Source organism: Acinetobacter sp. RIT698 (assembly GCF_009668065.1).
Classification (GTDB): Bacteria; Pseudomonadota; Gammaproteobacteria; order Pseudomonadales; family Moraxellaceae; genus Acinetobacter; species Acinetobacter guillouiae.
On sequence record NZ_WJYH01000012.1, the window covers coordinates 1 to 57,671 of the forward strand.

52 protein-coding genes and 2 tRNA genes (1 of these 54 running past the window's edge) are annotated in these 57,671 nt (G+C 38.1%); 36 read left to right on the forward strand and 18 right to left on the reverse strand.

Features of this window, described 5'->3' with window-relative positions; translation table 11 throughout:
* The 11 genes from GJV03_RS21445 to galE all read left to right on the forward strand — a co-directional run.
* Positions 1-698 (forward strand): hypothetical protein (locus tag GJV03_RS21445; protein WP_252720684.1); only part of this gene is annotated, 698 nt, incomplete at its 5' end.
* Positions 699-791: 93 nt separating this feature from the next.
* Entirely contained in the window at positions 792-1,925 is a 1,134-nt protein-coding gene (locus GJV03_RS07270; protein ID WP_154129764.1) for a glycosyltransferase, read from the forward strand.
* 9 nt (positions 1,926-1,934) lie between these two features.
* Positions 1,935-2,969: a polysaccharide biosynthesis protein gene (locus GJV03_RS07275; protein WP_154129765.1), complete on the forward strand. Its 1,035-nt coding sequence runs from the start codon at positions 1,935-1,937 to the stop codon at positions 2,967-2,969.
* 1 nt (position 2,970) lies between these two features.
* Positions 2,971-4,083 carry an NAD-dependent epimerase/dehydratase family protein gene (locus tag GJV03_RS07280; protein WP_154129766.1) on the forward strand — a complete coding sequence of 371 codons (1,113 nt, stop codon included), beginning with the start codon at positions 2,971-2,973 and terminating at the stop codon, positions 4,081-4,083.
* Positions 4,084-4,094: 11 nt separating this feature from the next.
* Positions 4,095-5,225, forward strand: a complete 1,131-nt coding sequence (gene wecB / locus GJV03_RS07285) for a UDP-N-acetylglucosamine 2-epimerase (non-hydrolyzing) (protein ID WP_354666842.1) — start codon at positions 4,095-4,097, stop codon at positions 5,223-5,225.
* Positions 5,226-5,237: 12 nt separating this feature from the next.
* A complete protein-coding gene (locus GJV03_RS07290; RefSeq protein WP_154129767.1) occupies positions 5,238-6,428 on the forward strand; it encodes a glycosyltransferase family 4 protein in 1,191 nt (396 codons plus the stop codon).
* A gap of 20 nt (positions 6,429-6,448) precedes the next feature.
* Complete coding sequence (locus tag GJV03_RS07295; RefSeq protein WP_154129768.1) at positions 6,449-7,069, forward strand: sugar transferase; 621 nt, start codon at positions 6,449-6,451, stop codon at positions 7,067-7,069.
* A gap of 17 nt (positions 7,070-7,086) precedes the next feature.
* Positions 7,087-7,962 carry a UTP--glucose-1-phosphate uridylyltransferase GalU gene (gene galU, locus GJV03_RS07300; protein WP_154129769.1) on the forward strand — a complete coding sequence of 292 codons (876 nt, stop codon included), beginning with the start codon at positions 7,087-7,089 and terminating at the stop codon, positions 7,960-7,962.
* A 14-nt stretch (positions 7,963-7,976) separates the two neighbouring features.
* Entirely contained in the window at positions 7,977-9,236 is a 1,260-nt protein-coding gene (locus tag GJV03_RS07305; RefSeq protein WP_154129770.1) for a nucleotide sugar dehydrogenase, read from the forward strand.
* The gene (pgi, locus tag GJV03_RS07310) at positions 9,233-10,894 is read left to right on the forward strand and encodes a glucose-6-phosphate isomerase (protein WP_154129771.1); all 1,662 of its coding nucleotides are present in this window, start codon (positions 9,233-9,235) and stop codon (positions 10,892-10,894) included. Before GJV03_RS07305 ends, pgi begins: the two co-directional genes overlap by 4 nt.
* A gap of 17 nt (positions 10,895-10,911) precedes the next feature.
* Positions 10,912-11,931: a UDP-glucose 4-epimerase GalE gene (gene galE / locus GJV03_RS07315; protein WP_154129772.1), complete on the forward strand. Its 1,020-nt coding sequence runs from the start codon at positions 10,912-10,914 to the stop codon at positions 11,929-11,931.
* Between the two features lie 54 nt (positions 11,932-11,985).
* On the opposite strand, the gene GJV03_RS07320 is transcribed toward galE, so the two are convergent.
* Complete coding sequence (locus tag GJV03_RS07320) at positions 11,986-13,356, reverse strand: phosphomannomutase CpsG (protein WP_154129773.1); 1,371 nt, start codon at positions 13,354-13,356, stop codon at positions 11,986-11,988.
* Between the two features lie 416 nt (positions 13,357-13,772).
* Between GJV03_RS07320 and GJV03_RS07325 the strand changes: the two genes are divergently transcribed.
* Genes GJV03_RS07325 through GJV03_RS07335 form a run of 3 tightly spaced genes read left to right on the forward strand, consistent with a single transcriptional unit; the run spans position 13,773 to position 18,723 of the window.
* A complete protein-coding gene (locus GJV03_RS07325) occupies positions 13,773-15,338 on the forward strand; it encodes a TolC family protein (RefSeq protein ID WP_154129774.1) in 1,566 nt (521 codons plus the stop codon).
* Positions 15,335-17,470 (forward strand): type I secretion system permease/ATPase, encoded by a 2,136-nt coding sequence (locus GJV03_RS07330; RefSeq protein ID WP_154129775.1) that lies wholly within the window; start codon positions 15,335-15,337, stop codon positions 17,468-17,470. Before GJV03_RS07325 ends, GJV03_RS07330 begins: the two co-directional genes overlap by 4 nt.
* Positions 17,467-18,723, forward strand: coding sequence for an HlyD family type I secretion periplasmic adaptor subunit (locus tag GJV03_RS07335; protein WP_154129776.1), 1,257 nt, complete (start codon positions 17,467-17,469; stop codon positions 18,721-18,723). The genes GJV03_RS07330 and GJV03_RS07335 overlap by 4 nt, the downstream gene beginning before the upstream one ends.
* A 183-nt stretch (positions 18,724-18,906) precedes the next feature.
* On the opposite strand, the gene GJV03_RS07340 is transcribed toward GJV03_RS07335, so the two are convergent.
* A tRNA-Gly gene (locus GJV03_RS07340) sits at positions 18,907-18,982 on the reverse strand.
* A gap of 46 nt (positions 18,983-19,028) precedes the next feature.
* Positions 19,029-19,101, reverse strand: a tRNA-Gly gene (locus GJV03_RS07345).
* Between the two features lie 217 nt (positions 19,102-19,318).
* Between GJV03_RS07345 and GJV03_RS07350 the strand changes: the two genes are divergently transcribed.
* The 4 genes from GJV03_RS07350 to GJV03_RS07365 all read left to right on the forward strand — a co-directional run bounded on the left by GJV03_RS07350 (position 19,319) and on the right by GJV03_RS07365 (position 21,386).
* Complete coding sequence (locus GJV03_RS07350) at positions 19,319-19,627, forward strand: BolA family protein (RefSeq protein ID WP_004723487.1); 309 nt, start codon at positions 19,319-19,321, stop codon at positions 19,625-19,627.
* Positions 19,628-19,644: 17 nt separating this feature from the next.
* Positions 19,645-20,037, forward strand: a complete 393-nt coding sequence (locus GJV03_RS07355; protein WP_004723485.1) for a SirB2 family protein — start codon at positions 19,645-19,647, stop codon at positions 20,035-20,037.
* Positions 20,038-20,122: 85 nt separating this feature from the next.
* Positions 20,123-20,959, forward strand: a complete 837-nt coding sequence (locus tag GJV03_RS07360) for a ParA family protein (RefSeq protein WP_004723483.1) — start codon at positions 20,123-20,125, stop codon at positions 20,957-20,959.
* Positions 20,960-20,972: 13 nt separating this feature from the next.
* Positions 20,973-21,386 (forward strand): hypothetical protein, encoded by a 414-nt coding sequence (locus GJV03_RS07365; RefSeq protein WP_004723482.1) that lies wholly within the window; start codon positions 20,973-20,975, stop codon positions 21,384-21,386.
* 66 nt (positions 21,387-21,452) lie between these two features.
* Here GJV03_RS07365 and GJV03_RS07370 read toward each other — a convergent pair whose 3' ends face one another.
* The gene (locus GJV03_RS07370; protein WP_151956337.1) at positions 21,453-22,103 is read right to left on the reverse strand and encodes a DedA family protein; all 651 of its coding nucleotides are present in this window, start codon (positions 22,101-22,103) and stop codon (positions 21,453-21,455) included.
* 196 nt (positions 22,104-22,299) lie between these two features.
* Here GJV03_RS07370 and GJV03_RS07375 point away from each other — a divergent pair, with 196 nt between their 5' ends.
* From GJV03_RS07375 to GJV03_RS07390, 4 genes are all read left to right on the forward strand, one after another.
* Positions 22,300-22,716 carry a DoxX family protein gene (locus tag GJV03_RS07375; protein WP_056518302.1) on the forward strand — a complete coding sequence of 139 codons (417 nt, stop codon included), beginning with the start codon at positions 22,300-22,302 and terminating at the stop codon, positions 22,714-22,716.
* 124 nt (positions 22,717-22,840) lie between these two features.
* Positions 22,841-23,467: a hypothetical protein gene (locus GJV03_RS07380; RefSeq protein WP_154129777.1), complete on the forward strand. Its 627-nt coding sequence runs from the start codon at positions 22,841-22,843 to the stop codon at positions 23,465-23,467.
* 120 nt (positions 23,468-23,587) lie between these two features.
* Complete coding sequence (gene guaA, locus GJV03_RS07385) at positions 23,588-25,156, forward strand: glutamine-hydrolyzing GMP synthase (RefSeq protein ID WP_004823655.1); 1,569 nt, start codon at positions 23,588-23,590, stop codon at positions 25,154-25,156.
* Positions 25,157-25,320: 164 nt separating this feature from the next.
* Entirely contained in the window at positions 25,321-26,241 is a 921-nt protein-coding gene (locus GJV03_RS07390; protein ID WP_154129797.1) for a restriction endonuclease, read from the forward strand.
* A gap of 146 nt (positions 26,242-26,387) precedes the next feature.
* On the opposite strand, the gene GJV03_RS07395 is transcribed toward GJV03_RS07390, so the two are convergent.
* Complete coding sequence (locus GJV03_RS07395; protein ID WP_004723476.1) at positions 26,388-27,155, reverse strand: putative porin; 768 nt, start codon at positions 27,153-27,155, stop codon at positions 26,388-26,390.
* Between the two features lie 485 nt (positions 27,156-27,640).
* Between GJV03_RS07395 and prfB the strand changes: the two genes are divergently transcribed.
* The 5 genes from prfB (at position 27,641) to GJV03_RS07420 (ending at position 32,677) form a co-directional block, all read left to right on the forward strand.
* A protein-coding gene (gene prfB, locus GJV03_RS07400; RefSeq protein ID WP_096735380.1) for a peptide chain release factor 2 occupies positions 27,641-28,736 on the forward strand; the annotation gives its coding sequence in 2 pieces (ribosomal slippage) (positions 27,641-27,712 and positions 27,714-28,736; 1,095 coding nt in all).
* A 140-nt stretch (positions 28,737-28,876) separates the two neighbouring features.
* The gene (locus GJV03_RS07405) at positions 28,877-29,176 is read left to right on the forward strand and encodes a helix-turn-helix transcriptional regulator (protein ID WP_016539735.1); all 300 of its coding nucleotides are present in this window, start codon (positions 28,877-28,879) and stop codon (positions 29,174-29,176) included.
* 38 nt (positions 29,177-29,214) lie between these two features.
* Complete coding sequence (locus tag GJV03_RS07410; RefSeq protein WP_154129778.1) at positions 29,215-30,273, forward strand: alkene reductase; 1,059 nt, start codon at positions 29,215-29,217, stop codon at positions 30,271-30,273.
* Positions 30,274-30,622: 349 nt separating this feature from the next.
* On the forward strand, positions 30,623-31,903 hold the full coding sequence (locus tag GJV03_RS07415) for a 3-deoxy-D-manno-octulosonic acid transferase (protein ID WP_154129779.1): 1,281 nt from the start codon (positions 30,623-30,625) through the stop codon (positions 31,901-31,903).
* A gap of 60 nt (positions 31,904-31,963) precedes the next feature.
* Positions 31,964-32,677, forward strand: coding sequence for a 16S rRNA (uracil(1498)-N(3))-methyltransferase (locus GJV03_RS07420; protein ID WP_056518309.1), 714 nt, complete (start codon positions 31,964-31,966; stop codon positions 32,675-32,677).
* On the opposite strand, the gene GJV03_RS07425 is transcribed toward GJV03_RS07420, so the two are convergent.
* Both GJV03_RS07425 and GJV03_RS07430 read right to left on the reverse strand, forming a co-directional pair.
* Positions 32,660-33,637, reverse strand: a complete 978-nt coding sequence (locus tag GJV03_RS07425; RefSeq protein WP_034614990.1) for a mechanosensitive ion channel family protein — start codon at positions 33,635-33,637, stop codon at positions 32,660-32,662. The genes GJV03_RS07420 and GJV03_RS07425 overlap by 18 nt on opposite strands.
* A 152-nt stretch (positions 33,638-33,789) precedes the next feature.
* The gene (locus GJV03_RS07430) at positions 33,790-34,371 is read right to left on the reverse strand and encodes a DUF805 domain-containing protein (RefSeq protein WP_154129780.1); all 582 of its coding nucleotides are present in this window, start codon (positions 34,369-34,371) and stop codon (positions 33,790-33,792) included.
* A 293-nt stretch (positions 34,372-34,664) separates the two neighbouring features.
* On the opposite strand from GJV03_RS07430, the gene acs reads away from it, so the two are divergent.
* Together acs and GJV03_RS07440 are read left to right on the forward strand one after the other, a co-directional pair.
* Positions 34,665-36,608 (forward strand): acetate--CoA ligase, encoded by a 1,944-nt coding sequence (gene acs / locus GJV03_RS07435; RefSeq protein ID WP_154129781.1) that lies wholly within the window; start codon positions 34,665-34,667, stop codon positions 36,606-36,608.
* 168 nt (positions 36,609-36,776) lie between these two features.
* The gene (locus GJV03_RS07440) at positions 36,777-37,961 is read left to right on the forward strand and encodes an acyl-CoA dehydrogenase family protein (RefSeq protein WP_154129782.1); all 1,185 of its coding nucleotides are present in this window, start codon (positions 36,777-36,779) and stop codon (positions 37,959-37,961) included.
* 214 nt (positions 37,962-38,175) lie between these two features.
* Here GJV03_RS07440 and ampC read toward each other — a convergent pair whose 3' ends face one another.
* From ampC to msuE, 3 genes are all read right to left on the reverse strand, one after another.
* Entirely contained in the window at positions 38,176-39,351 is a 1,176-nt protein-coding gene (gene ampC / locus GJV03_RS07445; protein WP_154129783.1) for a class C beta-lactamase, read from the reverse strand.
* A gap of 288 nt (positions 39,352-39,639) precedes the next feature.
* Complete coding sequence (gene sfnG / locus GJV03_RS07450; RefSeq protein WP_034614949.1) at positions 39,640-40,758, reverse strand: dimethylsulfone monooxygenase SfnG; 1,119 nt, start codon at positions 40,756-40,758, stop codon at positions 39,640-39,642.
* A 46-nt stretch (positions 40,759-40,804) separates the two neighbouring features.
* Positions 40,805-41,542: an FMN reductase gene (gene msuE / locus GJV03_RS07455; RefSeq protein WP_004723461.1), complete on the reverse strand. Its 738-nt coding sequence runs from the start codon at positions 41,540-41,542 to the stop codon at positions 40,805-40,807.
* 378 nt (positions 41,543-41,920) lie between these two features.
* Between msuE and GJV03_RS07460 the strand changes: the two genes are divergently transcribed.
* The 5 genes from GJV03_RS07460 to GJV03_RS07480 all read left to right on the forward strand — a co-directional run bounded on the left by GJV03_RS07460 (position 41,921) and on the right by GJV03_RS07480 (position 48,989).
* Entirely contained in the window at positions 41,921-42,574 is a 654-nt protein-coding gene (locus GJV03_RS07460; RefSeq protein ID WP_004823671.1) for a response regulator transcription factor, read from the forward strand.
* Positions 42,575-42,808: 234 nt separating this feature from the next.
* Positions 42,809-44,029, forward strand: a complete 1,221-nt coding sequence (locus tag GJV03_RS07465) for an MFS transporter (RefSeq protein ID WP_151956329.1) — start codon at positions 42,809-42,811, stop codon at positions 44,027-44,029.
* A 267-nt stretch (positions 44,030-44,296) separates the two neighbouring features.
* Positions 44,297-46,702 (forward strand): YgiQ family radical SAM protein, encoded by a 2,406-nt coding sequence (locus GJV03_RS07470; RefSeq protein WP_004723458.1) that lies wholly within the window; start codon positions 44,297-44,299, stop codon positions 46,700-46,702.
* Positions 46,703-46,819: 117 nt separating this feature from the next.
* Entirely contained in the window at positions 46,820-48,049 is a 1,230-nt protein-coding gene (locus tag GJV03_RS07475) for a hypothetical protein (protein ID WP_154129784.1), read from the forward strand.
* 415 nt (positions 48,050-48,464) lie between these two features.
* Positions 48,465-48,989, forward strand: a complete 525-nt coding sequence (locus tag GJV03_RS07480; RefSeq protein ID WP_004723457.1) for a DUF2726 domain-containing protein — start codon at positions 48,465-48,467, stop codon at positions 48,987-48,989.
* A gap of 58 nt (positions 48,990-49,047) precedes the next feature.
* On the opposite strand, the gene GJV03_RS07485 is transcribed toward GJV03_RS07480, so the two are convergent.
* From GJV03_RS07485 to argS, 7 genes are all read right to left on the reverse strand, one after another.
* Positions 49,048-49,404 carry a RidA family protein gene (locus GJV03_RS07485; protein WP_056518324.1) on the reverse strand — a complete coding sequence of 119 codons (357 nt, stop codon included), beginning with the start codon at positions 49,402-49,404 and terminating at the stop codon, positions 49,048-49,050.
* Positions 49,405-49,463: 59 nt separating this feature from the next.
* A complete protein-coding gene (locus GJV03_RS21715) occupies positions 49,464-49,688 on the reverse strand; it encodes a hypothetical protein (RefSeq protein WP_151802230.1) in 225 nt (74 codons plus the stop codon).
* Positions 49,689-49,757: 69 nt separating this feature from the next.
* Positions 49,758-51,170: a cell envelope integrity protein CreD gene (creD, locus tag GJV03_RS07495; protein WP_056518326.1), complete on the reverse strand. Its 1,413-nt coding sequence runs from the start codon at positions 51,168-51,170 to the stop codon at positions 49,758-49,760.
* Between the two features lie 113 nt (positions 51,171-51,283).
* Positions 51,284-52,747 (reverse strand): two-component system sensor histidine kinase CreC, encoded by a 1,464-nt coding sequence (gene creC / locus GJV03_RS07500; RefSeq protein ID WP_056518328.1) that lies wholly within the window; start codon positions 52,745-52,747, stop codon positions 51,284-51,286.
* Between the two features lie 3 nt (positions 52,748-52,750).
* Positions 52,751-53,470, reverse strand: coding sequence for a two-component system response regulator CreB (gene creB, locus GJV03_RS07505; protein ID WP_154129785.1), 720 nt, complete (start codon positions 53,468-53,470; stop codon positions 52,751-52,753).
* Positions 53,471-53,915: 445 nt separating this feature from the next.
* Complete coding sequence (locus tag GJV03_RS07510; RefSeq protein WP_004723450.1) at positions 53,916-54,509, reverse strand: SPOR domain-containing protein; 594 nt, start codon at positions 54,507-54,509, stop codon at positions 53,916-53,918.
* Positions 54,510-54,654: 145 nt separating this feature from the next.
* Entirely contained in the window at positions 54,655-56,445 is a 1,791-nt protein-coding gene (gene argS, locus GJV03_RS07515; RefSeq protein WP_004823680.1) for an arginine--tRNA ligase, read from the reverse strand.
* 194 nt (positions 56,446-56,639) lie between these two features.
* On the opposite strand from argS, the gene GJV03_RS07520 reads away from it, so the two are divergent.
* Both GJV03_RS07520 and GJV03_RS07525 read left to right on the forward strand, forming a co-directional pair.
* Positions 56,640-57,059, forward strand: a complete 420-nt coding sequence (locus tag GJV03_RS07520; protein WP_004723448.1) for a hypothetical protein — start codon at positions 56,640-56,642, stop codon at positions 57,057-57,059.
* Between the two features lie 58 nt (positions 57,060-57,117).
* Positions 57,118-57,387: a DUF2798 domain-containing protein gene (locus GJV03_RS07525; RefSeq protein ID WP_004723447.1), complete on the forward strand. Its 270-nt coding sequence runs from the start codon at positions 57,118-57,120 to the stop codon at positions 57,385-57,387.
* 5 nt (positions 57,388-57,392) lie between these two features.
* On the opposite strand, the gene GJV03_RS07530 is transcribed toward GJV03_RS07525, so the two are convergent.
* Positions 57,393-57,671, reverse strand: the end of a protein-coding gene (locus GJV03_RS07530) for a hypothetical protein (RefSeq protein WP_154129786.1). It continues 318 nt past the right edge of the window; the window shows 279 of its 597 coding nt (coding positions 319-597); its start codon lies off the right edge, out of view; its stop codon occupies positions 57,393-57,395.

The following is a 57,671-nucleotide window of genomic DNA, read 5'->3' on the forward strand; positions in this document are numbered from 1 at the left end:
AAGGTTTTTTTTGGAACTTATTTACATTTTCATCGATGGTTGGTCTGTTTTTTAGTGGGTATGTGTATTTTATTCTAAATGTGAAGTTTGATAAAATAATAAAATATTCTATTTTTTTGTTGTTTTTTCTTACTTTTTTAACTGGTTGGAAAGGGGTGTTGATTAATTACCTTTTGATATTCTTTAGTTATTATATTTTTTATATAAAAATAAAAGTTTCACTTTTGTTGAAAATATTTGTAATTTTTTTACTTATATTTTTTGGAATTAATGCTTTACGCTCAGGCTTGTATACAGTTAGTTTTGTTGAATTATTTAATTATTTGTTTTATGGATTTGAGAACTTCTCAAGAATTGCACCAAGTTACACTTCTGAGTGTCTCCACTCTATACCACTTTTTAATTGTCAATTTACTTATGATAATTTGAAGTTGATTAATCCTACATTTAATGTTTATACAGCATTAATGCCTATTTATGCAGATGGAAAGTCGGTCTTGGTCGGTTTTGTTTTCTTTTTATGTGCATTTTTATTGGGATTAATAAAGGATTATAAAAATAGCTTCTTTTTTGCATTTTTATTTTATTTGTTGCATTATTTTTTTATGATTGCACATAATGGTTATGTTTTTAATTCAGGTAGTTTTGTAATAGTTTTATTTTTGTTGTTTATCCTGGATTTAACAAGGATTAGATAACATGGTTTTAAGGCTGTTGTAATAATATATATAGAGAATGTGTGTAAAAAATTTGATATAGTAAAATTGAGTAACATTTTAAGGTATTAATTAATGGTTATTTTGTTGGATGCATCTATAACATCTATTGGTGGAGGGGTACAAGTTGCTTTATCCGTAATAGAGAATATTGCTAATGATAATGACTTTGATGTTATTTGTGTAACAAATCCTGAAATAGATCGACAATTATCTGAAAATACGAAATCTAAGTTTAAGCATTATTATGTTGAAGATATAGTTCCTATATATTCGAAGTTTAAACAAGGTGGCCGGTTGTCATTAATTGAGAAGAAACATAACCCTGATTTTGTATTTGTGGTTTTTGGACCAGCATATTGGAAACCTAAGGCAAAGACATTACAAGGTTTTGCATTGGGAAAAATGTTATATCAGAAAGAATTAAAAGTAGGTTTTTTTGAAAAGCTTTTGAATTCAATAAAAGCACAAATTTTTAAATGGTCAAATAGCTATTTGCTTGTTGAAACTGAATTAGTTAAAAAGAAGTTAGCAAAATATTTAAATTATGTTGATGGTAAAATTTTTGTCATTGGAAATTCGTATAGCCCAAATTTCAAAAAAAATATTATTGAATATGAAACTAAACTTTTCCCTGCAAATGATGTTTTTCAGATACTTATCCCAGGAAGTTATTATCCTCATAAGAATTTAGAACGAATTATTTTTTCCTTAAAAAAATTAAAAGTACATTTTAGTGAAGGGCATATTCAACATTTAAAGTTAGTATTTACTATTCCAGAGCAATCTGAAGGTTGGAATAAATTATTTGGTCTTGCTCAAGAGAATGGGGTTGAAGGGCTTATTGAAACAGTGGGATTTGTAGAAAATGCAAGGTTTGCAGAACTATACTTGAAAAGTAACGCTATAATGTGTGCTAGTCTTGTGGAGTCTTCTACAGCAGTATTCCCGGAAGCATTTCTAGCAAATAGGCCATTATTAGTAAGTGATCGTCCCTTTGCGAGAGAATTATGTGAAAATGCGGCAGTATATTTTGACCCTCTTGATGAAATAAGTATTGCAGATGCAATTATTCAACTTTTATCCAATGAATCTTTACAAAGATCATTAGTAGAAAATGGCAAAAATGTTCTTTTGAAAAATTATCCTTCTGCGGATGAGAAATGGGCTTTACAGAAAGATTTAATCTTAAAATTGAATGGAAAATAGTGACTAAATATGTTTGAAAATAAAGTTTTATTACTTACAGGTGGTACAGGATCATTCGGCAATGCTGTGCTAAAGCGTTTTTTAGACAGTGATTTTAAAGAGATCCGTATCTTTAGTCGCGATGAAAAAAAACAAGATGATATGCGTAAAAAGTACCAATCATCTAAGCTTAAGTTTTACATTGGCGATGTCCGTGATTTTAATTCAGTTCTCAACGTAACACGTGGTGTGGATTATATTTTTCATGCGGCTGCACTCAAGCAAGTTCCTTCATGTGAGTTCTATCCTTTAGAAGCCGTTAAAACGAATGTTTTAGGTACAGAAAATTTACTCGAAGCCGCAATTCAAAATAAAGTTTCTCGTGTGGTGTGCTTAAGTACAGATAAAGCTGTTTATCCAATCAATGCTATGGGGATTTCCAAAGCAATGATGGAGAAAGTAATGGTTGCAAAATCACGTAATCTTGAGGGAACAGGGACCGTCATTTGTGGTACTCGTTATGGCAATGTGATGGCGTCTCGAGGTTCAGTTATTCCATTATTTGTCGACCAGATACGAGCAGAGAAACCAATTACGATTACAGATCCACATATGACTCGCTTCATGATGACACTTGAAGATGCGGTTGATCTTGTGCTGTATGCTTTTAATCATGGTCAAAATGGTGATATTTTCGTACAAAAAGCACCAGCAGCAACGATTGATACACTAGCACGTGCAATCACACAAATGCTTGATAAGGAAGACCACCAAATCAATGTGATTGGTACTCGTCATGGTGAAAAAGCTTTCGAAGCACTTCTGAGTCGAGAAGAAAAAGCATGTGCTGAAGACCTTGGAGATTACTTTAGAGTCCCAGCAGATCAGCGTGATCTAAACTATGAAAAATATATTGAGGACGGCAATACCAAAGTCGTCGAGTATGAAGATTATAACTCACACAATACAACACGTTTAGATGTTGAAGGTATGAAAAAATTATTGCTTAAACTTGAATTTATCCGTGATTTAACAAACGGTATTTACAAATCACCTGAGGTTTAAAATGAAAGTTTTGATTACTGGTGCAAATGGTTTTGTTGCGAAAAATTTGATTCAGTATTTATCTGAAAAAGAAAATATTGAAATATTGAAATATTATCGCGATTCAACTGAGCAAGAGTTAGAGCAATTAGTTTTAGATGCTGAATGGATTGTACATTTAGCTGGTGTAAATCGACCTAAAAACGATGGTGAATTTATAGAAGGGAATGTTTCACTTACTGAAAAAATTTGTGACATTCTACGAGAAAATAAGAAAAAAACACCAATTATATTATCTTCTTCTATTCAGGCAGAAAGAGATAATGTCTATGGTCAAAGCAAACTTGGTGGCGAACAAGCATTGACCAAATTAAATCAAGAAAATGAGAATCCAATTTACATTTCTAGAATGGTCAATATTTTTGGTAAATGGTCTAAACCGAACTATAACTCAGCAGTTGCAACTTTTTGTTATAACATTGCAAATGATTTACCTATACAAATCAATGATCCAAATGCATTGATTCGATTGGTATATATTGATGATGTCGTTGAAACGATTTGGAATATTTTAAATCAAAAATATCCAGCAAATGAGCCATTTGAAATTAAACCTGAATATCAAATTACAGTAGGACGACTTGCTGAAACAATTTATGGATTTAAAGGTTCAAGAGAGTCTTTGATTACGGATCGAGTAGGTGTAGGTTTAACTCGTGCTTTGTATTCAACATACTTAAGTTTTTTTAGTCCTAAGCAGTTTGATTATACAGTAACGAAATATGGTGATGATCGTGGTGTATTTGTTGAAATGTTGAAAACTCCTGACGCAGGGCAATTTTCATATTTTACAGCTCATCCAGGCATTACTCGTGGTGGGCATTATCACCATACCAAGACGGAAAAATTTTTGGTCATTAAAGGGCAGGCCTTATTTAAGTTTAAGCATGTGATTACGGGTGAATTTTATCAATTAGAAACCTCTGGTGAAGAGCCTAGAATCGTCGAAACAGTACCAGGTTGGACACATGATATTACCAATATTGGTGATGATGAAATGGTGGTAATGTTATGGGCAAATGAAATATTTGACCGTTCAAAACCTGATACATATGCAATGCCATTATCTAATTAAAGAGCTATTTTGTGAAAAAATTAAAATTAATGACAGTCGTGGGGACTCGCCCAGAAATTATTCGTTTATCTCGTGTGATGGCCGTCTGTGACAAATATTTTGATCACGTTATTGTACATACAGGTCAAAATTATGATTATGAATTAAATGAAATTTTCTTTACGGACTTAGGTATACGTAAGCCAGATCATTTTTTAAATGCAGCAGGGGCTACTGGGGCAGAAACAATCGGTAATGTTATTATTGCAGTAGATAAGGTCTTAGAGGAGACTCAACCTGATGCATTATTAGTATTAGGTGATACCAATAGTTGTACAGCCGTTATTCCAGCAAAGCGTCGTAAAATTCCAACATTTCATATGGAAGCGGGGAACCGTTGTTTTGATATGCGAGTGCCTGAAGAGATTAATAGACGTATTGTAGATCATACTGCTGATATTAATTTGACTTATAGCACGATTGCTCGTGATTATTTGCTTGCAGAGGGTTTGCCCGCTGATCTTGTGATCAAAACAGGTAGTCCAATGTTTGAAGTATTAACTTATTATAAAGATAAGATCAAAGCTTCAAATGTGCTAGAACTATTAAAGTTGAAAGAGCATGAATATTTTATTGTGAGTGCGCATCGTGAAGAAAATATCAACTCAGATCAAAATTTCTTAGATTTGGTTGAAATGTTAAATGCCGTGGCGGAAAAATATAACTATCCTGTGATTGTTTCCACTCATCCTAGAACACGTAAACGTATCGAACAAATGGGGGTATCTTTTCATCCGTTGGTACAATTGTTAAAGCCATTGGGTTTTAGTGACTACAATAAATTGCAACTTTCTGCCAAGGCTGCACTTTCTGATAGTGGTACGATCAATGAAGAGTCATCTATTCTTAATTTTCCAGCATTAAATTTACGTCAAGCTCATGAAAGACCTGAAGGTATGGAAGAGGCAGCGGTCATGATGGTTGGCTTAACTTCTGAACGTATTTTGCAAGGGTTGCAGATTTTAGAATACCAAGCTAGAGGGGACGAAAGAACGCTCCGTTTAGTCGAAGATTACAGTATGCCAAATGTTTCAGAAAAAATAGCGCGCATTATCTTAAGTTATACAGACTATGTTAATCGTGTAATTTGGAAAAAATATTAAGGCAATTGGATAATGAAAAAGACATACTTAATAACGGAATATTATCATTCAAATCAAAATACTACAGGATATCTATTTCATAAGTTGTATATCCATTTGAAAAAGGTATATGGTTCTGAATTAAGTTTGATCATCAAAGAAGATAAAAATAATGATGTTATTGATCTTGAAAGCATCATTGTTAAAGATTCAAGTTTAAATAAGAAGAGTCTGATTCAAAGATTGTTTTTTGAATTGCTCATTTCTTTTCGTTTTTTTATTAAAATAATAAAAAATGTTAAGAAACAAGATCTTGTATTTACAGGGACGACACCTATTTTTTTACTAATTGTCATTTATTTTGCAAAAAAAATGATAGGTTTTAAATGGGTGTTACTTGTTCATGATGTATTTCCTGAAAATTTAGTAGCTGCTAAAGTTTTGAAAAAAGAAAACTTCCTTTATAAGATTTTAAAAAAAGTTTTTGATGTTTTTTATGCAGCCCCTGAAAAGTTGATTGTGATTGGGCAAGATATGAAAAATTTAGTCGATACAAAAACAAATCAGAATAATAGTGTTGTGATCCAAAATTGGATTGATGAAAATGATATTGAAGTAGAAGAAAAAAGCTCAAATGAGATATTGAAAAAATTAAACTGGGAAAATGAGTCACCAATATTTCAATTTTTTGGTAATATTGGTCGTGTGCAAGGTGTTAGTAATATTATTGAAGCGATTAAATTGATTGAACCTTCTAAAAGACCTAAATTTTTATTTATGGGGGATGGAGCATATGTCGAACAACTTAATCACGCAATAGAAACATTAAACGATCCAAATATACAATATATTGGACCTGTACAGCAAAATGCGAAATCAAAGGGATTAAATGCTGGAGATATTGCTATCGTAACTTTAGCAGAGGGAATGTTGGGGTTAGGGGTGCCAAGCAAAGCGTATTTTTCAATGGCGGCTGATAAGCCTTTATTAGCAATTATGGATGAGTATTCTGAAGTTGCTTGTATGATCAGAGAACATCAAATTGGTTGGGTTGTGCCACCTGAAAACCCTAGACTTTTAGCAAACGCTATACTAGAAATCATAGCAAGCACTTCAACAGATAATATACTATCGCCTAGAAATGTTTTGATGAATCATTATTCTGAGCCAGTAGCAATGAAAAAAATAGTAGAGGTCCTACAAGATGTCTCTAATATTAAATAAGAAATTGAGGTTTTATTGTAATGAAAAGACTTGTTGATATCATTATTGCGTCAATAGCACTTTTATTACTGTCGCCTATTTTTCTTTTAGTCGCTTATAAGGTGCGTAAAAACCTAGGTTCTCCTATCTTTTTTTATCAAGAGCGCCCAGGGAAAGACTGTAAACATTTTAGAATGATTAAATTTCGTTCTATGAAAGATGCATTTGATAAAGATGGGCAACCCTTACCCGATGATCAAAGGATTACGCCTTTTGGACAAAAATTGCGTTCAACTAGTCTAGATGAAATGCCTCAGCTCATTAATGTTCTAAAGGGTGATATGAGCATCGTTGGACCACGGCCACAGCTTCCTGAATTCGTTGAACACTATACTCTACATCAATTGCGTCGCCATAATGTTAAACCTGGCATGACGGGTCTTGCCCAAGTGAGTGGCCGTAATAATCTTTCTTGGGAAGAAAAGTTTGATTTAGATGTACAATATGTTGAAAAACAATCAACGCTTCTCGATTTTAAAATTATGTTTAAAACTGTTGTCGTTATGTTTAAAAAAGAAGGTATAGATTCACCAGATCAAGCTGTTGGGGCAAGTCGTTTCTCAGGCTCTGAACCTACCGATACCAAATCTACCAATCATTAATAGTGTTAAAGTAAATCATGATCAAAAAAGCCATTCTTCCAGTTGCTGGGTTAGGTACTCGTTTTCTACCTGCAAGTAAGTCAATCCCTAAAGAAATGGTGACTGTTGTAGATCGGCCTGCAATTGAGTATGTTGTTAAAGAAGCTGTAGCGGCCGGAATTGAGCAAATTATTTTAGTGACGCATTCTTCAAAAGCATCTATTGAAAATTATTTTGATCGTAATTTTGAACTGGAAACCACATTAGAAAATAAGAAGAAAATTGATCTACTCAAAGAAATTACTGAAATTTTACCAAAACATGTCAGTGTGGTGAGTGTACGTCAACCTCAGCCATTGGGTTTAGGGCATGCTGTTTTATGTGCGAAATCTGTGATTGGAAATGATGACTTCGCTGTATTATTGCCAGATGTTTTGGTGAAAGAAAATAGTACAGAAAATGATTTAGCGCGAATGATTCATCGGTTTAATACATCTAAAGCATCACAAATTATGGTAGAGGCTGTGCCTGATCATCTTGTGGATCAATATGGTATTGTGGATGTTGCATCTTCACCTGTTGAAGGTGAAAGTATGGTGATGAAAGGGATTGTCGAAAAGCCTGCAGTCGGTAGTGCACCTTCAAATTTATCTGTAGTCGGGCGTTATGTGCTTCCTGCTAAAATTATGCAATTATTAGAACAGACACCTAAAGGTTCTGGCAATGAAATCCAATTGACGGATGCTATTGCTGCATTACAAAAATTAGAAAATGTCGAAGCGTATCGTATGAAAGGTCAGACCTTCGACTGTGGTAGTAAAATTGGTTATTTAAAAGCAGTATTACACTATGCTGTGGAGCATCCTAAGTTGGGTGAAGAATTCAAACAGCTTATCAAAGAATTGAATTTATAATAATTGGATCTGATATGAATATTTGTGTATTTGGCACAACACTCCAAGCTGGCGTACTCGCTGGCTTGTTTGCTGAATATGGGCACCATGTTTATTGGTGTCCCCAAGTAGGTGCTGATGATCAATCCTCAGTACACTATCAAGATCAAGATTTAAATCAACTCATTCAAAAACAGATTAAGAATAATTCAATTCAATTGGTCGGGTTAAAACAGCTTCAATTGCAAAGTGAAGTGTTTTTATTTAGTTTTAATCCTTCTGAATTTGATCAAGCCAAGCACTTGGCTGAACAATTAAAACATTTTCCTATTATTCATCCGAGGCTGATGATCAATGGTTCTACATTCGGTTTACAAGGAACTGAAGAACTAAAACAAATTTTAGTGGCTGATTATTGGGCGTATTTGCCAGACACCATTCAAGAAGGTAATGCGATTCAAAGTTTTATCGACCTAAAGCAGGTGATTGTAGGAGTAGATCAATCTGCGACACAGCAGATTATCAAAGAATTATTAAGACCTTTTTTTCAGTTAAAACATCAATATTTGTTTATGCCATTTTTAGATGCTGAATTTACCAAGCTGAGTATTTCAGGTATGTTGGCAACACGCATCAGTTATATGAATGATATGGCGCAAGTCGCTGAAAAATTAAATATTGATATTCATAATGTTAAACAGGGATTAGCATCTGATAGTCGAATTGGCGCATCATATTTATCTGCAGGTGTGGGTTTTGGTGGGGAAAATTTCTCGCATGATATTTTAACCTTAACAGGTACAGTGGCAGGTTCAGGGATCAAAAGCCAATTGCTGGATCAGGTTTGGAATATCAATGAACAACAGAAAGAAATTTTATTTAGAAAACTGTGGAATTACTATCAAGGGCAGTTAACAGGTAAAGTTGTGGCGATTTGGGGTGCTTCTTTTAAAGAAAATACCTCGAGTATTGAGAACTCACCAATTCATGCCATGCTTGCAGCGCTTTGGGCACAAGGCGCAATTGTACAGTTGCATGATCCTCAGGCCTTAGAGCGGGTAGCAAATTTCTATGGCGAACGCGCTGATTTGATTTTATGTCATGATCAATACCAAGCCGTAGAAAATACACATGCATTGTGTTTATTAACGGCTTGGAAGCAATATTGGAGTCCTGATTATTCACAACTTTTACAGAAAATGGCCCATCCTTTGATTCTTGATGGTCGTAATATGTTAGATCCAGATTTCGTCAAAGCACAAGGTTTTGCTTATCAGGGTGTAGGGCGAGTATGACAAATTCTATATTAGACAATGACCAAAGAGAGCAGCATTTAGCACGATTGCAAAATCTTTCTGTAGAACAACAGCAATTGCGTTTAACTGATTTATTTGAACAAGATCCACAGCGTTTTGACAAGTTCTCAGTACATTTTAATCAACTGAGTTTTGATTATAGTAAACATCGCATTGACCAAAATGCATGTGATGCCTTGTTTAAATTTGCAGATTCAAAACAATTAACACAATGGATCAAACGTTTATTTACCGAAGAATCGATCAATTATACGGAAGACCGAGCAGCAATGCATTGGGCACTGCGCTTACCGAAACATGATCAAGATTATCCTGAACTGGCTGAATTGGTACATCAACAATTAGATCGCATGTATCAGCTTGTCGATAAAGTCCATGCAGGACAATGTCGTGGTTCTACAGGTGAAGTGATTCAAGATGTGGTCAATATCGGTGTGGGTGGTTCTGACTTGGGACCATTGATGGTTAGTCATGCATTATCAGACTATAAAGTCAGTACTGCTAAACCATTAAAAGTACATTTCGTTTCCACTATGGATGGTAGTCAGCTTTCTGATTTACTACATCAATTACGCCCTGAAACCACCTTATTTATTATTTCGTCCAAGTCTTTTGGAACCATTGATACTTTATCTAATGCTCAAACAGTTCGTCAGTGGTTAGAAAAAGATTTGGGTACGCAAAACAGTGTGATCCAACATCATTTTATTGGGGTTTCAACCAAACCTGAGAAAATGACAGAATGGGGAATCGCACCAGAAAACCAGTTCTTACTTTGGGATTGGGTCGGTGGTCGTTACTCGTTGTGGTCATGTATTGGCTTACCGATTGCATTGCAGATTGGTGTTGATGGGTTTAAACAATTGCTCGCAGGCGCTTATGCGATTGATCAGCATTTCCAAAAAGCTTCATTTGAACAAAATATTCCTGTATTGATGGCTTTACTTGGAGTCTGGAATAATAATTTTTTAAATATTCAGACCCATGCAGTATTGCCTTATGATGGACGTCTCAAATATTTTGCTTCTTATTTACAGCAACTTGAGATGGAATCGAATGGAAAGTCGATTCAAAGAAATAATCAAAAAGTTGATTTAAACACCTGCCCAATTGTCTGGGGCGAAGTGGGCCCAAATGCGCAACATGCTTTTTATCAGCTTTTGCATCAAGGAACTCATGCAGTGAGTTGTGATTTTATTGCGCCGGTGCAGCGTTATAATTCGAATCAATTTACTTATGCTGAAAGTGCAGAATCCTTAATTGAGCAGCATCATTTGGCTTTATCCAATTGCTTGGCCCAGTCGCGATTATTGGCTTTTGGTAACACAGCATTAAATGCCAATGAATTATCAGACTTACCTGTATATAAACAATATGAAGGTAACCAACCAAGCTCAACGCTATTGTTACAAGAACTAAGCCCTTATAGTTTAGGGATGCTGATCGCATTGTATGAACATAAAGTATTTGTGCAATCGGTTATTTGGAATATTAATCCATTTGATCAATGGGGTGTTGAAAAAGGCAAAGAAATTGCCAATCAATTACTCCCTATCCTCAATGGTAAAGAAAAAGACGTGTCTCAACTGGATGCTTCAACACAAGGTTTAATTAAGATCTTGCTGGGTAAAGAGTAGATATACTGGAAAAATTTATGGCAAATATTTTAGTAACAGGTGGTGCCGGTTATATCGGATCGCATACTTGTGTGGAGCTACTTGAGGCTGGGCATGAGGTTATTGTCCTAGACAATCTATCAAATAGCTCAGAAGAATCATTGAAACGTGTCCAAGAGTTAACTGGGAAAACACTAAAATTTGTTCAAGGTGATATTCGCTATCAAAATGATTTAGATCAAGTTTTTTCAAACAATAAAATCGATGCTGTGATTCATTTTGCAGGTTTAAAAGCAGTGGGAGAAAGCCAACAAATTCCACTGACTTATTTTGATCATAATATTGCGGGATCAGTACAGTTGGCACAAGCGATGCAAAGAGCGGGTGTCTTTAATTTAGTTTTTAGCTCGTCTGCAACTGTATATGATGAAGCGAATATTTCACCTTTAGATGAAAATATGCCAACAGGTATGCCTTCAAATAACTATGGTTATACCAAGTTAATTGTTGAGCAATTGTTGGAAAAGCTATCAATTGCGGATGAGCGTTGGTCGATTGCACTCTTGCGTTATTTTAATCCTGTTGGTGCGCATAAGAGTGGTCGTATTGGTGAAGACCCACAAGGTATTCCAAATAATTTAATGCCTTATGTCACTCAAGTTGCTGTTGGGCGTCGTGATAAACTTTCGATTTATGGTGATGATTACGACACTGTAGATGGTACAGGGGTACGTGACTATATCCATGTGGTTGATTTAGCCAATGCGCATTTATGTGCTTTAAACAACCGTTTAGCTGCTCAAGGTTGCCGTGCTTGGAACATTGGTACAGGAAATGGTTCATCTGTACTTGAAGTGAAGAACACTTTCGAACAGGTAAATGGGGTTTCTGTTGCATATGAAATTGCACCGCGTCGTTCGGGAGATGTAGCAACCTCATTTGCAAATAATGTACGTGCAATTAAAGAATTAGGTTGGACGCCAAAATATACTTTGGAAGATATGTTGGCAGATAGTTGGAATTGGCAAAAGCAAAATCCAACAGGCTATCAAGCATAAATTTAACTGTAAAAATAGGCGCATTAAGCGCCTATTTTTTATCGCCATTTAAAACTAACCCTGAATCAACTGAGTTAACTCATCTACATAGTCTTGCATTGGTTTTGGATTTTTATCTGTACGGCTTTCAATATTTAAGCGTAATAAGGGTTCCGTATTGGATGCACGAACATTTAAACGCCATGCACCAAAATCAAGGCTAACACCATCTGTTTGATCAATTGCAGGGTTTAAATCGGCAAAATGATCGAAGATTTTTTGAATGGTTTTTTGCGTATCTTCAACTTTAAAGTTGATTTCACCGCTACACGGGAAACGCTCAATCATCCCTTCGACCAGGCTGGATAACGATTGTTGAGTTTCTGATACCACTAAAATCGCCAATAACCAAGGGATCATTCCGCTGTCACAGTAAGCAAAATCACGGAAATAGTGATGTGCACTCATCTCTCCGCCATAAGCTGCATTGTGTTCACGCATCACATCTTTAATAAAAGCATGTCCAGATTTGGATTGAACGGCAATCCCTTGATATTGCTCAATGATATCCAGTGTATTCCAGACTAGGCGAGGATCATGTACGATTTTTTCACCTGCTTGTTTTAACAAGAAGGCTTGGGCTAATAATCCAACAATATAATAACCTTCAATAAATTGACCCTTTTCGTCGAATAAGAAACAACGGTCAAAGTCACCATCCCACGCAATCCCCATATCCGCATGATGTATTAAAACTGCATTGCGGGTGCTATCTCGATTTTCCACTAAGATCGGATTAGGAATACCATTTGGGAAAGTACCATCTGGATGATTATGGATTTTAATAAATTCTACTGGGATATTGAGCGCCTTGAATTTTTCTTCGATTGCATCAACAACATGACCAGCTGCACCATTGCCCGCATTCATCACCAGTTTAAGCGGGCGGATTTTGCTCGGGTCAATATAGGTGAGTAGGTGTTCAATAAATTCAGGGAGGATATTATATTTTTGAGTTGTACCCTTTTTCTCAACTTCAATGAACTGTTCAGATTCAGCCAACGATTGGATATCTTTTAGTCCTGTATCTGCACTGATTGGTCGAGCATTTTCACGAACCAATTTCATGCCATTGTAATCCATTGGATTATGGCTTGCTGTGATTTCAATACCACCCTGAACGTCGAGATGAAAAGCAGCAAAGTAAACTTCTTCTGTTCCCGTCATGCCAAGATCAAGAACATCTACCCCAGCATCATTTAAACCACGAATCGTTGCTTGTTTTAAGTCTTCGCTGGTTAAACGGACATCACAACCAATGACCACAGTTTTTGGTTGATAGATTTGACCATAAGCACGGCCTACTTTATAAGCGATTTCTTCATTTAGCTCTGTGCCAAGTTTGCCTCGAATATCATAGGCTTTGAAACAAGTCAGTTTAGTCATGTTCATCTTTATATTGTTTAAGGTTGGCTGGTAGTGAAACATCATTTTAACCTTAAAGTGTATAAGAAATTATGTTGGAAGATGTAAATATAGTTTGAAGAATAAAATTGAATACGTTTCGATTACACCAAGCTTATTTTTAATAATGTATTGGATCATCGGTCATGATTTGCATATTGTGGATTTACAGCTTTTGAGATGATTTATGTGTAATTTTATAATTCATGTGATAATAGTCACATTTTTTCACTGTTAGTATTTGAATTTAAAATATTTTATTAAAGAAATTTAACTTTAAAAAGTACAAATAAGCATTTGATTAGGTTTTATAATGTGTAGAATAGAAATGAGGTAGGGAAATAATTCAAAATAATTCAATACCGATAATTAAAAGCTTTTCTAGGTGCCATTCGCGAATGTTAATAGCAAAAAAGCCCACTATATTGTTAAAAAGTTTGAGTGCTGTGAGTTTATTGGTTCTATTGCAGAACAATGGTTATACACAAGAAACAAGCTACTTAAAAAATATCAAAGAAGGTGTGACCGGGTTTATAAAACCCAAGGATGATCAGTCATTTAGAACTGTCCAACTCAAGGATTTGACCGATTTTAAATATCAACCCGATGCACATATAGGCAATCAGAATCAACTCCCTGTTGTAAGGCCATATACTGGACAAAAGGCATCACTTAATAATTTATATTTAGAACAAGCGAAAACACAAACAACCCATGCGTATTCAAGCCAAGCAAAAATTTTAAGTCTTGAAGATGCGATTCAGATTGCAGTAAAAAGAAACCCCAATATTGCTCAAACGATTTCAACACTGGCAGGACAAAATGCCAATATTGATGTGGCAAAAGCGCAATATTACCCACAGTTAAAAGCGGGTATGAATACAGGTGATTTTACATCCAATGATAAAGGTCGCCAGTTGTATTCAGTTGAAGCCAACCAACTGCTTTATGACTTTGGTAAAGTAAAATCCAGTGTCACCACGCAACAAAATAAATTGGCAGTTGAGCAAGCCAATGTATTAATCAGTATTGATGATATCTCGACCCAAACCGCACGAGATATTTTATCCTTACTGCGCTATCGCAATATTATCAAAATAGCGCAAGATCAATTTAATGGGGTTAGTCGTTTACATGAGATTGCACGCTTAAGAGCAGACGCAGGAATTAGTAGCAATGCCGATCCTGTGCAAGCACTAAGCTATGTTGAGTATGCACGTTCCTACTTAATTACTCAGCAAAATTTTTTAAAACAACAAGAACAAAAATTACGCACATTATTGGGTTTTGATGTGAGTCAAATGGATTTTAATATTCCTGATGAGTTTGTAAAACAGTCTGGTCTTTATGATGACCCTGAAATGAATACCATTCCTACAATGATCGCAGCAAAAGCAGAGATTGATGTTGCGCAGAGTCAGAAGAAGCAAACCCAATTGAGTGCTTATCCCACAATTTCATTGGTGGGATCAGTCAGTAAAGCATTGAATGGTCAAAATCCAAATACTGGTTTAGAAAATGATACCGATGGTTCTGTTGGCGTGCAGATGTCCAGTAATTTTTATCAAGGTGGTGCACTGGGATCTCAAGTCAAAGCTGCAAATTTTGCTGAACAGGCTGCACGTGCAAAGTTGAATGCAACTTACCTAGATATTATGGATCAAACACAAATTGCACGAGAAAGTATTGAAAACACGGATAAGCAAATTTGGGTTCTATTGGATCGGGAGCGCTCAACAGCAAAAACCCGTGAGCTGTATGAAGAACAATATAAATTAGGCAAGCGTTCGATCTTAGATTTATTAAGTTCAGAACAATCCTATCAAAGTTCAAGAATAGAAAGGGAAGCGGCACGCTTTGATATCTATGACACGATCGCGGTGTATATCAAGGTAACCGGTAAAAGTAGAAATGCTTATCATTTAAATAACATTCAAATTCAGGGGTTTGAAGTTCAACCATGAATACAAAAACATTAAATTATCAACCCTGGTTACAAGCGATCATTACGGTTGCGCAGCATTATCGAATGCAACCTGCTGAAGAACAAATTCGTCTGCAACTGGATTGGAATAAATACACAAATATTGACGACATGTTGTCCATTATTACCCGTCAAGTGGGTTTGAATGTTCGCAAAGCAGACTTTAGCACGGATGTACTGAATCCATGGCGATTGCCCGTTGTTGTTGAATTTAACAATGGTCAAGTTGCGGTTATCGAGAAAGTCGACAATGAGGGCAATGCAAGCTTACAGTTAAGTGGTGATCAAGGTCTTTCACAAACTTTTAATTTGCATGAACTTCAAGCCAATGCCAGTCGCGTTTATATTTTTCGACCAGAGACATCGATTCCCGATGCTCGTGTCGATGAATATATTAAACCTTATGAAAAAAGCTGGTTCTGGGACATCGTTTTAAAAGATTGGAAACGTTATACCGACATCATGGTTGCTTCAATGATTGCCAATATTCTGGCATTGGCGACCATTATTTTCTCTATGCAAGTCTATGACCGAGTTGTGCCTTCTCAGTCTATTCCAACCTTGTGGGTGCTTGCGGGTGGGGTGTTGATTGCAGCTGTATTTGAGTTTGTGTTGCGGATTGCACGGGTTTATTTGTCAGACATTATTGGTAAGCGTGCAGATCTCAAGATTTCAGACCGCGTCTTTGGTCATGCATTGCGTATCCGTAATAAAGATCGCGCACGTTCAACAGGTTCGTTTATCTCACAGATTCGAGAACTTGAAGGCGTTCGTGAATTGGTGACCTCAACAACGATCAGTGCAATTGCTGACTTACCGTTTTTCTTCCTATTTTTAGTGATCTTCTGGATTATCGGGGGCAACATCTTTTGGGTGATGTTACTGGTTGTACCATTGATGATTATTCCTGGCTTTTTGGTGCAGAAAAAGTTGGCTCAGTTGGCCACTGAAGGGATGCGTGAGTCTGCGATTCGCAACGCGATTTTGGTCGAAGCAGTTCAAGGTATTGAGGATATCAAGTTATTACGTGCTGAAGCCAGATTTCAAAATCAATGGAATCACATGAATGAAGTGTCTGCAGATGTCAGTATGCGGCAACGTAAAATTGTGGGTTGGTTAAATGCTTGGACACAAAAAATTCAAGGACTGACTTATGCAATTGTGGTTTTAGTGGGTTGTTTTGCGGTGATGAAAGGCGATATGACCACGGGGGCTTTGGTGGCGTGTTCGATTTTATCTTCACGTATGCTTGCACCGATTTCACAAGTTACAGGTGTACTCGGTCGTTGGCAGCAAGCCAAAGTGGCTAAAAATGGTTTAGATGAGCTGATGCAAAAGCCAGTAGATCGTCCTGATCGAGCACAATTGATTCAGCGTAAAGTCCTCTCAGGTGATTATGATTTTAAAGGTGTGGTATTTAAATATACTGAAGATGATCCACGCCCAACTTTAGTCATTCCGCAGTTAAAAATCCATGCAGGTGAAAAAGTTGCAATTCTTGGGCGTAATGGGGCAGGGAAATCTAGCTTATTACAGCTACTTTCAGGAATGCAATTGCCAGTACAAGGCAAGATCAGTTTGGATGGTGTCGATCAATCTTTGCTTGATCCCGATGATATTCGTCGTGATATGGCATTACTAAATCAAAATGCGCATTTGTTTTTTGGGACGATCCGTGAAAATTTAACTTTGGGTGCACCATTGGCAAGCAATGATGAAATTATCCGTGCATTACAAATCACCAATGCTTTAGAAATCGTGGAACAAAAAAAGGAAGGTCTGGATCATCTTATTCTTGAAGGAGGGGTAGGATTCTCTGGAGGGCAGAAACAAGCATTGTTACTCACACGGTTATTGCTCCGAAATCCAAATATTGTGTTGTTGGATGAACCAACTGCTTCGATTGATGATGTTTCTGAAAAAGTATTGATACAGCATTTAAAAGAATGGCTAGGTCATCGGACCTTAGTGGTGGCGACGCATCGTCCTGCTGTTTTGCAACTTGTTGATCGTATTATCGTTGTGCATGAAGGGAAGATTATCAAAGATGGGCCGCGTGATGCCATTCTAAATCCTGCACAGCAAGCAAATGCAGGAGGGAGTTCAACATGAGCCAAGAAAAAAATGACCAAAATATCACACTGCAAGAGAATGACCCTGCTCAAGTTGATCATGCATCCAATATTTTACAGCGGCCAACCAATCCCTCTGCGTTAAAGTTTTCAGAACCACCGTTACCTAAATCTACATTTATTATTTGGATTGTTGCCATCGGTCTGCTGGCTTTCTTGATTTGGGCTTGTGTATTCAAGTTGGAAGAAGTTTCTACAGGAACAGGTAAAGTTGTTCCATCATCCAAAGAGCAGACGATTCAATCTTTAGATGGTGGTGTGTTGACCAGCTTGGATGTTAAAGAGGGAGATATTATTCAAAAGGGGCAGACGCTTGCGCAAATAGACCCTACTCGATTTGAGTCACAAGTCGGTGAAAGCCAAATGAAATTACTTGCGACATTGGCTACAGCAGCACGTTTAGAGGCTGAGGTGAATGGTACCGCAATCAAGTTTCCAAAACAGGTTTTGGCCGTTCCTGCTTTGGTGAGAGAGGAAAGTGCATTATATACTTCGCGTCGCGCAAATTTGGATGAGTCGATTACTGGTTTAAAGCACGCATTGTCTTTGGTTCAAAATGAATTGCAAATGACACAACCTTTGGTGGCGAAAGGTGCTGCTTCTGAGGTTGAAGTCCTACGTTTAAAACGAGATATCAATAATTTTGAAAATCAAATTAACGACAAGCGGAATGACTACTATGTAAAGTCACGTGAAGAATTGGCTAAAGCCAATGCCGATATCCAATCATTACAGCAAGTTGTTGCTGGTCGTAATGATTCGGTGAAACGCTCTACTTTTAAAGCGCCTGTACGTGGTGTGGTAAAAGAAATTGCGGTGACAACCATTGGTGGGGTTATTCCACAAAATGGTAAATTGATGACGATTGTACCGATTGATGAGCAGTTATTGATTGAAGCGCGTATTTCGCCACGAGATATTGCCTTTATTCATCCGGGCCAACCTGCATTGGTAAAAATCACAGCATATGATTATTCAATTTATGGTGGCTTAGAAGGGAAAGTAACGGTGATTTCTCCTGATACCATCCGCGATGAAGTTAAACAAGATCAGTTCTACTATCGAGTCTATATTCGGACCGATAAAGATAAATTGACCAATAAGGCGGGGAAATCTTTCTCAATAACGCCAGGTATGGTGGCAACGGTAGATATTCGTACAGGTCAAAAAACAATTATTGAATACTTGTTGAAACCGTTTAATAAAGCCAAAGAAGCGTTAAGAGAGCGATAATTGCATCATATGATGATTATTTTAAAAACCAATCTTCGGATTGGTTTTTTTGTGCTTTTACAGTTTTGTGATCAATACGCTGATTGAGTGAATACAGCATAAAGTGTGTAAGTATATGCTGATGATTTAAAAACCAATAATGCAAAAAAAAGCCCTAATCTTTCGATCAGGGCTTTTTAAATTTGGAGCGGGAAAGGAGACTCGAACTCCCGACCCCAACCTTGGCAAGGTTATGCTCTACCAACTGAGCTATTCCCGCGGAGTCTGTCCAATTTTTTAAATAAAAAACTGAATAAAAAAATTTGAGCGGGAAAGGAGACTCGAACTCCCGACCCCAACCTTGGCAAGGTTATGCTCTACCAACTGAGCTATTCCCGCATGCGGTGTATAATACATCAACAGATGGTAGGGTCAAGATTTTTCTGCAAAGGAAAACACTAATTGCATAAAATAAAGACATTTTTATGAAAAAACTTCAAAATTTAATTTAAAAAAATCAAATCGAACAGCAAAAGCTTTGCTGAACACACAGCGATGCTCAAAGAATCCGCTATACTATGTCATTCACCCATTGATCGATCTCTAAGGAATCAGCATGAGTTTAGAACAACAATTGATTGAAAGTTTAAATCAACTTGAGCCATCACATTTAGAAGTGATCAATGAGTCTGCTGGTCATGGCGGGTATTTTCCTGGAAAAGAGTCTCATTTTAAAGTGATCATTGTCAGTGAACAATTTGCAGGGTTACGTTTGGTACAACGCCACCAAAAAGTGTACGCAGAAGCCAAAGCCTTACTCAGCCCTGGAAAAATTCATGCCTTAGCGATCCATGCTTATCTTCCAAGTGAGTGGCAAGGTCAAGCCCCAGCAAGTCCAGACTGCGCTCATGCACCTAAAGTATAAAGTGCAGAGTAATTAAAATGGATACACATTTACTGATTAAAATCATTCACATGACCAGTGTTGGGTTATTAATTCTGGTTTTTGTTTTACGCGCTTCAACATTATTTATTGGAACACACAACCAGCAACCGAATCCTAAAGGGCGGGTAGCTTTTGTTGCCTTGCAACATCTTTCCCTCACGGTGGTTATATTTACAGGGCTAACTTTATTGATTATGAATGAGTTTAAAGTGCAGCCTTGGTTCTATGCGAAAATTATTTTGTTTATGGTTTTCCTTTCCTCACAAATAAAAGCCTATAAAAAGGATGATACCGTTCTTTTAACACAACGCAGAGCAGGTTTAGTGATTGGCGGAATTGCTTTGCTTGCAACTTTAGTTTTGGTGGTGCTTAAACCAGTTTTTAGTTGATTGTTAGACATGAATTTCACACTTGTATAGCGTCTAGGTTAAACTAGATACAAGTTTAAAAATAATGATAGCTTAGGGAACTTGTATGCTAACTCGTGTGGTATTTAACCAAAAAGGCGGTGTAGGAAAATCAAGTATTACGGTGAATCTTGCTGCGATTAGTGCGTATCAAGGTTTTAAAACATTGGTGATTGATTTAGATCCTCAAGCAAACTCTAGCCAATATCTTTTGGGTGATGACGCCACCTATTCTGCTGAAAAAACTGCATTAGAGCCGAATATTGAAAACTTTTTTAATGACGTACTTGGAAATCATCAACAAAAAGGATTGATTGGCAATGCCATTGGTAGCCTTTTAAAAACAAAAAATAAAGGTTTTGAGCAATATATTCATCGTTCACCTTTTAAAGATTTGGATGTATTACCCGCCAGCCCGAGCTTAGGCGAGTTAGAACATGCGTTAGAATCAAAACATAAAATTTATAAGTTACGTGATGCGATTCAGACCTTAACCAGTCAATATGAGCGTATTTATATTGATACACCGCCAGCATTTAACTTTTTTACCTTATCGGCACTGATCTCAGCGGATCGTGTTCTGATTCCGTTTGATTGTGATGTGTTTTCAAAACGCGCATTACAGACGCTTATTCAAAATGTCATTGAAACTCAAGATGATCATAATGATCGACTTGAAATTGAAGGCATTGTGGTCAATCAATATCAAGCTCAGGCAAAATTACCGCGTGAAGTGGTACAACAGCTTAAAGATGAAGGTTTACCAGTTTTAGAAAATATGTTGCCACCTTCTGTATTAATGAAAGAGTCGCATCATAAAAATCTGCCATTAATTCATTTGGCTACAGATCATAAATTGACTCAAGCCTATCAATCATTGTTCAATGAGATTGATAAAAAATAATTTCGAGATCGTGATGAAATCATTGAAAATGACTTCTGTTAAATTATCAGTCGTTGCCTTAATGGCGCTTGTCGTATCGGCTTGTACGACGACGGTTAAACCCACTTATGTATCGCCTACCCAGTATCAGGCGATGAACTGTTTGCAATTGACGACAGAATTTAATCGTATTCAGCAATACATTAATAATGGTGTACAACCTGCGAAACGTACAGGCGTAGGTGTTGGACTAGGTGTCGGTGGTGGTTGGGGCAGCGGTGGCTGGGGTTGGGGGATTGGTCCAAGTATTTCTGTAAATTTAGGGCAATCTTCAAATACCAAAAATACTGAGCTTTCCCGACTGTATGGTGAGCAAGATGCGTTGTCTCAGGCGGCTCAATTTAAGAACTGCCCTTACGTCCCTAAACGTCAGGAAGTTAAAAAATAACGGATTTTACCCCATAAAAAAGCCGATTTTAGAAATCGGCTTTTTTATCAGCTTTAAATATGCTGTTTATTGACTGTTTGGCATTTTATTTTTATTAAAAAATTTATGACGTATATAACCAATCACACCAGGTAACACGCTGAGAATAATGATACCGAAAACCAAATGGGTGAAATTATCTTTCACAATTGGCATATTCCCGAATAAATAACCCAAGGTAATAAACGAGCCAACCCAGCAAATTGCACCGACTGCATTATAGGTTAAGAAATATTTATAATTCATGCTTCCTGCACCCGCAACAAAGGGTGCAAAAGTACGGGCAAAAGGGATAAAACGGGCAAAAATAATGGTTTTTCCACCATGCTTTTCAAAAAACTGTGATGTTTTCAGCAAGTGTTGTTTGTTGATAAATTTAGAATCAATTTCAAAAACACGCGGTCCGACATATTTCCCAATATGATAATTGAGGGTATCGCCGAGCACTGCTGCAATAAATAGCAGAGTGATTAAAACCACAGGATCCATTGCACCCGTCGAAGCAGCTAAAGCGCCAGCAGCAAAAAGTAAGCTATCCCCGGGCAGGAATGGCATCACCACGAGACCTGTTTCAACAAAAATAATCAGGAATAAAATTCCATACACCCAGATACCATAATTTCTAATAAATTCAAACAGGTGTTCGTCTACGTGCAAAATAAAGTCAATCAGATCCATAAGGCAGAAACTATGCGAATTGGTGCACAAATCCTAGCAGTGTGAGTTATGAAAGTCAGTATTAAAAAGTAAATTTTTAAAACTTATTATTGTTCTTAATTTGCAACGATGAGTTTAGTTTTTAAGTATTTAACTTGAAATGTTTAGTGATTAATATGTATACATCTTCAGAACGAAATACAAATTAGGTCAGACCATGTTTAATCCAAATGTTGTTGTTAAAAATATTGTGAATCAACCCACCGCCAATGCGAGCATAGCATTGATTGCACGTATTCTTATGGCATATATTTTTCTTGTTGCAGGTTGGGGAAAAATCACAGCTTACAGTGCAACTGTCGGTTATATGGAATCAATGGGTGTACCAGGCGCCATGTTACCTTTAACCATTCTGGTTGAGTTCGGTGGTGGTTTGGCATTGTTATTTGGTTTTCAGGCACGCTTTGCAGCATTTGGTTTGGGCGTATTTAGTTTGATTACTGCATTCCTATTTCATGGTGGTGAAGCAGATGCAATTAACTTTATGAAAAACTTCGCAATGGCAGGTGGTTTGTTTTTCTTGATGTTGCATGGTGCTGGGAAATTGAGTCTTGATCATGTAATAGAAAAATAATTTAAACATAAATAAAGTTTTGAAAAGCCAGATCTGTATCTGGCTTTTGTGTGTGTTCATTTAGCACTATTCAAATGGATCAATTGGTTTATGCTATCTAAAAATATTCAATTCAGTTTTAACAATGAAAAAAGAAATTCTAGACAGAATAAAAGCACTGGGCGGTGATGTTGATCAAGTCAAAGGTGTGTCATGGGTTGATGACCTGTGCGCTATCACCTTTAATACCGTTTTATATGAACGGCCTCAGGATACACCTTGGGCGGCAGCCGATGATCAAGAACCAATTTATGGTTTGGGTGACTATATTGATCAACATCAAGCCGAGCTAGATATAAATCCAGATGGATTTTTTAATCAACTGATTCAAGAGTATTATCAGTTAACAGAAGAAGGGCGCGGACAAACCTTTTGGCAAGCTGTGCACTTTACTCCATATCAAGCTGGTACAGCTGATTTTGATGAATGGAACCGTGATTTTTTAGAGGATGATATTGATCTCAAAGCAGTGATTCAGCTGACCCAAAATCCAAAACCTGATTTTCTACAGTTGTTTTATCGTTATAGCTTTCCTGATCGATACTATATCTGCTTGTCTGATCCAGACCCTGAAAATCCAACATTATTTGGCACAGATCATGAGGTGTTTTTTACAGAAGTGACCGACGAAGGCTCCTTAGAAGATTTTTTAAATCGCTGTATGACCCCCAGTGAACTGATGAGCATCATTAAAGCCAAAATGAACCTATAAGCTGATTATTTAAAATGATTTTTTACAAAGCTAAGGAACTTGATTGAATGGAGTGCGTACGGCTTATAAAAATGATAGAATATGGCGCTTATATTCGTTTGCCTGCATAGTTGTTGACTCATGACTACCAATACTCAAATTACTGAAGATCGTATCCTTATCTTGGATTTCGGTTCTCAATATAGCCAGCTTATTGCACGCCGTGTACGTGAAGCTGGTGTATATTCTGAAATGTATGCTTTTGATATGTCTGAAGAAGACATTCGCGCGTTTAATCCGAACGGTATCATCTTGTCTGGTGGTCCTGAAAGTGTGCATGAGGAAGGTAGTCCACGTGCGCCAGAAGTTGTGTTCAACTTGGGTGTACCTGTATTGGGGATCTGCTATGGTCTGCAAACCATGTCAGAACAACTTGGCGGTAAAGTAGAGCCAGGTACTGTACATGAATTTGGTTATGCAGCAGTTGACGTTTTAGTACGTGATCAATTGCTTGGTGATTTAAATGATGGTGATGACAAACTCAATGTTTGGATGAGCCACGGTGACAAAGTTTCTGCGATTCCAGCAGGCTTTAAAGTGACTGCAAGCACACCAAGCTGCCCATTTGCTGCAGTGAGTGATGAAACGCGCCGTTTCTACGGGGTGCAATTCCACCCAGAAGTGACACATACTGCCAAAGGCGCAGAGTTACTGTCTAACTTCGTTCACAGCATTTGTGGTTGTCGTAATCTTTGGAATTCTGAAAACATTATTGATTTACGTGTTGAACAATTACGTGAACAAATTGGTGATCAAAAAGTTCTTTTAGGTCTTTCAGGTGGTGTTGACTCATCTGTAGTTGCAGCATTGTTGCATAAAGCAATCGGTGACCAACTGACCTGTGTATTTGTAGACAATGGCTTACTTCGTTTAAACGAAGGTGAGCAAGTGATGGACATGTTTGCGAAAAACATGGGGATCCGTGTGATTCGTGCTGATGCAGAAGAACGTTTCTTATCTGCACTTGCAGGCGAAGTTGATCCTGAGAAAAAACGTAAAATCATTGGTCGTGAATTCATCGAAGTTTTTGCTGAAGAAGCGCGTAAGCTTGATGGCGTAAACTTCCTTGCGCAAGGTACGATTTACCCTGACGTGATTGAGTCTGCGGCAACTAAAAATGGTAAAGCGCATGTGATTAAATCACACCATAATGTGGGTGGTTTACCAGAAGATTTAGCATTTGAATTGGTTGAGCCAATTCGTGACCTATTTAAAGATGAAGTACGTCGTTTAGGTACAACTTTAGGTTTACCACATGAAATGCTTTATCGTCATCCATTCCCAGGTCCAGGTTTGGGCGTGCGCATCTTGGGTGAAGTGAAAAAAGAATATGCTGATATTCTTCGTCTTGCTGATGACATCTTTATGCAAGAGCTTCGTGCAAGTGGTTGGTATGATAAAACTGCACAAGCATTTGCAGTATTCCAACCAGTAAAATCGGTGGGTGTTGTGGGTGATGGCCGTCGTTATGCATGGGTCATTGCACTTCGTGCCGTGGAAACTGTTGACTTTATGACAGCTCGTTTTGCTCATCTTCCATATGAGTTGGTTGATAAAATCTCGACACGTATCATGAATGAAATTAAAGATGTTTCTCGTGTGGTGTATGACGTTTCTTCTAAACCACCAGCAACAATTGAATGGGAGTAATTCAGGGATTTCAAGAAGCGAAGCTTCTTGCCTGAATTACGCCAAGGGCCGTGCCCGCGGCAGTTAGGGATTTCTATCCAGATTTCCTTTTAAAAAGAGCGCTTAGGCGCTCTTTTTCTTTTATACTTGAATTATTTAAAGCAAAAAATATTAAGAGAAATAGAATGTCTTTGCCTAATCATCAGGAATTAATGCTACCACTATTGAAACTCCTCAATACGCAAGGGCAAGCGATCCAAATTAGTCAAGTTGGTAAATTGTTGGCAGAACAATCAAATTTGACTACAGATGAATTAAATCAAATGATTCCGAGTGGGAAAAGAACAGTTTTTTATGATCGTGTGGGATGGGCCAAAACATATTTGGTTAAAGCAGGCTTAGTTAATCAGCCTGATTGGGGGGTGTGTGAATTATCTGAAGAAGCGAAAAAATTAGATTTAAATATATTAGATAAAATAGATAATAATTTTTTAATGCGTTATGAAAGTTTTCGTGAGTTCAAGGTTCCAACAAAAATAAGGCAGAATAAAGAAAAGATTATTTGTATTGAAGAAAATGATGATATTGAAACACCTGAGGAATCATTACAAAGAATTAATGAAATGCTACTTACCAATTTAAAAGATGATTTATTGAATTTGATTCAGACAAAAAATCCATATTTTTTTGAAAGATTAGTTGTCGATTTACTGGTTGCTATGGGCTATGGCGGCTCACATCAAGATGCGGCCCAAGCCATTGGTAAAACAAGTGACGGCGGGATTGATGGAATTATTAGTGAAGATCGTTTAGGTCTAGATAAAATTTATATTCAAGCCAAACGTTGGAAAAACACTGTTGGACGACCAGATATTCAACAATTTAAAGGCGCTTTAGCAGATCAAGTCGCTAAAAAAGGGGTGTTTATTACAACCTCAAATTTTAGTAAGGAGGCTGTTGAATCTGCAAAGAAATCGGGAATTGTTTTAATTGATGGAGATAAATTGACTTCTTTAATGATTGAATTTGGTTTAGGTGTTCAGGTTGAAAGAAGCTTTAATATTTATAAGATAGATCAAGATCGGTTTGATGAAGACAATTTTTAGAAGTGTTTAAAAGAATTTTAATATTCTGACATTTACTACAAATTTAATAAAACGTATTTACTTAATGATGTATACAGATATAAAAAAGCCAGTCAATTGACTGGCTTTTGTTGCTCCAAAAGAGCGATTGCTAATTGGATTTAAACTTAGAAACGGTATCCAGCACGAACGCCGTAAGTGTTGTAGTCATCACCAAAACCTACACGACCTTCTAAGCTAACGTTTTGATTAAAGAATTTCTTCGCAGAAATACCCCATTCATCACGATCAGTTAAATCATTGTTGTAGTAGTCAGCACCTACACTTAAAGTCTTATCTAAATACAAGTCACCACGTACTTTGTACTCATCCAAGTCCCCGAATGCACCAAAAGCTTCAAAGTTAGCGTCATATTGACCTACTTTGGTTACATATTTAGCACGTACAGTTGGGTCTGCGCCATCATCACCATTTTTAACATCATAACCCGTTACACCAAGTGCAAGTAATAAACCAGGAGCTGGTAAATAACCGACTTCAGCGCCATAAGTCGTTACTTTATTGTCGATGTTGGTGTTATCAACTTCAAGTTCATCACGACCTACACGACCACTTACATAGAAGTCTGAGTTAGGTACATAGTATTCAAGACCCGCACCATATTGGCTGTCTTTTACACCATCATTTTTGGCATAATTTACATTGGCTTTTACATTACTTGCGCGATCTAAGAATGCAGCCTCATTAAGTGGTGAATTACGAGTTTGTACTGGTTTGAAATAATAAGTACCATCTACACCAAAGCTATGAGTTGCATCAAAATTATCTGGATCATTATATGTATATGAACCACCAACTTCGGCTTGGTAAGCATGTGCAGTGCCAGTTAAAGCGGCTACGGAAAAGATTGCAGATGCGATTGCTAATTTTTTCATGGAATTCGCCCCTATGAAGAATTGATTGATTTATACATGTTTAGTTACAATTTTGAGTCTAGGGCAAATATAAAAATCGTCAACCATGCTATGGTAACCGGAATGTAATATTAGTGAGTTTATGTAACAATTTTAATTTAAGTTATTGAAAATAAATGTATAAAACTTATGTGTTGTTTTATTAAAATTGTGTAGATAGTGTGGATATTGGTACGCTTTGAGTAAGGGTTGGACATAATTTGTAATAAAAAAGCTTTCAGAAATTAAAATACTCTTAAGCAAATGATCAAGTGTAGAATTTATAAACACAAGCTTTGACTACGATAAGACGATCTTTCTGATTGCAAAAAAGTAATTCATCTTACTTCTCTTGTTACAGCATTTTTGAGCTGTAGATTGATCTATAAAATGCCATATCTCAACTTTTTCCACTCTGTGGTAGAATGCGTGCGAATTAAAAGACGTCAAATGTGAGATTAAAACTCGTGGAAATTAATCCTTATCTAGTTCAGCTAAAAGACTTAAATGACCGTGGTCTAACACTACGGGGGTATCTTTGACTACGATCTAAAGAAAGAGCGTTTAGAAGAGGTTCTCCGCGAGTTAGAAGATCCAGCGATCTGGAATGATCAAAGCCGTGCTCAGGCGATGGCAAAAGAAAAAGGCGAGCTTGAAAACGTGATCAACGTTTTAGAAGGCTTGGCGACACAGCTTGATGATGCACAAGCCATGCTTGATCTTGCTGTTGAAGCAGATGATGAAAGCTTATTGGCAGATGTTCAGTCGGAATTGACTGCAGCGGAAGAAGAGTTAGCAAAACTTGAATTCCGTCGTATGTTTAGTAATCCAATGGACCCAAATCCATGTTATGTGGAAATTCAAGCTGGTTCAGGCGGTACTGAAGCACAAGATTGGGCTTCAATGCTGTTACGTATGTATATGCGTTGGATCGAACGTCATGGCTTTAAAGCAGAATTGATGGAAGAATCAGATGGTGATGTTGCAGGGATTAAATCTGCAACAATCCGTGTTGAAGGCGAGTATGCTTATGGTTGGTTACGTACCGAATCTGGCGTACACCGTTTAGTGCGTAAGTCACCATTTGACTCAGGTAATCGCCGTCATACCTCATTCTCGGCAGTATTTGTATCTCCTGAAGTGGACGATAATATTGAAATTGATATTAATCCTGCTGACGTGCGTACAGATACATATCGTGCATCTGGTGCAGGCGGCCAGCATATTAACAAAACTGACTCAGCAGTACGTTTGACTCACGCACCAACTGGGATTGTGGTGGCATGTCAGAACCAGCGTTCACAACATGCAAACCGTGATCATGCTTGGAAACAATTACGTGCAAAATTGTACGAATTGGAAATGAGTAAACGTAATGAAGCTGCTCAAGCACTTGAAGATTCAAAATCGGATATTGGCTGGGGCAGTCAGATTCGTTCATATGTACTGGATGACTCTCGTATTAAAGATTTGCGTACTGGTGTTGAGAACTCGAACACGGGTGCAGTATTGGATGGCGATCTAGATAAATTTATTGAAGCCAGCTTAAAACAAGGTCTTTAATTTAAATTTTTAACAAAAGCAAAGCTTTATCTGTATTTTTGCAATATATCTAAAAAAATCGATATTAAAATCGAAAAAATGCGATATATTGGATGCAAAGATGCTGAATGGAGCTTTGCTCTGAATTGAATGTGTCTAAGATGGATATTGATTTAATTTCTAAAGCATTAGCGAATCCGACTCGCCGACAGATTTTGGAATGGCTCAAGAAGCCACAACAATATTTGTCGGAAGAGCAGTGCGGTGGCTTTGGTCGTGGTGTGTGTGCAGGGAATATCGAGAAGCTCGGTAAGGTCTCTCAATCTACGATGTCAAATCATTTGTCTGTTTTGCAACAGTCAGGATTAATTCAGGCCGAGAAATATGGTCAATGGTCATATTTCTCGCGTAATGAAGCTTTAATTCAGCAATATATTGATTATCTACAAAACTCGCTTTAACGCCTGATTTCAATCAGAAAGCGAGTGATGAGGCAAATATGGCTGAACTTAACTCTCCCCTTGTACTTGGCGATTTACATTTAAAAAATCGTGTCGTGATGGCGCCTTTAACCCGTAGCCGTGCTACCGCTGATCGGGTACCCACGGCAATCATGGCTGAGCACTATGCACAGCGTGCCAGTGCAGGTTTAATCATTTCTGAAGCAACAGTGATTTCAGAACAAGCCAATGGTTATTTAAATACACCAGGGCTATTTACCGATGCGCAAGTTGAGGGCTGGAAGTCTGTAACCCAAGCGGTTCATGACCAAGGTGGTTTGATTGTGGCGCAGTTATGGCATGTGGGACGTGTCTCACATCCAGATTTACTCGATGGGGAAACGCCTGTATCTGCAAGTGCAATACAACAAGCAGGACAAGTCAGCTTATTACGTCCAAAACGTGACTATGTTGTGCCACGACCTTTGGAAATCTCTGAAATTCATAACATCACCGAACAGTTTAAACAAGCTGCAATTAAAGCCAAGACGGCTGGTTTTGATGGCGTTGAATTACATGCTGCCAACGGCTACCTGATTGATCAGTTCTTACAAAGTTCAACCAATCACCGTGAAGATGAATATGGTGGTTCTGTTGAAAACCGCGCACGTCTTTTACTTGAAGTGATGGATGCTTTAATTGAAGTATGGGGTGCAGGCCGAGTGGGCATACATTTAGCGCCTCGCGGTGATGAGCATGATATGGGGGATGCTGATCCACGTGAAACATTTGGTTATGTCTTGGAACAATTAGGTAAACGTAAAATTGCGTTCTTCTTTACACGTGAATATTTAGCCGATGACAGTATCAGCGAATATATGAAGCGACGTTCAAACGGTGTGCCATATATTGCTAATATGCGTTTAAGTCGTGAAGATGCCATCAAACTCTTGGCATCAGGTCAAGCAGATGCGGTGTCTTTCGGTAAAGCTTATATTGCCAATCCTGATTTGTATGAACGTTTGATTCAAGACGCACCTTTAAATGAATTGGTGTTTGAAAATATGATTGGTTCACAAACTGCGGAAGGCTATATTGATTATCCTGCTTTGGGATAAAACAAAGACTGTATTTTCTCTGGATGTGAATGGAATACCCATTCACATCCACAACTCAGATAAATTTAACCAGTTTTCTTTTTGTATCGTTGACTCTTACAAGGCATATCTATTGTACATGGCATGGATATCGCCATTGGTTAAGGCGTACAACACTACCTTTTACCAATAAGCGTTTTTTCATCCCTGTAAAGCCAAGTTTTGCTAGCGTTGTTGCTGGTTGATGGATCAGATTTGCTCTAGCATGCGGTCGACTACCTTGCTGACAACAAATCGTTAAATATTATTCATTAACAACTGAATATGGCTCTGTTATATTTGCCCATTCATCTATATTGAGACATTCTGTTTGGCTACTCCTTTTTGGTATAACACAGCACTTAAAATCGTTAAGCCTTTGTATCAATGGCGTATCAAAAAACGTGCGAAAGATAGCGCAGAATACCAACAAGAATGTCTTGAGCGCTTTGGCCCCTTTCAAGATGTAAAGAATCAGCATGCCATTTGGTTTCATTGTGTTTCAGTCGGAGAAACCAATGCTGCTCAGCCTTTAATCGAACATTATTTAAAAGCAGGTCATGCTGTTTTAGTCACCAATACGACAAAAACAGGCCAAGCACGTGCCAAATCGTTATTCTTAAAAGCACCTTATCAAGCATTATTTCAAGCGGTATATTTGCCTGCTGATCAGCGCTATTTAGTTGCTGATTTTTATCAGAAATACCAACCCAAATTACTGATTTTGGTTGAAACTGAACTATGGCCAAATCTTATTGACCAAGCTCAACAGTTTAAAGTGCCTTGTATTTTAGTGAATGCACGGCTTTCAGAAAAATCTGCCAAAGGCTATGCTAAAGTTCCAAGCCTGACCCGTCCAATGCTACAGAAATTAGATCAGTTATTGGCGCAAGATGTTGCAACGCAGCAACGCTTTATTGATCTGGGTATGCCGCAAGATAAAACACAAGTACTTGGAAGTATTAAATTTGATATTTCTGCACCTGAACAATTTATCCATAAAGCACAACAGTTGCAGCAGGACTGGAACTTAGCAAATCGAAAAATCATTACTATCGCCAGTACACATGCACCTGAAGAAGAAAAATTATTTCTCGCATTTAAAACCTATTTAGAACAATATCCAGATTGGTTGTTGATCGTTGTCCCGCGCCATCCTGAACGTTTTGATGAGGTTTTTGCTGCTGCACAAAGTTTAAATTTAACCACACAGCGCCGTAGTTTAGAGCAAGTAATCGAGTCGAATACCCAAGTCTATTTGGCAGACAGTATGGGTGAAATGTGGCTGTGGTATGCATTGAGTCAGGCATGTTTTGTTGGTGGGTCGTTAAATGAACCCGGTGGTGGACATAATATTTTAGAAGCTATGGTTTTAGATGTACCCACCGTGATTGGACCGCATTATTTTAATTTTCAAGCCATTGTGGATGAGTTCTTACAGGCAGATGCCTTAAAAGTGGGGCAAACTGTTGATGAGGTGGTTCAGTTATTGGTGCGCTGTTTGGAAGATCAAGCTTTTGCCCAGCAATTAAGCCAGCATGCGATTGATGTTTTAAAGCGTAATCAGGGTTCTTTATACAAACATATTGCAGTGATTGATCAGTATTTATAATTTATACATTGTTGATGAATAAACACCATCAGCTAAAAGTAAAAAGAACCAGAATTTTTTATGAACATCGTCCTTCTTGATCCTCGTCAAACACAAGCTGAAACTTGGACAATCAGTTCAAAAAGGCAAGTTGAACATTTGCACACGCATCTTGCTGCCAAAGTTGGAGATACGCTTAAGGTTGGCGTTCGGGGTGCCAGTCGTTATTTAACTGAAATTGTTGATATTTCAGAACATACGATTTTACTTCGACCGATTCAAGAAGAGCCTGTTCCAGCAAAATTGCCCGTAACTTTAATTGTGGCATTACCACGCCCCAAAGTGTTACGCCGCTTAATTATGGATGCGGTGACACTGGGGGTAGAAAAATTAATTTTGATTCATAGTTATCGCGTTGATAAAAGTTATTGGCAAAGCCCTTTTTTACAGCAAATTGATCATTACATTACCTTGGGATTAGAACAGGCGGGGGATACCATCGCTCCTCAAATTGAACTTTACAAACGCTTTAAACCCTTTGTTGAAGATGTCTTACCTAGCTTCATTACGCCACAAAATCCTGCTTATGTGGCGCATCCGTATACTGAACAGAAAATGCCATTTGCTATCGATCATTCATGTACTGTGATCATTGGACCTGAAGGGGGTTTTATACCTTATGAGGTGGATTTACTGATAAAAAACGGCTGCCAAGCAGTGAGCTTAGGCAACCGTATTTTGCGTACTGAAACCGCGATCCCTTATGTATTGGGGCGCTTATTTAGCACGAGCTGATTCGATGTCATCCGCTGATGGATCACCGCGGTAGACTTTGACTTCCTGAACAGGATAAGGAATCGAAATATTATTATCCGCAAAGGCTTCAAGCACACGTTCTTGAATTTCACTGATCGAAGCCGCAGTAACCACTTGCGTGGTATCTACCCACCAACGAACGGTTAAATTGACAGAGAAATCCGCCAAAGCAGAAACATTCACAGTAAAGCCCGGCTGGCTTAAAATACGTTGATCTTTATCAAGCAATTTAAGAATAATGTCTTTGGCTTTCTGTACATCATCTTCATAACCAATCCCAACCACAAACTCACAACGACGGCGTTGGTAAGCGGTATTTACCGTCACGGCACTGGTATACACAGTTGCGTTTGGAATCACGATACGTCGTCCATCAGGGGAACGTAAAAAAGTTGCACGAATTTGAATATCTTCGACAGTACCTTCCATATTGTTGACAATGATGTCATCACCAATCTTGAACGGTTCACCCAAAAGAATCAAAATTCCAGAAAGTAGATTTTGGAAAATATCTTTAAATGCAAAACCAATCGCGACCGAACCAATCCCCAAAGCACTCATCAGTTGAGCAGGAGTAAAGCCTGGAATTGCGATAACCATGGCAATTAAGAAACCAAAAAAGATAATTGCGGTACTGCCGACACGATTCAGTACCAGAACTAAATTTTGGCGAGTATAAGTACGGTTTTCGAGTGTTCTACGGACAAAGAATTTAAAAAGCTTAGACAACAACCAGAAAATAGTGATGACGATCAGCGCAATACATAAATATGGCATACGCTCCCAAAAACCATCAACAAACTTGTCGATGGTTGAGTATGCATCTTTATATTTTTCAGTATGTTGAATCACTGTTTGTGCAGTTTTTTCGCCTGCAGAATGGATCAATTGAGTCGTGTCTTGCGCAACGGTACTCAATGCATTTGCTTCTTCAGCCACAATCATGTCCAATAAAATAATTGGCATATTTTGCCTGAAATTTCAAAGAAGTTAAGCTTTGATTACAGTTTTTCTTATGACGAACAAATAAAAATAATATTTGTGAATCAATATTCAACTCATGTTAAGGCATCATTAAGGATTAATTCTCCTTAAAAATATTTAGTCCCTTTTTCAATGATTGTTGTTGGATTTTCAATTTCTCCAGTCCCAATCATAAATGACACCACACTTATAGAGCTAACTAAGCTGATGATAAAGCCTATTAGCATCAGCCAAGCCATTAATTTTTCAATAAAAGTTGATGGGCGTGGGTGACCAAAACGATTGGCGCGATTACAACCACGTGCAAGGAGTAAATACAGCAGCATCAAGAATTGCACAATGGGAATCAGCAATAACAGAATAAACCAACCAGATTTATTACGATCATGCAGCCTGCGAATAATCACAACCATCATTCCATATAAATAAAGACAGCTGAGTGCGAGGTAAGTGAACTGTCCTAATCCTGAAATCGAATTTATCGCATGTTGGCTGAATTGCAGTGAATGTAAATTCACAATGCCAAAGACTAGACCGAGGACAAGCAATGCAATGGTAAAAATGAGATGCAAAAATCCAAACCAAGCAATATAACTCAAACGATTAAAGCGGCCTTGAGTAGAAAGGGGATGATCTACTGGTGATACTTGATGCTTTGAAAAAAAAGTCGACGATTCTTGTATTTGCATGGCGATCGCGTCCAGTTGAATGAGTTCGGTAAGGAAATGTTTTTTTCTGAAAAAAACCATATGCACTTCTGACTACAAATTATAAGATCAAAAAAACTCCATAGATATTGAAAATTCGAATATTTTGGCAAATGACTTAAGATTTTCCGATGGTTAAAGTGACCCCCGTGTCTACGACCAAAGCACAATTGTTAACCGAAATGCGCTATCGTAATACTGAACACATGCAGCAAATAAAATCAAGAACGTAGGCATACATCTCGTGATGAGGTGGCAAATCAAGGAAGCAGAATATGAATGAAGTCTATCCAGTTCCAGAACAATTTGTTAAAACAGCAAGGACTAATGAACAAGAATACTTTGAACGTTATCAACAGTCAGTCGAGCATCCAGATGAGTTTTGGGCAGAAGCTGCAAAGAAATTGGACTGGATTAAGCCATTTACTCAAGTAAAAAATACCAGCTACGACAAAGATAATTTTAAAATTGAATGGTTTGCAGATGGGCAACTGAATGTCAGTGCCAACTGTTTAGATCGTCATTTAAAAGAACACCCACTGAAACCTGCAATTATTTGGGAGGGGGATCATCCATCTCGCCATAAAATCATTTCTTTTGAAGAACTGCATGATGAAGTGTGTCGTTTTGCCAATGTCTTAAAGAAAAATGGAATCGGGAAAGGTGATCGAGTCATTTTGTATATGCCGATGATCCCTGAAGCGGCGATTGCCATGCTGGCATGTACCCGAATAGGGGCAGTGCATTGTGTGGTATTTGGTGGATTCTCTCCAGACTCATTGGCAAGTCGGATAGACGACAGTCAAGCTAAATTGGTGATTACCGCTGACCAAGGTATGCGTGGTGGTAAAACGATTCCTTTAAAAGAGAATGTAGATGCAGCATTGGCGCTGGATGGAACCACTTCCGTTGAAAAAATGATTGTGGTGCATCGAACAGGCCATCCAATAACAATGCAGGAGGGGCGTGACCTGTGGTATCACATGGAAATTATGACGGTCACAGATATCTGTCCGCCAGAACCGATGAATGCCGAAGATCCTTTATTTATTTTATATACGTCTGGATCAACAGGAAAGCCTAAAGGAGTGTTACATACTACGGGTGGTTATTTAACTTATGTCAATTCAACTTTCCGTGAAGTTTTTGATATTAAACAAGATGATGTGTTCTGGTGTACCGCAGATGTGGGTTGGATTACGGGGCATTCTTATGTGCTTTATGGACCATTATCCAATGGTACAACCACGGTCATGTCCGAAGGTATCCCACAATATCCAACATGGGCACGCACAGGGCATATTGTAGATAAGCATAACATTACCATTCTCTATACTGCACCAACAGCGATCCGCGCGATGATGCGTGAGGGCGATGCTTTTGTGCGTGAAAGTGACCGTAGCAGTTTGCGTCTATTGGGTACCGTTGGTGAGCCGATTAATCCAGAAGCATGGAATTGGTACTATACCGTTGTGGGTGAAAGCCGTTGTCCAATTGTGGATACATGGTGGCAAACTGAAACAGGCGGTATTTTAATTTCTCCACTGCCGGGTGCAACCCCACTTAAACCGGGTTCGGCCACTCGTCCATTGTTTGGCGTACAACCAGCATTGGTTGATGCTGAGGGTCAAGAACTTGAAGGTGAAGCAGAAGGCAATTTGATTATTAAGAATTCTTGGCCGGGGCAAATGCGGACCATTTGGGGCGATCCTGAGCGATTTATTGAAGCGTATTTCTCAACCTATCCAGGCAGTTATTTTACTGGTGATGGTGCGCGTCGTGATAAAGATGGTTATTACTGGATTACGGGTCGTGTAGATGATGTCTTGAATGTTTCGGGCCACCGTTTGGGCACTGCTGAAATTGAAAGTGCCTTGGTTGCGCATGCAAAAGTCGCTGAATCTGCAGTTGTTGGTATGCCACATGAGATTAAAGGGCAAGGCATAGCGGCCTATGTGACCTTGCAGGCGGGTGAAGCTGAAACTGAAGAATTACGTAAAGAATTGGTCAATTGGGTACGTAAAGTGCTGGGACCTGTGGCAACACCTGATGCAATTTATTGGGCACCTGCTTTGCCAAAAACCCGTTCTGGAAAAATCATGCGACGTATTTTAAGAAAAATTGCTGCCAATGAGTTAGATAGTTTAGGCGATACTTCTACTTTGGCTGATCCCGGTGTGGTAGATCAGTTGATTACAGAGGTTAATGCCAATTCTTAGTGATTGAAGTCTCTTGATTTTGCTAGCCAAAGGTTGAATACCGTTAGAGAAATTCTAGCGGTATTTTTTGTTATTGATTTTCAAACCACAGAATAAGTAATGCAGGCATTGAGATAAGGAAATCTTACTTGATTTGATAAGCTCAAGGCACTGGGAATAAGAGTAAATATGATGAATGCACCTCAACAGGCGTTAAACCTTTCTGCTTTAGCAACGGCAAAGCAATTGGCAGAACAATTTGCGCAGACTGCTGCTGAGCGTGATAAAGCAGGTGGTAATCCGAAGCTGGAACGGGATTTGATTCGGCAAAGTGGCTTATTGGGACTGTCTATTCCACAACAATATGGCGGGCAAGGAGCAAACTGGAAAACAATTTTCCAGACCATTCAAAGTATTGCACAAGTCGATAGTTCCTTAGCACATGTATATGGCTTTCATCATTTACTAATCGCCACTGTGCAGTTATTTGCTCAGCCTGAACAATATTCGTCATGGTTTGAACACACCGCCCGCAATAACTTGTTTTGGGGCAATACTTTAAACCCTTTAGATCAGCGCACGAAGGTACAACAACTCACTGAGAACGACTTTATTTTTCATGGTGATAAAAGCTTTTGCTCAGGATCAATAGATTCAGACATACTGCTTTGTTCGGGCTTTAATGATGCTGGAAAATTACTGATAGCTGTGATCCCAACACGTCGAGAAGGGGTCAGTTTTTTAGGCGATTGGAATAATATGGGGCAGCGCCAAACAGATAGCGGTACCAGTCATTTTGAACAGGTCAAAATTCACAAAGATGAGTTATTGTTAAATCCAGGACCATTAAGTACACCTTACTCCAGTTTACGACCTTTGATCGCGCAATTGATTTTTGTGCATCTGTTTTTAGGCGTTGCTGAAGGTGCCTTTGACCTTGCAAGACAAACAATACAAAGTCAGAAAGCATGGTCAACGTCTTTGGCTGAAAATGCGGTGAATGATCCATTTACCCAGAAGCATTTTGCTGAGTTTTATGTACAGCTTGAAAGTGTACGTTTACTTGCCGATAAAGCCATTGCAGCATTGCAAACGGCTTGGAATATTGGTGAGCAATTAACAGCAGAACAACGTGGTGAAGTCTCAATTGCTATTGCGACTGCAAAAATTGCTGCAACCAATAGCTCATTGTTTATAACACAGAATATTTTTCAAGTAATGGGTGCTAGAGCGACAACAGCCAAATTGAATTTAGATCGTTTTTGGCGAAATGTCCGTACTCAGACTTTGCATGATCCGATTGATTATAAGTATCAGGAAGTAGGGGAATGGGTATTGACTGGAAAAGTGCCTGATCCAAGTTTTTACGCTTGAACCTAAGCCGACCGATGACATTTTATAGACGTTCATTCCTAGCGCTTTAGCGTTGGTATTGCCATAGCTTAGATTGAAAAAAACTGTGTTGGATAAGGGGTAGCTGTTATACCCCTACCAACAGCGACAATTATATTGCCATGCAATAGATACAACATGAATGATCTAACAATGCACAAAGCTAAAGCCTAGCCCGATCTGATGTGTTTCAGCATCAAGGATTGGATTTTTGCTTTAAGCTATTGAGCACTTCATACGCTGCCTTAATTCGCTCAGCATTGGGAATTTTTTTATTCATTAACATCACCAAGCCAAAGTTCTCTTGTGGAATATAAATAACATAGGTCCCAAAACCATTGGTAGAGCCAGTTTTATGAAAGACTCTTGAACCAGTCTTCACGAGGGTTTTTTCAACAGGGTTAGATTGCATCACAACCCGATCAGAATTGCTTTCTAATAGTGTGTTTAATGTTGCTGGGTAGCTGAACGATTCCCAGCCAAGGGCTTGGGTCATATCACCCATTTTAAAGTAACCAGTATGTGTCGCTAGAATTGCAGGTTTAATCGCTGCTTTGGCTTGATCTGGATTTAAGTTTAAATTTAAAAAATTTAGCATGTCAGGTAGGCTAGATTTCACCCCATAGGCTTGCGCATCAAAAGCGCCAGCAGTGACCCGAAGCGGGTGATTATTTTGATCATAACCAAAGGCATAGTTGCCTTGTTGTGCTTTAGGAACTTGGACATAAGTATGTTGGAGTTCTAGCTTGGGGAAAATCACTTGTTCTAATAAAGCGCTAAAAGGCATGTTCATGGCTTTAGCGGTCGCTTCACCGAATAGCCCTATGCTTGGATTAGAATATTGTCGAAATTGACCAATCGGTTTTTTGACTTTCCAATCTTGAAAATATTTAAGTGTTTGTGCATCTGTTTTTATTTGATCAGGAAATTGCAATGGAAGATTACCACTGGTGTAGGTGGCCAATTCTAAGAGTGTGACTTGATTAATGTCTGAGTTTTTTAATGCGGGTATATATTTACCAGGATGGTCTTGAAGAGAAATTTTGCCTAAATTTTGTGCATAAGTACCTGCTGTTGCAGTAAATATCTTACTGACTGAGCCTAATTCAAAAAGGGTATTTTTATTTACGGCTTTCGCATTCGCAAGTGATTGTACGCCGTAGTATTTTTCATAACTTTTTCCGTTATACAAAACACCTATTGCCATACCGGGCACTGCATAAGTTTTCATTAATGGCTGAAATGCAGTATTCATCGCAGTTTCAACCTTTATAGACGTTGCAGGTATCTCGTTGGCATTTACATAAGTCGTCAAGCTCATACTACCGATGAGGACGCAAAATATCGTTTTTGTTTTATTTAAAACTACCATACCTACTTTTTCCATCTATGCTACAAAAAGGGCGTATTTTAAGGTTGAAAGAAATTTTTTCCAAGATTGCGGTTGTTGAGTATATGTATAGAACAAATACACTCAATAAAACAAAAGTTGGCTAATGTATGTAAGGATAATTGTACTGATTTATACGATTCTATTTTTTATAAATGCTTTTTATTTATTCTAAAAAAAATCCCTCAAGCCGAGTCAAGAGGGAAAGCTGCAAAGCTGTTTTAGTTATTTATTGTTGTTTTCACAGCACCATCGATGAAGAGATAGGCCTTAAGCTGATTTTGCAGTAATTTGATCTTTTTGCGCTTCTTCAATTTGACGAACCAAAGGCAAGACCTTTTCACCGAAATATTCAACTTCTTCGATGAAATGTAAAAAGCCAGATAACACCAGATCTACGCCTACATTTTTGAGTTCAACAATACGTTCAGCAATTTGTTGCGGTGTACCAATCAGATTGGTTTTAAAGCCATCATTATATTGCACCAAGTCTTCAAAGGTTGATTTTGCCCAGTTACCTTCACCTTCTTTAGATGCTGCGCCCGCTTCACGGGTTGCATCGCCAAAGGCATTGACTGCTTCAACATTGGCTTGGTCAATAATCTCTTGTAGAACAGCTTTTGCTTCTTCTTCAGTGTCACGAGCAATGATAAAAGCATTGACCCCAATTTTGACTGAGTGATTATTTAGCTTGGCTTTTTCACGAATATCATCGATTTGTTTCTTTAGTTCCTCAGGTGTATTGCCATTGGTAAAGTACCAATCTGAAACACGCGAAGCCATGTCACGTGCAGCACGTGAACTTCCACCTTGGAATACTTCAATATGGGGTTTTTGCAAAGGCTTTGGTTTTAAAGTGTAGTCTTTAAACTGATAATATTTACCATCAAAACTATAGTTATCTGTTGTCCAAATACCTTTTAACGTACGAATAAACTCTTCTGAGCGAACATAGCGTTCATCATGTTCAGGCCATGGCTCACCAATAGCATCAAACTCGCCACGGAACCAACCACTTACTACATTAATCGCAATACGCCCATTGGTCAGATAATCTATGGTCGCCAACTGTTTTGCGGCTAAAACAGGTTTCCATGGTCCCGGAAGAATTGCTGCAATTACTTTTAATTTTTCAGTCTTGGCTAAAAGTGCATGACTAAAACTCACAGATTCATGTTGATTTTCAGCGCCATACCCTGCGGTAAAACGAATTTGAGTGAGGGCATATTCAAAACCACTTTTTTCGGCAGCTTGTGCCAAACGGACATTGTAGTCATAGCTCCAGTCTGTACGTTGTTCAATATTACTGACCACTAAGCCGCCACTGACATTGGGAACCCAATAGGCAAATCGAATTGCTTGACCATTATTCGATGAAAACTGTGACATATCATAACCCTCAATTTTTTATGATTTATTCATAACAAGGTTGCGCTTAAGCAACCTGTGATTGTGGTGTTTTGGATTTTGCATGTAGACGAGACTCTGCCGCATCCAAGTCTGGTATCGCCGCGGAAGGAAGCACATCATCTTGCTCAATCTGTTTGTTGATGCCTAAATTTTGATTGGCTTGTTCTGTTTTGGCTTTCACCACTTCTGCTCGCTGACCTTTTGCAGGCGCCCATTCTAAAATTGGCAATGCCCGTGCGACGGCTAAAGTGATACGGTCTTGGATGTGTTCACTTTTAATGGTGTACTCAGGTGTGAAGTCACGATCTGTTGCATAGACACCAATAGGCAGCGTTTGCGCTTGAAAGAAGCTAAATAATGGACGTAACTGATGCTCTAGAACTAAAGCATGACGGTCACTACCACCCGATGCAGCAAGCAATACAGGAACATCGACTAGCGCTGTTTGTTCAACAAAATCAAAGAAATGTTTAAATAAACCAGTAAATGATGCACGATAAACAGGTGTTCCCACGATGAGCGCATCTGCTGCTTCTACGGCAGCTAAGTCATCTTGAACACGTTGTGGCAGTTGGTTGCGATAAATTGCGCCCCCTAACAAATGGCCTATTTCACTGAATTTAATAAAATGAACATGAATCGGTGTTGCCTGACCCAGCTCATCTAAAATCGCTTGCACTAAACTTTCGGTTTTTGAAGGGTTATTTAATCCCCCTGAAACAGCAACAATATTTAATGGTTTTTGTTGAGTATAAATAGACATGTTGGCAACCTAATAAATTGAATCTCGGAATGCCATTCATTAATCTATATTTGACGAAGCGCTGTAAAATAATGAAAAACAGATTGGTTATCTGTTTTTAAGATAAACCAGAAAGCCTTTGAATAATGCACGATTTCGTCTTTTAAGTATTTGAAGTTAAATAATATTCTTAAAACGAATAAGTAATTCATTTTTAACTGTTTATTTTATATTTAAAAGTGATATTTAAATCTTAATTTCGATAAATGACCTAAAGATTGTAGGGAATTTTAATTAAAGCCGACAAATTATTCAAAAATTCGTTAATATTTACGTATCCTAAATAGCAATAGTGCGGTTAGAATGAAATAACTGCGCTAGAGATCTCTCGCTTCGCTTATGAATATTTTAATCGTTGATGATCATCCACTGTTTCGCCATGCGTTAATTCAGGCGGTTCGTTATAGTTTGCCACAGGCTCAAATTAGTGAAACTGCGGCTGTTAATGAATTTTATGAGCGTTTGGAAAATGGTCCAGAACCAGATCTCGTCTTGTTGGATTTAAATCTGCCAGGCGCATCGGGTTTCTCTGCATTGGTACATGTTCGTGCACAGTATCCTGCACTTCCTATTATTGTGGTTTCTGCTCACGAAGATGCGTCCATTATTCAACGTGCAATTGCACATGGCGCAATGGGCTATATTCCTAAATCTGCGCATCCAAGCCATATTGGGGAAGCAATTCGCCAAGTGCTGGATGGTGATATTTGGTTACCGCCAAACTTACCCGCAGCGAATATGAATTTTGACCCGCGTGCCGCAGATGAAACAGCTTTAGCTGAACGTATTCAATCGTTAACACCACAACAGTTCCGTGTATTGATGATGGTTGCAGAAGGTTTATTGAATAAGCAAATTGCTTATGAACTTGATGTTTCGGAAGCGACCATTAAAGCGCATGTGACGGCAATTTTCCGTAAATTAGGTGTACAGAACCGTACTCAAGCGGTACTCGCAATCAATGCACTAAATATTGAAGAACGAAAAGTTTAAGATTCTTGCTGGTTAAATTTAACTTCAATATATTGAAAAATTACGAGAAGAGTGTATTAAAAATACACTCTTTTTTATTTTCTGATTTCTGCGTTTTCTCGTCTAATTTTATTCGAAATCAAACATTTAAAATCCATAACTGACTTGAATCATCAGGGTATTGTCTGCAATAAAACTTTAGCTTTTATCAAGAGTTAAAAATAGGCGTATACTGAACGGACATGAGGAATAATTATGTCTGAAGCACCTGAATCTACAGCTTATATTGAGTATGGCACTCGGCCTTTTATCGCAATTTTACTTTCATTGTTTTTAGCTGGCTTTGCTGTATTTTCATCGTTGTACTGTGTTCAGCCGATGATGCCGTTTTTGGCAAGTTTTTTTCATGTTACGCCAACCCATAGCAGTTTCCCGCTTTCATTTTCCACCATTGCCTTAGCCTTAGGGCTTCTTTTTGCAGGACTGATTTCAGATCGTTATGGTCGTAAGCAGATCATGGCCATTTCTTTATTTTCCACCGCAAGCTTATTATTGCTAAGTTCGTTTTTACCGTATTGGGAAATATTCCTTGCAACACGTATGATGATTGGCTTGGCTGTTAGTGGTGTTGCTTCTGTAGCAATGACCTATATCGGTGAAGAAATTGCACAAAAAGATGTTGGCTTTGCCATGGGGCTGTATATTTCAGGGACAGCAATAGGGGGAATGGGCGGGCGTTTGATTGCAGGGGTATTGCTGGATTATATCTCTTGGCAAACTGCGACGATGATTATTGGTCTACTTAATTTATTGATCGCGATTACATTTTACATAGCCTTACCTGCCTCTAAACACTTTAAATCTTATCCCATTCAATTCACACGTTTTATCGAATCCTTTAAAAAAAATCTTTCTGACCCAAAGCTGAGACTATTGTTTGTCGAAGGTTTTATTCTGATGGGATGCTTTGTGACCGTGTTTAATTACATGAGTTATCATCTGTTAGAAAAACCTTTTGAATTGTCACAAACATGGATTGGTTTAATCTCGATAGCCTATTTATCTGGCATTTATAGTTCGCCTCGTGCAGCCAGTTGGAGTCGTCAATTTGGACGAGGTAAAGTGCTGATTGTGATGTTCTCAAGCATGATTCTGGGGTTATGGATGATGCTGATTCCATCATTATGGGGGATTTTGATTGGCCTATTGATTTTTACTTTCTCATTTTTTGCCGCCCATTCCACATCAAGCAGTTGGGTATCAGTACAATCCTTACAATATCGTGCAGTCGGCTCTTCGCTTTATCTATTTTGTTATTATCTTGGTTCAAGTTTCTTGGGCAGCAGTAGTGGTTTAGTCTGGGAAAAATATGGATGGTTTGGCCTAACGGTTACGATGACTTGTGTACTTTGTATCGGGCTATTGGTGGCTTTAAAATTAAATCAAACACAGCATAAAGATCAGGTAAAAGTATGAGCAGCTGCATCTACATAGCGTTAAATAAGCTTTTCTATTCAATTTCTCTGCGCTTTTAAACAATGCATCCTGATGGGTAAATTTTCCTTTTATAACGGATGACGAATACATTTAACATCTTAAAAAGCTATCAATAACAGACTAAATAGAAGATCAAGAAGAAATGTTTACTTTTTAATCAAACAACATGAGTAAAATTCATGGTAAAATGATCAACTTTCATTTTAGATCTCTCCCGATCGCCAACTGCCAATCGAGAAACTCATCATGTCGACCGCTTATACTGCTCAGACAGCGCCTACTGCGTTGTTTGATTATGACAAATATTGGGCATCGTGCTTTGAACCAGCACCATTTTTGCCAATGTCACGTGAGGAGATGGATCAACTCGGTTGGGATAGTTGTGACTTTATCCTAGTATGTGGTGACGCTTATATCGATCATCCATCGTTCTGTTCAGGAATTATTGGCCGAACGCTTGAAGCACAGGGTTTCCGTGTAGGGATTATTGCACAACCAGATTGGACTTCTGCTGAAGCATTTAAAGTGCTAGGTAAACCGAATATTGCATGGGGTGTGACCGCGGGTAATATGGATTCTATGATCAACCGCTATACGGCTGACCGTAAAATCCGTTCTGATGATGCATATTCACCAGATAATCTACCCAATAAACGTCCTGACCGTGCAGCAACTGTATATTGTCAGCGTTGCCGTGAAGCATTTCCTGATGTACCCGTATTATTGGGCGGTATCGAAGCATCATTACGCCGTATTGCACATTATGATTACTGGTCAGACAAAGTTCGTCGTTCAGTGCTGATGGATTCAAAAGCGGATTTATTGATGTATGGCAATGGTGAACGGTCTGTTGTTGAAGTCATGCATCGTCTTGCCAAAGGCGAAAAAATTCATGAAATCACCGATGTTCGTGGTACTGCATTCATCGTCAATAAAATTAATCGTGTTTCTAAAGCCAAGTTTGTTGAAATTGCATCGAATGATGTTGATGCGATTGGTCGTGTTGACCCAATCATCAATCCATATGTAATGACTGAAGATTTAGATGGTTGTGAAATTGAACAAGGCAAAGGAAATTCTTTAACCCAATATCAAAATTTCCAAAAAGAATTGGTGGCAAATCCTGTTGTTCGTGAAGGTGATCAACTGGATGAGAATACCCAGATTGTACGTTTACTGCCAACATCCAAAGCGATTAAACATAAATTACCGCCGCGTGAATTGGCTGTGATTCGTTTGCCTGCTTTTGAAGAAGTGGCAACGGATCCTGTACTTTATGCACATACCAACCGCATCTTGCATCTTGAAACCAATCCGGGGAATGCTCGTGCATTGGTACAAAAGCATGGTGAACGTGATGTATGGTTAAATGCACCACCGATTCCATTGACCACCGAAGAAATGGATTATGTGTTTGACTTGCCTTATGCGCGTCTACCACATCCAGCTTATGGTGAAGCGCGTTTCCCTGCATTTGATATGATCAAATTCTCTGTAAATATCATGCGTGGTTGTTTTGGTGGTTGTACATTCTGTTCGATTACCGAACATGAAGGTCGTATTATTCAAAACCGTTCAGAAGAATCAATTTTACGTGAAGTAGAAAAAATTCGTGATACAGCCCCAGGTTTTACAGGCATCATTTCAGATTTAGGTGGTCCAACTGCAAACATGTATCGCTTGCAGTGTAAAGATCCTGAGATTGAAAAGAACTGTCGTAAACCTTCTTGTGTGTATCCAGGTGTATGTCAAAATTTACATACCGACCATGCACCACTTACTCAACTTTATCGCAAAGCACGTTCGCTTAAAGGCATCAAAAAGATTCTGATTGGTTCAGGCTTACGTTATGACCTTGCGGTATTGAACCCTGAATATGTCAAAGAACTGGTTCAACACCATGTTGGCGGTTATTTAAAAATTGCACCAGAACATACCGAGAAAGGTCCATTGTCGAAGATGATGAAACCGGGAATCGGGACCTATGATCGCTTTAAACAGATGTTTGATCGTTTTAGTAAGGAAGCGGGTAAAGAACAGTATTTAATCCCGTACTTTATCGCTGCGCATCCGGGAACGACTGATTATGACATGATGAATCTTGCGATCTGGCTTAAGAAAAATGGCTTCCGTGCCGATCAGGTGCAAACCTTTTATCCATCACCAATGGCGACCGCGACCACGATGTATCACACGGGGAAAAACCCGTTGGCCAAAGTGGCTCGTTATACCGAAAGTGTGGATATTGTAAAAGGTGAAAAGCGTCGTCGTTTACACAAAGCCTTCTTGCGTTACCATGATCCAAACAACTGGCCATTACTACGTGATGCATTACGTGAAATGGGCCGGGTAGATTTGATTGGTAACTCTAAGCACCATCTGATTCCAACATATCAACCGCAAGGAACAGAAGGGCAATACCAATCTGCGCGTAAGAAAAACTCGACTGTAGACGGTGATTCGCAAAAGCGTACTGGGGATAGCCGTAATTCACAGGCGAAAACGCAATCGCGTCCTTCCAATACCAAAAAGCGTCCTGAACGTGGTCAAATATTGACACAACATACAGGTTTACCGCCGCGCGAAACAGGTGATAAAAAACCATTTTCTGGAAATGGCAAAGCAAAGTCTAAGCCAAAAAGCAGAGCTTAGTTGCTGTTTGATGTGGTAAGAAAGGATGCGTAAGTATCCTTTTTTATTGATTTAAATTTAGACAAAAGATATAGTGAAGATTCCTTTCAAGGACGTTTATGTCCTTAACTTTTAAAAATGAATGAAAATAAAGCAGATAAAAGAGTCACAGATGCTGAATATGTGATTAGGCTTAAAGCATATGAGGCAGAAATTCAACAAAGGATTACTGAATGGAAATTTAGTCAAACAGATATAGATGCTTTAAATTCAGTAAATCATGAAAAACTTATAACGAAAGAGTTGAATAAAAATGAAGTTTTTCATTGGCTAATAAAAAGTAATATTATCTGGGTACATGAGTTACAAGAGTATTTACATAATCAAAAATTTGATCTTAAGGAGCCATTTTGGGTTGCGGCACATAATAGATTAGGTAGTTCTCATGTTTCTATTTTTAATAAATATATAGATGTTATTGATATAGGAGGGAATACAGCAGCTCATGATTGGAAGTGGTATGATTACAATGATTATTATAATCCTGATTTTAAAATTTATAATGATGTTTGTATTAAAGCTGATGGTTTGAAAAAGATTGAGCTTTGGAGCTACCCTGAAGAACAATTTCCACCTGTATATAATCACGATACAGTCTATGATAAAAACATGAATTTGGTATACATCACTGGCGGTCTTGGTTTAGGAGAGCGGCAGAGAAAAAATATCACTGAAATTTATCAGCTTAACTTAGAAACTAAAGATATTGAACATGTAGACACTTTGGGTGAATCTCCACCCTGCTTGCATAATCATCATACAAAAATGTGGAATTATGATCTAATTGAAATGAGAGATGGAAATATTCTCAAAAATGGTAAAGCGATTAAAAACTTATATGTGTGGTATTTTAATCTAAAAACAAAGACATGGTTAAAACAAAAACAGGAAATATACCAGCATTGGTTAATTACATCATCTGATAGTGATGAATTATTTTTAGATATTTCTAAAGAAATTTTAAAAATGGAAGATGAAATTTTTTATTCGTCTGAATTTATTGAAGAGCATAAGCAAGATATTTTCAAATATTATGGGTATGTACCTGATTATCAAACATATCTAAATTTATATCGTCCAGTAAAAGAAATGTATTTTTCTCAAGTTACTGGTTATATGGACCGATATCCTTCTTGTGCTTGTATCTTGAATGGTCAGGTCTATCATTGTTTTGAAGGTTATAATCGAATTGAAGTTGCTTTTCAGAGCTCTGCTTCAAATGAATTTCAAAAATTAATCATTGATGACTTAAAATCAAAATTAAAACAGCTTTCAGGTCATGAAATAATTGCTGAAAAAGTTGCTTAATAAAATGCAAGGATGCCTAAGCATCCTTTCTTAAATCAGCAATTGAATAATAAAAATACCTAACTGTGGATAAGTCTCTGTAAACTGTTGAAAACTTTAGTGTACTAAAAACACACAATTCGCGAATATCCTTGTCCTACAATAGTACGCAAGATTCATTAAATTCAGTTGTATTCGCATTCAATACGCGATATATATGAGGTGTAATTAAATTCATTTGGTTGAAATACCAAGTGAATAAAACAAATAATAGTTCAATAAATAAGTTAAAAATGTGATTTATTTGATTATTTTGAAAAAGCAAATATGAGAATGCGTCTGGCATATTACAAAATTGAACTGATTAAAAATAGTATCTTTGATACACAAGAACTGGTCGTAGACCAAATTATAATAAAGAATTAGGAAATGAAAAATGGACATGATAATCGTTGCGAGTTTGATATTACTTGCTGTCGTGATTGCCGCTGCTTATAAAGGATTGAAAAATAAGCAACAAGCAGATAGTGCTTTACGAAGAAGAGCAGTATTTAACTCACATGAACAAATTACGTTTACGCGTTTAAAAGAAATTTTACCTGAAGCCAATATCTTGGCTCATGTATCTTTTGATGCTTTATTAACAACAAAATATTTACATACACGTCGTAAGTATCAGCAAATGTTTGCAGACTTTGTTGTGCTGGACAAAGATTATAAAGTTTTAGCTGTGATTGCTTTAGATGATATCAATGCGATTAAGCGCTCGAATCAAAATACCTATGAAGATGCCTTGTTACAGTCGGCAGGATATCGTGTGATTCGTTATATGGGGATTCCAGAGTATCAGGATTTGCGAGAAGATTTTTTAACAGAATTTTCAGAAATGAGCCATTCGCAAATGTTGGAGGAACATGTACTGGGGAAGTTTGATCTGTACTCAAATCGCGCATATAGCTAAGCAAAAAATGCATGTTTAAACATGCATTTTTTAGTTCATTCAAAATTTAGTATTGAGCTTATTCTGGTTTGACCGCAACAACCGTCATTTCAACTAAAACATCAGGTCGATAAAGCTTTGCTTCTACACAAGTTCTCGGCAGAGCTTGCATATCTGAACACCATGCATCCCAGATTTCGTTCATTCCTGCATAATCATTTTCGATGTCTTTTAAAAAAATCATCACAGACATAATATGTTTTTTATCTGTGCCCGCATCTGCAAGAAAACGATCAATGATATCTAAGGTCTGTTGAGTTTGCCCTTTGATATCCAAACTTAAATCCGTAGCCAATTGACCCGCCAAGTGAACTAAATTTCCCGAAATTGCAATTTCAGAAAAGCGTTTTTCTACGTGCAAACGTTGTACAGTCATGATCATTCTCAAAGTTTGTTTATGTTTTAAATTTTACGTCATCATTTACAATCTGCAAATTAACTTTGTTGCTTGTTGGTGAATCTATCTATACGAATGAGAATTTTATACTTAAAAATAATCAAACAGTTATATTCTGGGCAAATAATGAAACTGCCTAAATTTAAAAATTGAATCTGCGCACCCCGCAACTGATTCAAACAAAATGCAATTGAACATTGCAGAGGACAAAGTTGTTGCAACTGCTTAAAGTGTTGTTGCTCCTGTAGTATGGAAATATTCATTGAAATACCTATTATTTAGAATTTATTTTTAAAACAGTGAATCGCTTTGAGCTATTCACTGTGCCGTTATCAAGCTTGAGGAGGCGTATAGGATTTAAGTTTTTGCTCAGGCTTATTGTTGATTTGATACCAGTCGATATGCCGTGTAATAAACATCACTACAGCAAGTAAAACAAATGAAATGATAGAGCCAATTAGGAAGGTTTTGCCTGAAGATTGCAATAGCATATACATCACGGCATAAAGTGAACTCAGGATGATACTGAATAGGCCAGCGGCTTTAAAACCTTTCATCACATAGTATAAGTACCAACTCATGAGCCCGACACAGGCAATTCCAGCAACGAAATAAGCCCATGCAAAGGCATAGTATTCACTGATTGAAAGTAGTAAAACAAAGAACACCACTTGAGCCATTGCCACCAAAGAATATTGAATGGGGTGAATCCGTAAGCTTTTAAGCACTTCGAAGAGAAAGAAACAAGCAAAGGTGATGATGATAATCACGATACCGTATTTAATCGCACGATCTGTTTGTGTATAAACATTGACTGATTCTAGGAATTCTGTTGATAAACCAATACTTTGACTAGGCTCTCCCATATAAGCCGGTTCTTGGCCAAAATAGCCATTACTAAACTGGCGAATACACTCATTGTTGTCGCAATCAATCAATTTACTGATGTTTTGATGACCTAGAGCAATATTTTTCCATTGTGCGGTGAATTGTTGCGGTGTACTGGTTTTTGCAAAAGGTAAGTTTTGTCCTGAATATTTGGTATCCGCCCAATTGCCTTTGGCCTGATAAGTGACACTACGACTGGTTGGGATCAGGGTGAATTTTCCCAGACCCGTAATATTGGCGGTTAAATCAAAAGTGAAACCATTTTGAATGGCATTGATTAATTCAGGATATTTTTTTGCAGAAACATACATAAAGTCAAAACCAGAACTGTTACTGCCTTGAGCACTCATTTCAAAGGCATAACTTTTATTGAGCATGTTTAAGTTCGGTTGGGTATCTAAGCCGCGAGGATCATGTACAGGGAAGATAATTTCAGCTCGTTCCCATTGGTAATCTTTCTTTTCAAGTGTTGGTTTTTGGAATACGCCTTTGGCCATGAGATTTGCGGTGTAGCTAATTGCTCGATAGATGGTGCGTTTATAAGTGTTGTCAGAAACATTAAAGTTGGATGACCATTGCGTGCTGTCAGCACTGATATATAGCCATTGTTCCTCAGTACACAAATAGGCCACCTTCTTTTCATCGAGGCAGTTTTTTTGCTCATTGTAGGGCACACGGATATACGGTGAAATCACGGTTTGAGGGCTAATATTGTTTTGTGCAATTTCTTTCAGAAATGCCCGTTGATAATCTTGTCGTTCTGAGACCAGACTGGTAATAAAGAGTAAGCCTATCCCAAATAAGGCAACTAAAATTGCGATTGCAATAATTTTGAATGTAATAAAGTTGGATCGCATCACTGTTTTCCTTCGCCGTTGTTTGTTGTCAGTGTTGAGTGTGCGAAACAGCAATGTGTATTGTTTGAGGCGTATCGGTTTTTTATATGAATTTTAAGTGAAGTTTGACCGTGCTAAGGCAATTGAATTTTTACCAATACACCCTTTTGGTGGGGTTGTAAGATGGTAATTTCATTTCCTTGAATATTGCCAATGTGAATCTGTCCATGGTGTTGTTCAATGACTTGTTTAACAATACTCAGTCCAATACCAGAACTGCGTTGCTGGCTAATCGGACGGGGCAAAGAAAAATAAGTATCAAACACTTGCGTGAGTGCATAATCTGGAATCCATTCGCCCTCATTAAAAACCTGTAATTCTATCTGCTGGTGTGTTTGACGATGAAGCCGAATCAGGATTTTTGCTGAATCTGTGGAAAAATCCAGCGCATTATCTAAAATATTGGCAAGGGTTTGTTGAATCCAAAATCGATCTGCACGAAGCATACAATTGGCTTCAATATCCAGTAAACACTGGATTTTTTTGGCTTGAATTTGACTGGCATGCTGGTCTAAAGTCTGTTGAATCAGTTCAGATAAATTGAAATCTTGCATTTCAATTTGATGTTTAGATTTTTCCAGACGGGTCAATAAGAGCATTCGATCAATCAGGCTACGTAAGCGCTGGCTTTGTTCATGAATATGCGTGGCAAATTGTTGTTGATCATTTAGTGGCAAATCTTCTTTGAGTAGTTCTGCACTGGCTTGAATTGCGGTAAGCGGACTTTTGAGTTCATGGGTCAGTGTATTGACATAGTGTTCCACATAAGCACGATCTTCGAGTTTTTCTCGCATATTTTCAACTGCTTGAGCAACTTGATTGAGTTCTTTTGCCGAACGAAAATAGGGGGTTTGATTGACAGGTGCAAGTGCCTGCGCGTATTTACGGACACGGTCAATACTGTGTTTTAGCCAATAGGCCACCAAACTGGCAAGAAACAGACTGAGTAATGTAATCCAAGCGGCTTGTCGGATCAGCTGATTTTCAGCGCGCTGAATATAAGGCTGTACTGAAATATTGGGCTTTCCAATACTGACAACGCCAATCAATTGCTGTTGTTGACCAACTTGATAATAGATTGGCGCTGCGATAAACATAGTGCTGCTATTGCTGTCCTTTTCATAACTGCGTGTAGAGCGAACGCCGTATTTTCCCTTTAAGGTCAGGTAAACATCATTCCATCGTGAGTAATCTTGTCCTGTAGCGATACCTTGTGAGTCATAAATGACGATACCTTTGTTGTCGGTAATATAGATTTGTTGATTGATCTCATTTTTATTATGTTTCCAGATCGTGGCATTGAGTTTTCGATTCAGCGCTTTTTGAATTTTTTCATCAAACTGAATGGTACTGACTTTATTTTCATAGACATCTTCAGCCACTAACATCGCGATAATATTGGCATTTTCCGCAAGAGTATCTTCTACGACCTGTCGTACATTGGGCTTTACTTGTTGATTGAAGGTATAAGACATAAACCATAAACCCAGCAAGATGATCAATCCAAAGAAGAACCAAATACGAATAAAAATGGACATGGTTTATCCTTGCCTTTTTAAACTATAGCCAAAGCCTCGGTGGGTTTCGATCGGGTCTTGCTCAGGAGAGATCTGCTTGAGTTTATTGCGAATACTTTTGATATGGGTATCGACTGTTCTTTCTAAACTATGCTCAGGGTGCTCCCATACATGATCCATCAATTGTTGACGGCTAAACACCTGTTCAGGGCGTTGAATCAATAATTTAAGTAAGCGATATTCATAGCGAGTCAGCTGCAGTATTGTGCCTAAGTAATGAATTTGCAAAGCCTCATCATTGCATTGCCAAACTTTAGCTGGCGTTGCAGAAAGCTGTGTGTTTTGCTGTGAGGTGTGCTGTAACTGATTTTGTATCTCCATTCTGCGCCAAATGGCTTTAATCCGAGACACAATTTCACGCGAACTAAATGGCTTGGTACAGTAGTCATCTGCGCCAATTTCTAAACCCACAATACGATCTATTTCATCATCTCTTGCGGTTAAAAATAGCAAGGGTGTGTGATTAAAGAGACGAATTTTTTTGCAGACATCAAAACCATTTAAATCAGGTAATCCAACATCTAAAATAATAAAATCAAAGGGTTTCTGTTGAATAAAATCAATGGCTTGCAGGCCTGAATTGGCCCAAGTCACTTGCCAGTCTTCTCGTTCAAGTGCGTAACGTAACGGCATAAGAATAGCAGCATCATCTTCTACACATAAAATCTGTTTTTTATTATTCATTGCATTTAAAAACTCATAATCTCAATAGGAGTGTACTCAAATTGAAATACTTAGGCGAATGAATTTTCAGTGAAGTTTAGATGAACTGTTTTATTGTTTGAAATTGGCTGAATACCTGTTGGGGTGGGCTTTACCCATGTGAATTTCTGAGCGCCCTGTAATCTTCGGATTTGATCGTCACGCCAATCACAGGACAGCAAATCAAAAGTATTGGTGACTTTTGATATCTCGGCAACGACATGGGTAATGTATTGCGGAAAATAGATTACTCTAATTTTGATCAATTTGGGTAAATTTTTATCGAATTATATTTCTTTTGAGTGAAAAATATTCAATTTGTCCACATATCTAAGCAAGGTTAAAAAAACGATTTTGAAGAATAAAACAGGATGCCAAAGCATCCTGTTTTAACGATTGATTGATCAGGTCATGCCTGAAAATTGGATCAGCGTTTAACCACGATAGAGTCAATACCGCTATGTTGTAAGGTTTGTTGGGCAATCACTGCTGCATTTTGTGATTCATAAGGGCCTGAAATCACACGATACCAAGTTTTTCCAGCTTCTGTGCTTTGAACCACATCGGCAGATAAACCATTTAAGATAATTTCAGCACGACGTGCATCAGCAGCATCAGGATCATCATAACTACGAACTTGTAGAATATATTCGGGTTGAACAGGTGTTGTACGTTCAGCATTTACACCGACATCCACATTTTCAGATTGAGAAGGCGCTTCAACAATTACTGGTTGTTGTTGATTTCTGCTTTCAGGAACAGCTTGTTCAGGAATAGGGGTAACCTGTTGTTGAGGTAACAGATCATAAAAACGATAGTCTTTGTTGGTATCTTCTTGATAATGCTCAGACGTGATTTCGTTTTTGGGTTGGACGGGCGCCCACGGTTTCCAGAGCATCAGTGCGACACCAAAACTTAACACGATTAAAATGACGACAAGCATCCCTAACCATTTAGGAATCAATGGTTGCTTAGGTTTGGTTGGCCTTTCTGAAACACCGCGTTGCGTTTTTCCAAACACGTGGAACCCTCTTATTATGTATTGCTTAGATCGTGTTCAAGCATAGTTTTGCTTGAACACGATGTAAAGTAATGATTTATTACACACTTCAATGCTTACGTTGAGCCAGACCTTGGTCTTGGGAACATGTAAAGCAATTCTTGACTTACATACTTTCAGGTGCAGATACACCCAATAATTCAAGACCATTATGTAAGACTTGTTTGATATTTGCTGAAAGCAATAAACGGGCTTGAGTTAATTCCGCATCATCACCCAATACTTTATTCTCGTTGTACCAACCATGGAATAAAGCAGCAAGTTCTTTCAAATAATTACCAACTTGATGTGGTTCATAATTATTTGCAGCGCGAATAAGGACTTCAGGATAAGCCGCGAGTTTCGCTAAAATTTCAGTTTCAGCATCAAGTTCTAATTTTGCAGCAAATTGACGTGCATTTTCAGTATCAAATTGAATGTTTGTTGTTGCTGCTTTTTCTAACATACGGCAAATACGAGCATGTGCATATTGAATATAATACACAGCATTGTCTTTGCTTTGAGATACTGCTAAATCTAAATCGAAATCAATGTGCTGTTCAGATTTACGCATTACATAATAAAAACGTGCTGCATCATTGCCGACTTCTTTACGAAGATCGCGTAATGTCACGAATTGACCTGAACGAGATGACATTTGTACCATCTCACCACCACGCCATAAGCTGACGAACTGCACTAAAAGTACCGTCAATTTAGATGAGTCATAGCCCATCGCGTCAATTGCAGCTTTAACACGTGCAATATAGCCATGGTGGTCTGAACCCCAAATATCAACAAGGTCAGTAAAGCCACGTTGTAATTTATTTAAATGATAGGCAATGTCAGAGGCAAAGTACGTGGTTTGGCCATTACGACGTTTGACTACACGGTCTTTTTCATCACCAAATTCAGTTGATTTAAACCAAATGTTGCCATCTTTTTCATAAAGAAAACCACGTTGGTCTAATGTTTGTAAGGCTTCATCAATTTTTTCAGCCAAAGATGCTTCACTAAACCAGTGATTAAACGTTACGCCAAACTCACCAAGGTCATCTTTAATGTCATCTAAAATGGCATGTAAAGCTGCTTGATGGAATACACGATAACCTTCACCCACTAAAGCTTGTGAGTTGTGAATTAAGCCATCAATGTGCTTTTCTTTATCGCCTGAAATAACCACTTTATTGCCATCGGCATCAAGCTCTTCAGCATATTGCACATCTTCAGGAACATCTTTGTAAACATCAGCCACACTACGTACATAAGCATCAGCATGTTTGTCGATGATACCTTGGGCGATTTCTTTAACGTAATCCCCTTGATAAGCATTTTTAGGGAAAACTAAAGTTTGGCCGCTTAATTCTAAATAACGTAAATAAGTTGATGTGGCGAGGATGTCCATTTGACGGCCAGCATCATTGACATAATATTCACGTTCAACTTTGGCACCTGTTGCTTCAAGTAAGTTTGCAACAGTCATACCATATGCAGCACCACGACCATGACCTACATGCAGGCTAGAGGTTGGGTTGGCAGAAACGAATTCAACCTGAATTTTCTTGGCTGCATTTGCTTGGGTTTTACCAAATTGTTCTTTTTGGGCTTGGATTTGATCCAGCACAGTAAAGCGTTGATCGGCATTTAAAAAGAAGTTGATAAAACCCGGACCTGCAATTTCAGCTTTGGCAATATCGACTACTTCGGGTAAATTTGCCAAAATTTTCTCTGCAAGATCACGTGGTTTCATACCAGCAACTTTAGCGCCCATCATGGCAATGTTTGATGCGAAATCACCGTGGCTTCGGTCTTTAGTTCGCGTTAAAACACTCGTGTTTTTCCAGTCAGATGGAAGAGTCCCTTCAGCTTGTAGGGATTGCACTGCATGATCAAGAGCTGCTTGTATGGCCGTATTCATAATCTATAGAGAAATAAATGTCGCAGAAAAACGCTAAATATAGCAAATTTTGCGCCTTTTAGGTGAATGCATTTGTATAGAATAAAACTTATTCGATAAGAAAAATGTCGGTATGCTCAATTTCACTGTGTATTGGCGTTTAGATTTCAAATGGACTTGACGGATTACACTGCTTTAATCACAGGATAAAAAATATGTTTGTGAGTTTTCTAGATCAAATCGATCATGAGATTATAGAAAAAGAACAAGTTATACACTTGTTTGCGAAGATTCAGGCCACAGACTTGGAATATTCAAATTCAGGTTATCTTGCGCTAGATATGCCAAAACAAGGTCAGATCATTTTATTGTTTTGGTGGATAGATACGACTCACTTGATTTTGCGTTACGATAAAAATATCCCTACTGCCCAACAAGGCGAGTCGTGGCTGTCTTGCAATGAAGATCTGAACTTAGCGTTATTTGATGTTGGTGATGACACCTGGCTCCCTTTAAATTCAATTATTTCACTCGATGATGCAATCAATGTGATATCTGAGCTCTATGATCAGCCTTTAAATTTGTCCAATCAAATCAAATGGCAAAATGTGGCCGATGTTATGTGGAAGGATTAATTGTTTCAGGTCTATTAAAAGAATAAAATGTGTCCTGTTGGTAAATTTAGAGCGATATATGTCAAATACTCCTCCCACAATTATTGGCAATATCCCAAAACTCCCTGCAAAATTTGCAGCATGGATTATGCCGTTGTTCTTATCTTGTTTAATGAGTGGCATGGTGTCATTGATTAATATGTTGATCAATGTGGGTTTGATTAACGGATTTTGGGTCAAATGGCTTGCTGCATGGATGGTATCATGGGCTGTGGCATATCCTGTGGTTTTGATTGTTTTACCCTTAGTACGACGTTTAACCGCCGTATTTGTGGATATGCCTAAATAATGGATCTACTCTTTACATGTGACAGGCTTGCTGAGTAACTCAGCATGGCCATTTGTAAAGGTATAAAGTTTGGAATTGTTAAAGATTTTAATCACTTTGGCTTTACTCAGTGCCGTTTTAAATGTCGGCATTTTTTTCGCATTGACTAAGTCAAATGGATTGCCATAGTTTTTATTGTCGATTAAGAATTGAACCTGACCGGTTTGCGCATCATGTGCTTTAAGCAGCTCTTTACCATCTTTATCTTCAATCGCAAAACCAGACTTCTGCGAAGGAATCTTACA

Bases quoted from the DNA above. Each gene is read 5' to 3' on its own strand.
- GJV03_RS07270 (WP_154129764.1), top strand. From the start codon at position 792: ATGGTTATTTTGTTGGATGCATCTATAACATCTATTGGTGGAGGGGTA.
- GJV03_RS07275 (WP_154129765.1), top strand. From the start codon at position 1,935: ATGTTTGAAAATAAAGTTTTATTACTTACAGGTGGTACAGGATCATTC.
- GJV03_RS07280 (WP_154129766.1), top strand. From the start codon at position 2,971: ATGAAAGTTTTGATTACTGGTGCAAATGGTTTTGTTGCGAAAAATTTG.
- GJV03_RS07290 (WP_154129767.1), top strand. From the start codon at position 5,238: ATGAAAAAGACATACTTAATAACGGAATATTATCATTCAAATCAAAAT.
- GJV03_RS07295 (WP_154129768.1), top strand. From the start codon at position 6,449: ATGAAAAGACTTGTTGATATCATTATTGCGTCAATAGCACTTTTATTA.
- galU (WP_154129769.1), top strand. From the start codon at position 7,087: ATGATCAAAAAAGCCATTCTTCCAGTTGCTGGGTTAGGTACTCGTTTT.
- GJV03_RS07305 (WP_154129770.1), top strand. From the start codon at position 7,977: ATGAATATTTGTGTATTTGGCACAACACTCCAAGCTGGCGTACTCGCT.
- pgi (WP_154129771.1), top strand. From the start codon at position 9,233: ATGACAAATTCTATATTAGACAATGACCAAAGAGAGCAGCATTTAGCA.
- galE (WP_154129772.1), top strand. From the start codon at position 10,912: ATGGCAAATATTTTAGTAACAGGTGGTGCCGGTTATATCGGATCGCAT.
- GJV03_RS07320 (WP_154129773.1), bottom strand. From the start codon at position 13,356: ATGACTAAACTGACTTGTTTCAAAGCCTATGATATTCGAGGCAAACTT.
- GJV03_RS07325 (WP_154129774.1), top strand. From the start codon at position 13,773: ATGTTAATAGCAAAAAAGCCCACTATATTGTTAAAAAGTTTGAGTGCT.
- GJV03_RS07330 (WP_154129775.1), top strand. From the start codon at position 15,335: ATGAATACAAAAACATTAAATTATCAACCCTGGTTACAAGCGATCATT.
- GJV03_RS07335 (WP_154129776.1), top strand. From the start codon at position 17,467: ATGAGCCAAGAAAAAAATGACCAAAATATCACACTGCAAGAGAATGAC.
- GJV03_RS07350 (WP_004723487.1), top strand. From the start codon at position 19,319: ATGAGTTTAGAACAACAATTGATTGAAAGTTTAAATCAACTTGAGCCA.
- GJV03_RS07355 (WP_004723485.1), top strand. From the start codon at position 19,645: ATGGATACACATTTACTGATTAAAATCATTCACATGACCAGTGTTGGG.
- GJV03_RS07360 (WP_004723483.1), top strand. From the start codon at position 20,123: ATGCTAACTCGTGTGGTATTTAACCAAAAAGGCGGTGTAGGAAAATCA.
- GJV03_RS07365 (WP_004723482.1), top strand. From the start codon at position 20,973: ATGAAATCATTGAAAATGACTTCTGTTAAATTATCAGTCGTTGCCTTA.
- GJV03_RS07370 (WP_151956337.1), bottom strand. From the start codon at position 22,103: ATGGATCTGATTGACTTTATTTTGCACGTAGACGAACACCTGTTTGAA.
- GJV03_RS07375 (WP_056518302.1), top strand. From the start codon at position 22,300: ATGTTTAATCCAAATGTTGTTGTTAAAAATATTGTGAATCAACCCACC.
- GJV03_RS07380 (WP_154129777.1), top strand. From the start codon at position 22,841: ATGAAAAAAGAAATTCTAGACAGAATAAAAGCACTGGGCGGTGATGTT.
- guaA (WP_004823655.1), top strand. From the start codon at position 23,588: ATGACTACCAATACTCAAATTACTGAAGATCGTATCCTTATCTTGGAT.
- GJV03_RS07390 (WP_154129797.1), top strand. From the start codon at position 25,321: ATGTCTTTGCCTAATCATCAGGAATTAATGCTACCACTATTGAAACTC.
- GJV03_RS07395 (WP_004723476.1), bottom strand. From the start codon at position 27,155: ATGAAAAAATTAGCAATCGCATCTGCAATCTTTTCCGTAGCCGCTTTA.
- GJV03_RS07405 (WP_016539735.1), top strand. From the start codon at position 28,877: ATGGATATTGATTTAATTTCTAAAGCATTAGCGAATCCGACTCGCCGA.
- GJV03_RS07410 (WP_154129778.1), top strand. From the start codon at position 29,215: ATGGCTGAACTTAACTCTCCCCTTGTACTTGGCGATTTACATTTAAAA.
- GJV03_RS07420 (WP_056518309.1), top strand. From the start codon at position 31,964: ATGAACATCGTCCTTCTTGATCCTCGTCAAACACAAGCTGAAACTTGG.
- GJV03_RS07430 (WP_154129780.1), bottom strand. From the start codon at position 34,371: ATGCAAATACAAGAATCGTCGACTTTTTTTTCAAAGCATCAAGTATCA.
- acs (WP_154129781.1), top strand. From the start codon at position 34,665: ATGAATGAAGTCTATCCAGTTCCAGAACAATTTGTTAAAACAGCAAGG.
- GJV03_RS07440 (WP_154129782.1), top strand. From the start codon at position 36,777: ATGATGAATGCACCTCAACAGGCGTTAAACCTTTCTGCTTTAGCAACG.
- ampC (WP_154129783.1), bottom strand. From the start codon at position 39,351: ATGGTAGTTTTAAATAAAACAAAAACGATATTTTGCGTCCTCATCGGT.
- sfnG (WP_034614949.1), bottom strand. From the start codon at position 40,758: ATGTCACAGTTTTCATCGAATAATGGTCAAGCAATTCGATTTGCCTAT.
- msuE (WP_004723461.1), bottom strand. From the start codon at position 41,542: ATGTCTATTTATACTCAACAAAAACCATTAAATATTGTTGCTGTTTCA.
- GJV03_RS07460 (WP_004823671.1), top strand. From the start codon at position 41,921: ATGAATATTTTAATCGTTGATGATCATCCACTGTTTCGCCATGCGTTA.
- GJV03_RS07465 (WP_151956329.1), top strand. From the start codon at position 42,809: ATGTCTGAAGCACCTGAATCTACAGCTTATATTGAGTATGGCACTCGG.
- GJV03_RS07470 (WP_004723458.1), top strand. From the start codon at position 44,297: ATGTCGACCGCTTATACTGCTCAGACAGCGCCTACTGCGTTGTTTGAT.
- GJV03_RS07475 (WP_154129784.1), top strand. From the start codon at position 46,820: ATGAATGAAAATAAAGCAGATAAAAGAGTCACAGATGCTGAATATGTG.
- GJV03_RS07480 (WP_004723457.1), top strand. From the start codon at position 48,465: ATGGACATGATAATCGTTGCGAGTTTGATATTACTTGCTGTCGTGATT.
- GJV03_RS07485 (WP_056518324.1), bottom strand. From the start codon at position 49,404: ATGACTGTACAACGTTTGCACGTAGAAAAACGCTTTTCTGAAATTGCA.
- GJV03_RS21715 (WP_151802230.1), bottom strand. From the start codon at position 49,688: ATGAATATTTCCATACTACAGGAGCAACAACACTTTAAGCAGTTGCAA.
- creD (WP_056518326.1), bottom strand. From the start codon at position 51,170: ATGCGATCCAACTTTATTACATTCAAAATTATTGCAATCGCAATTTTA.
- creC (WP_056518328.1), bottom strand. From the start codon at position 52,747: ATGTCCATTTTTATTCGTATTTGGTTCTTCTTTGGATTGATCATCTTG.
- creB (WP_154129785.1), bottom strand. From the start codon at position 53,470: ATGAATAATAAAAAACAGATTTTATGTGTAGAAGATGATGCTGCTATT.
- argS (WP_004823680.1), bottom strand. From the start codon at position 56,445: ATGAATACGGCCATACAAGCAGCTCTTGATCATGCAGTGCAATCCCTA.
- GJV03_RS07520 (WP_004723448.1), top strand. From the start codon at position 56,640: ATGTTTGTGAGTTTTCTAGATCAAATCGATCATGAGATTATAGAAAAA.
- GJV03_RS07525 (WP_004723447.1), top strand. From the start codon at position 57,118: ATGTCAAATACTCCTCCCACAATTATTGGCAATATCCCAAAACTCCCT.